The 56,269-nt window shown below is 73.9% G+C and carries 51 protein-coding genes and 2 pseudogenes (2 of these 53 running past the window's edge); 34 read left to right on the top strand and 19 right to left on the bottom strand.

Going from position 1 to position 56,269, the window contains the following annotated elements; genetic code table 11:
* Positions 1-86 precede the first annotated feature (86 nt).
* The gene (locus ABD332_RS01095) at positions 87-1,025 is read right to left on the bottom strand and encodes an alpha/beta hydrolase (RefSeq protein WP_344498491.1); all 939 of its coding nucleotides are present in this window, start codon (positions 1,023-1,025) and stop codon (positions 87-89) included.
* A gap of 127 nt (positions 1,026-1,152) precedes the next feature.
* Complete coding sequence (locus tag ABD332_RS01090) at positions 1,153-2,130, bottom strand: alpha/beta fold hydrolase (protein ID WP_344498489.1); 978 nt, start codon at positions 2,128-2,130, stop codon at positions 1,153-1,155.
* A 122-nt stretch (positions 2,131-2,252) separates the two neighbouring features.
* Between ABD332_RS01090 and ABD332_RS01085 the strand changes: the two genes are divergently transcribed.
* Complete coding sequence (locus tag ABD332_RS01085; RefSeq protein ID WP_344498487.1) at positions 2,253-2,900, top strand: acetoacetate decarboxylase family protein; 648 nt, start codon at positions 2,253-2,255, stop codon at positions 2,898-2,900.
* Here the strand turns inward: ABD332_RS01085 and ABD332_RS01080 are convergent.
* Entirely contained in the window at positions 2,870-4,321 is a 1,452-nt protein-coding gene (locus ABD332_RS01080; protein ID WP_344498485.1) for a flavin-containing monooxygenase, read from the bottom strand. The genes ABD332_RS01085 and ABD332_RS01080 overlap by 31 nt on opposite strands.
* Complete coding sequence (locus tag ABD332_RS01075; protein ID WP_344498483.1) at positions 4,318-4,935, bottom strand: TetR/AcrR family transcriptional regulator; 618 nt, start codon at positions 4,933-4,935, stop codon at positions 4,318-4,320. The genes ABD332_RS01080 and ABD332_RS01075 overlap by 4 nt, the downstream gene beginning before the upstream one ends.
* A 54-nt stretch (positions 4,936-4,989) precedes the next feature.
* On the opposite strand from ABD332_RS01075, the gene ABD332_RS01070 reads away from it, so the two are divergent.
* On the top strand, positions 4,990-5,805 hold the full coding sequence (locus ABD332_RS01070; RefSeq protein ID WP_344498481.1) for an alpha/beta fold hydrolase: 816 nt from the start codon (positions 4,990-4,992) through the stop codon (positions 5,803-5,805).
* A gap of 136 nt (positions 5,806-5,941) precedes the next feature.
* Here ABD332_RS01070 and ABD332_RS01065 read toward each other — a convergent pair whose 3' ends face one another.
* On the bottom strand, positions 5,942-7,264 hold the full coding sequence (locus ABD332_RS01065) for a neutral zinc metallopeptidase (RefSeq protein ID WP_344498479.1): 1,323 nt from the start codon (positions 7,262-7,264) through the stop codon (positions 5,942-5,944).
* A 165-nt stretch (positions 7,265-7,429) separates the two neighbouring features.
* Here ABD332_RS01065 and ABD332_RS01060 point away from each other — a divergent pair, with 165 nt between their 5' ends.
* From ABD332_RS01060 to ABD332_RS01050, 3 genes are read left to right on the top strand one after another with little or no spacing between them, the layout of a single operon-like run.
* Positions 7,430-8,263 carry an alpha/beta fold hydrolase gene (locus ABD332_RS01060; protein WP_344498477.1) on the top strand — a complete coding sequence of 278 codons (834 nt, stop codon included), beginning with the start codon at positions 7,430-7,432 and terminating at the stop codon, positions 8,261-8,263.
* Positions 8,264-8,323: 60 nt separating this feature from the next.
* Positions 8,324-8,899 carry a hypothetical protein gene (locus tag ABD332_RS01055; protein ID WP_344498475.1) on the top strand — a complete coding sequence of 192 codons (576 nt, stop codon included), beginning with the start codon at positions 8,324-8,326 and terminating at the stop codon, positions 8,897-8,899.
* 3 nt (positions 8,900-8,902) lie between these two features.
* Positions 8,903-9,376 (top strand): phosphoribosyltransferase, encoded by a 474-nt coding sequence (locus ABD332_RS01050; RefSeq protein WP_344498473.1) that lies wholly within the window; start codon positions 8,903-8,905, stop codon positions 9,374-9,376.
* Positions 9,377-9,449: 73 nt separating this feature from the next.
* Here the strand turns inward: ABD332_RS01050 and ABD332_RS01045 are convergent, their stop codons facing one another.
* A complete protein-coding gene (locus ABD332_RS01045) occupies positions 9,450-9,833 on the bottom strand; it encodes a hypothetical protein (protein ID WP_344498471.1) in 384 nt (127 codons plus the stop codon).
* Between the two features lie 220 nt (positions 9,834-10,053).
* On the opposite strand from ABD332_RS01045, the gene ABD332_RS01040 reads away from it, so the two are divergent.
* Both ABD332_RS01040 and ABD332_RS01035 read left to right on the top strand, forming a co-directional pair.
* Positions 10,054-11,400 (top strand): hemolysin family protein, encoded by a 1,347-nt coding sequence (locus ABD332_RS01040; protein ID WP_344498469.1) that lies wholly within the window; start codon positions 10,054-10,056, stop codon positions 11,398-11,400.
* Between the two features lie 174 nt (positions 11,401-11,574).
* Positions 11,575-12,669 carry a hemolysin family protein gene (locus ABD332_RS01035; RefSeq protein WP_344498467.1) on the top strand — a complete coding sequence of 365 codons (1,095 nt, stop codon included), beginning with the start codon at positions 11,575-11,577 and terminating at the stop codon, positions 12,667-12,669.
* Here the strand turns inward: ABD332_RS01035 and ABD332_RS01030 are convergent.
* A complete protein-coding gene (locus tag ABD332_RS01030) occupies positions 12,619-13,839 on the bottom strand; it encodes a PP2C family protein-serine/threonine phosphatase (protein WP_344498466.1) in 1,221 nt (406 codons plus the stop codon). The two genes, ABD332_RS01035 and ABD332_RS01030, sit on opposite strands and share 51 nt — an antisense overlap.
* Positions 13,840-13,998: 159 nt before the next feature.
* On the opposite strand from ABD332_RS01030, the gene ABD332_RS01025 reads away from it, so the two are divergent.
* The 7 genes and pseudogenes from ABD332_RS01025 (at position 13,999) to ABD332_RS00995 (ending at position 20,574) form a co-directional block, all read left to right on the top strand.
* On the top strand, positions 13,999-14,379 hold the full coding sequence (locus ABD332_RS01025) for an STAS domain-containing protein (RefSeq protein WP_344498465.1): 381 nt from the start codon (positions 13,999-14,001) through the stop codon (positions 14,377-14,379).
* Between the two features lie 247 nt (positions 14,380-14,626).
* Positions 14,627-15,622, top strand: a pseudogene (locus tag ABD332_RS01020) (alpha/beta hydrolase domain-containing protein); the annotation flags it as partial.
* A gap of 56 nt (positions 15,623-15,678) precedes the next feature.
* Positions 15,679-17,061, top strand: a complete 1,383-nt coding sequence (locus ABD332_RS01015; protein ID WP_344498463.1) for a ferredoxin reductase family protein — start codon at positions 15,679-15,681, stop codon at positions 17,059-17,061.
* 16 nt (positions 17,062-17,077) lie between these two features.
* Positions 17,078-17,614 carry an FMN-binding protein gene (locus ABD332_RS01010; RefSeq protein ID WP_344498461.1) on the top strand — a complete coding sequence of 179 codons (537 nt, stop codon included), beginning with the start codon at positions 17,078-17,080 and terminating at the stop codon, positions 17,612-17,614.
* A complete protein-coding gene (locus ABD332_RS01005; protein WP_344498459.1) occupies positions 17,611-18,381 on the top strand; it encodes an FAD:protein FMN transferase in 771 nt (256 codons plus the stop codon). The genes ABD332_RS01010 and ABD332_RS01005 overlap by 4 nt, the downstream gene beginning before the upstream one ends.
* Positions 18,382-18,421: 40 nt before the next feature.
* A complete protein-coding gene (locus ABD332_RS01000) occupies positions 18,422-19,114 on the top strand; it encodes a response regulator transcription factor (RefSeq protein ID WP_344498457.1) in 693 nt (230 codons plus the stop codon).
* A gap of 20 nt (positions 19,115-19,134) precedes the next feature.
* On the top strand, positions 19,135-20,574 hold the full coding sequence (locus ABD332_RS00995; protein WP_344498455.1) for an ATP-binding protein: 1,440 nt from the start codon (positions 19,135-19,137) through the stop codon (positions 20,572-20,574).
* Here ABD332_RS00995 and ABD332_RS00990 read toward each other — a convergent pair.
* Positions 20,549-21,457: an EamA family transporter gene (locus tag ABD332_RS00990; RefSeq protein ID WP_344498454.1), complete on the bottom strand. Its 909-nt coding sequence runs from the start codon at positions 21,455-21,457 to the stop codon at positions 20,549-20,551. The genes ABD332_RS00995 and ABD332_RS00990 overlap by 26 nt on opposite strands.
* A 130-nt stretch (positions 21,458-21,587) precedes the next feature.
* Here ABD332_RS00990 and ABD332_RS00985 point away from each other — a divergent pair, with 130 nt between their 5' ends.
* Complete coding sequence (locus tag ABD332_RS00985) at positions 21,588-22,445, top strand: LysR family transcriptional regulator (protein WP_344498453.1); 858 nt, start codon at positions 21,588-21,590, stop codon at positions 22,443-22,445.
* Positions 22,446-22,527: 82 nt separating this feature from the next.
* On the top strand, positions 22,528-23,235 hold the full coding sequence (locus tag ABD332_RS00980) for an alpha/beta hydrolase (protein ID WP_344498452.1): 708 nt from the start codon (positions 22,528-22,530) through the stop codon (positions 23,233-23,235).
* Positions 23,236-23,239: 4 nt separating this feature from the next.
* Here the strand turns inward: ABD332_RS00980 and ABD332_RS00975 are convergent, their stop codons facing one another.
* The gene (locus ABD332_RS00975; protein ID WP_344498451.1) at positions 23,240-25,360 is read right to left on the bottom strand and encodes an MMPL family transporter; all 2,121 of its coding nucleotides are present in this window, start codon (positions 25,358-25,360) and stop codon (positions 23,240-23,242) included.
* Between the two features lie 156 nt (positions 25,361-25,516).
* On the opposite strand from ABD332_RS00975, the gene ABD332_RS00970 reads away from it, so the two are divergent.
* Together ABD332_RS00970 and ABD332_RS00965 are read left to right on the top strand one after the other, a co-directional pair.
* The gene (locus ABD332_RS00970) at positions 25,517-26,038 is read left to right on the top strand and encodes a SigE family RNA polymerase sigma factor (RefSeq protein WP_344498449.1); all 522 of its coding nucleotides are present in this window, start codon (positions 25,517-25,519) and stop codon (positions 26,036-26,038) included.
* Positions 26,035-27,483 (top strand): hypothetical protein, encoded by a 1,449-nt coding sequence (locus ABD332_RS00965; RefSeq protein ID WP_344498447.1) that lies wholly within the window; start codon positions 26,035-26,037, stop codon positions 27,481-27,483. The genes ABD332_RS00970 and ABD332_RS00965 overlap by 4 nt, the downstream gene beginning before the upstream one ends.
* Before the next feature lie 89 nt (positions 27,484-27,572).
* On the opposite strand, the gene ABD332_RS00960 is transcribed toward ABD332_RS00965, so the two are convergent.
* Entirely contained in the window at positions 27,573-28,439 is an 867-nt protein-coding gene (locus ABD332_RS00960) for an expansin EXLX1 family cellulose-binding protein (RefSeq protein WP_344498445.1), read from the bottom strand.
* A 110-nt stretch (positions 28,440-28,549) separates the two neighbouring features.
* Between ABD332_RS00960 and ABD332_RS00955 the strand changes: the two genes are divergently transcribed.
* From ABD332_RS00955 to ABD332_RS00940, 4 genes are all read left to right on the top strand, one after another.
* Positions 28,550-29,929: an alpha/beta hydrolase family protein gene (locus ABD332_RS00955; protein ID WP_344498443.1), complete on the top strand. Its 1,380-nt coding sequence runs from the start codon at positions 28,550-28,552 to the stop codon at positions 29,927-29,929.
* Between the two features lie 183 nt (positions 29,930-30,112).
* Positions 30,113-31,096 carry a serine hydrolase domain-containing protein gene (locus tag ABD332_RS00950; protein ID WP_344498441.1) on the top strand — a complete coding sequence of 328 codons (984 nt, stop codon included), beginning with the start codon at positions 30,113-30,115 and terminating at the stop codon, positions 31,094-31,096.
* A 75-nt stretch (positions 31,097-31,171) separates the two neighbouring features.
* Positions 31,172-34,741: an ATP-binding protein gene (locus tag ABD332_RS00945; RefSeq protein ID WP_344498439.1), complete on the top strand. Its 3,570-nt coding sequence runs from the start codon at positions 31,172-31,174 to the stop codon at positions 34,739-34,741.
* 74 nt (positions 34,742-34,815) lie between these two features.
* Positions 34,816-36,189: an FAD-binding oxidoreductase gene (locus ABD332_RS00940; RefSeq protein ID WP_344498437.1), complete on the top strand. Its 1,374-nt coding sequence runs from the start codon at positions 34,816-34,818 to the stop codon at positions 36,187-36,189.
* Positions 36,190-36,409: 220 nt separating this feature from the next.
* Here ABD332_RS00940 and ABD332_RS00935 read toward each other — a convergent pair whose 3' ends face one another.
* Together ABD332_RS00935 and ABD332_RS00930 are read right to left on the bottom strand one after the other, a co-directional pair.
* Complete coding sequence (locus ABD332_RS00935) at positions 36,410-38,458, bottom strand: caspase, EACC1-associated type (RefSeq protein ID WP_344498435.1); 2,049 nt, start codon at positions 38,456-38,458, stop codon at positions 36,410-36,412.
* Positions 38,445-38,651, bottom strand: a complete 207-nt coding sequence (locus ABD332_RS00930; RefSeq protein WP_344498433.1) for an effector-associated constant component EACC1 — start codon at positions 38,649-38,651, stop codon at positions 38,445-38,447. Before ABD332_RS00930 ends, ABD332_RS00935 begins: the two co-directional genes overlap by 14 nt.
* A 167-nt stretch (positions 38,652-38,818) precedes the next feature.
* Between ABD332_RS00930 and ABD332_RS59985 the strand changes: the two are divergent.
* Positions 38,819-39,571, top strand: a pseudogene (locus tag ABD332_RS59985) (Hsp70 family protein); the annotation flags it as partial.
* 109 nt (positions 39,572-39,680) lie between these two features.
* On the top strand, positions 39,681-39,992 hold the full coding sequence (locus ABD332_RS00920) for a glycine betaine ABC transporter substrate-binding protein (RefSeq protein ID WP_344500662.1): 312 nt from the start codon (positions 39,681-39,683) through the stop codon (positions 39,990-39,992).
* Positions 39,993-40,022: 30 nt separating this feature from the next.
* Here ABD332_RS00920 and ABD332_RS00915 read toward each other — a convergent pair whose 3' ends face one another.
* Complete coding sequence (locus ABD332_RS00915; RefSeq protein WP_344498429.1) at positions 40,023-40,745, bottom strand: SDR family oxidoreductase; 723 nt, start codon at positions 40,743-40,745, stop codon at positions 40,023-40,025.
* Between the two features lie 70 nt (positions 40,746-40,815).
* On the opposite strand from ABD332_RS00915, the gene ABD332_RS00910 reads away from it, so the two are divergent.
* Positions 40,816-41,685, top strand: coding sequence for a LysR family transcriptional regulator (locus ABD332_RS00910; protein ID WP_344498427.1), 870 nt, complete (start codon positions 40,816-40,818; stop codon positions 41,683-41,685).
* Entirely contained in the window at positions 41,682-41,990 is a 309-nt protein-coding gene (locus ABD332_RS00905) for a hypothetical protein (protein WP_344498425.1), read from the top strand. Before ABD332_RS00910 ends, ABD332_RS00905 begins: the two co-directional genes overlap by 4 nt.
* Before the next feature lie 988 nt (positions 41,991-42,978).
* Here ABD332_RS00905 and ABD332_RS00900 read toward each other — a convergent pair.
* Together ABD332_RS00900 and ABD332_RS00895 are read right to left on the bottom strand one after the other, a co-directional pair.
* Positions 42,979-43,371 (bottom strand): MerR family transcriptional regulator, encoded by a 393-nt coding sequence (locus ABD332_RS00900; RefSeq protein ID WP_344498423.1) that lies wholly within the window; start codon positions 43,369-43,371, stop codon positions 42,979-42,981.
* A 3-nt stretch (positions 43,372-43,374) separates the two neighbouring features.
* The gene (locus ABD332_RS00895) at positions 43,375-44,175 is read right to left on the bottom strand and encodes a serine hydrolase (protein ID WP_344498421.1); all 801 of its coding nucleotides are present in this window, start codon (positions 44,173-44,175) and stop codon (positions 43,375-43,377) included.
* On the opposite strand from ABD332_RS00895, the gene ABD332_RS00890 reads away from it, so the two are divergent.
* Complete coding sequence (locus ABD332_RS00890) at positions 44,174-44,962, top strand: endo alpha-1,4 polygalactosaminidase (protein WP_344498419.1); 789 nt, start codon at positions 44,174-44,176, stop codon at positions 44,960-44,962. The genes ABD332_RS00895 and ABD332_RS00890 overlap by 2 nt on opposite strands.
* A 1,120-nt stretch (positions 44,963-46,082) precedes the next feature.
* Here the strand turns inward: ABD332_RS00890 and ABD332_RS00885 are convergent.
* The gene (locus tag ABD332_RS00885; RefSeq protein ID WP_344498417.1) at positions 46,083-47,423 is read right to left on the bottom strand and encodes a sensor histidine kinase; all 1,341 of its coding nucleotides are present in this window, start codon (positions 47,421-47,423) and stop codon (positions 46,083-46,085) included.
* Complete coding sequence (locus ABD332_RS00880) at positions 47,420-48,082, bottom strand: response regulator transcription factor (protein WP_344498415.1); 663 nt, start codon at positions 48,080-48,082, stop codon at positions 47,420-47,422. Before ABD332_RS00880 ends, ABD332_RS00885 begins: the two co-directional genes overlap by 4 nt.
* 87 nt (positions 48,083-48,169) lie before the next feature.
* Between ABD332_RS00880 and ABD332_RS00875 the strand changes: the two genes are divergently transcribed.
* From ABD332_RS00875 to ABD332_RS00845, 7 genes are all read left to right on the top strand, one after another.
* Positions 48,170-49,099: an ATP-binding cassette domain-containing protein gene (locus ABD332_RS00875; RefSeq protein ID WP_344498413.1), complete on the top strand. Its 930-nt coding sequence runs from the start codon at positions 48,170-48,172 to the stop codon at positions 49,097-49,099.
* 136 nt (positions 49,100-49,235) lie between these two features.
* On the top strand, positions 49,236-50,744 hold the full coding sequence (locus ABD332_RS00870; protein ID WP_344498411.1) for an ABC transporter permease subunit: 1,509 nt from the start codon (positions 49,236-49,238) through the stop codon (positions 50,742-50,744).
* The gene (locus ABD332_RS00865) at positions 50,741-51,835 is read left to right on the top strand and encodes a hypothetical protein (protein WP_344498409.1); all 1,095 of its coding nucleotides are present in this window, start codon (positions 50,741-50,743) and stop codon (positions 51,833-51,835) included. The genes ABD332_RS00870 and ABD332_RS00865 overlap by 4 nt, the downstream gene beginning before the upstream one ends.
* Positions 51,836-52,464: 629 nt before the next feature.
* Positions 52,465-53,322, top strand: coding sequence for a diacylglycerol/lipid kinase family protein (locus tag ABD332_RS00860; RefSeq protein ID WP_344498407.1), 858 nt, complete (start codon positions 52,465-52,467; stop codon positions 53,320-53,322).
* Between the two features lie 23 nt (positions 53,323-53,345).
* The gene (locus ABD332_RS00855; RefSeq protein ID WP_344498405.1) at positions 53,346-54,224 is read left to right on the top strand and encodes a hypothetical protein; all 879 of its coding nucleotides are present in this window, start codon (positions 53,346-53,348) and stop codon (positions 54,222-54,224) included.
* Positions 54,225-54,232: 8 nt separating this feature from the next.
* Positions 54,233-55,267 carry an LLM class flavin-dependent oxidoreductase gene (locus ABD332_RS00850; protein WP_344498403.1) on the top strand — a complete coding sequence of 345 codons (1,035 nt, stop codon included), beginning with the start codon at positions 54,233-54,235 and terminating at the stop codon, positions 55,265-55,267.
* Positions 55,268-55,295: 28 nt separating this feature from the next.
* Complete coding sequence (locus ABD332_RS00845; protein WP_344498401.1) at positions 55,296-55,877, top strand: dihydrofolate reductase family protein; 582 nt, start codon at positions 55,296-55,298, stop codon at positions 55,875-55,877.
* Here the strand turns inward: ABD332_RS00845 and ABD332_RS00840 are convergent.
* Positions 55,874-56,269 carry the 3' portion of a hypothetical protein gene (locus ABD332_RS00840; RefSeq protein WP_344498399.1) on the bottom strand. The gene runs 9 nt beyond the window's last position, so only the last 396 of its 405 coding nucleotides appear in the window; its start codon lies off the right edge, out of view; its stop codon occupies positions 55,874-55,876. The two genes, ABD332_RS00845 and ABD332_RS00840, sit on opposite strands and share 4 nt — an antisense overlap.
* Positions 56,265-56,269, bottom strand: the 3' portion of a protein-coding gene (locus tag ABD332_RS00835; RefSeq protein ID WP_344498397.1) for a TetR/AcrR family transcriptional regulator. Its footprint extends 610 nt past the window's final position; 5 of the gene's 615 nt are visible here — the last part of the coding sequence; the start codon falls outside the window, past its right edge — the gene reads right to left on this strand; its stop codon occupies positions 56,265-56,267. The genes ABD332_RS00840 and ABD332_RS00835 overlap by 14 nt, the downstream gene beginning before the upstream one ends.

Below are 56,269 nucleotides of genomic sequence, written 5' to 3'. Positions count from 1 at the left end.
GGGGGCGCGGGCGAGGCTGCGGGGGCGGCGAGCTGCGGGGGCGCGCGAGGCTGCGGGGGCGCGGTGGGGCGCCCCCGCAGGCGTGTTCAGCGCACGAACTGGGTCTCCACGCCGGCGTCGACGGCGTCGCCGATGCCGTAGACCCAGGCGGCGCCGACCGGGTCGCCGAGCTGGGCGCGCAGCCACAGCGCGGCCCACCGGGCGATGTTCTCCACACCCGCCGCCTGGTTCAGGGTCTGCGGCGACAGGTCCGGCCGGGCGCCGGCCGGGTTCTGCGCGTCGGTGATGCCGTAGTGGTTGGCGCCGGCGACACTCACGTACAGCTTCGGCGCGCCCTGCAGGACCGCATACGTGCCGAGGCCGTTGGCCGGGGTGCCGATGCCGTCCACGGCGCCCTGGATGAGCGCGACCGGGACGGTGTTGGCGACCGGCGGGATCACCGGCGAGCCGGGGGCGGCGTTGTTGGTGCCGTAGAACGCGGCCGCCCGCAGCTGCGCCGGCGCCGGGATCGGCACGTCGGTGAACGGCGGCGTGGACAGGCCCGTGGTGAGACCGAGCCCGGCGGCGCCGCCGAACGAGTGGCCCGTGAGCAGCAGCGTGCCCGCGTCGATCTGGCCCTTGAGCGGCGAGCCGGTGCAGGCGTTCTCGGCGGCGGCCCAGGCGACGGTCCAGGTCGCCTCGGCGCCGTCGGCGTACAGGCCGGGGACGCCGAAGATGACCCGGGTGTGGTCGGGGACGAGGACCACGAAGCCGTAGGAGGCGACCTTCCGCGCGAACCCCGCGTAGGCGGACCGGCCCACGTTCGCACCCTGCAGCAGCAGGACGACCGGCCACGGCTGGTGCGGTGAGGAGGTGCTGGGGTGGTACACGTCGGCCTGGTCGCCGTTGACCGTGGTGCCGTAGGTGCCGACGTTCGAATACGCGGCGTCCGCCCGGGACGGGCCGATCAGGGCGCCGGCAGCACCCGCAAGGGCGGTGCCACCGGCTGCGAGCAGCACGCCGCGGCGGCTGAAGCGTTGAGCCATTCGGACCTCTGTTTCCTCTAGTGAAACACAGTTTCCTTTACGACACGCGTCAGCGTACGGGAACAGTGGGGCCCGCCGTCAATGCCTGGTTCGCATCGACGGCGGGCCGTTGTTCGATGGGTCGGGCTCAGCTGCCGCTGAGCGTCTGCGTCACGCCGCCCGTCAGCAGCGACTGGTAGTACGCGCCGCCGGGGTAGTACGTGGCGGTCGTCGTGCCCGCGACGGCGTCGCCGGCCCAGGCGACCGCGAAGGTCTGCAGCGCCGTGACGTTGCCCGGCTGGGAGGCGCCGTTGGGCACGGTGCACAGCCCGTCGGTGCTCGCGCCCTCCGCGTCGCAGTGGGAGCCGGTGGTGAGACGGACGCCGAGGAACGGCCGGTGCACGTCGTTGGTCAGCTCGACCGTCCCGTTCGCGTTGGAGTTGGCGAGGTACGGCGGGGACGAGATCGCGAGGACCGGCGTGCTGGTCAGGTTGAGGCCCTTCAGGCCGGTGGCCGTGTTGGAGCCGATGAACGACTTCACCGGGTCGAGCAGCTGGACGAGGCGCACCCGGGCGAACTGCGACGGGAAGGTGGTGCGCAGCCGGTTCGCGACGTACGCGGCGACCTCACCGCCGGCCGAGTGGCCCGCGATCACGTACGAGGTCGGCAGGGTGCCCGCCGGGCGGCCCGCCTTGCCAAGGGCGTCGGCGTAGCTGCGGGCGAGCGCGCCGCTTGCGTTGTTCGCCTGCCCGAGCCAGGTCGCGACGTTGTTCAGGAACGGGGCGTTGTTGCCGAGGTTGCTGACCGTGCAGCCGAAGATGTCGGCGGACGGCAGCGTCGGCGCGAAGACCACGAACCCGGCCGCGGCGTAGTGCTCGGCGAGGTCGGCCAGGTTGCCGTTGGAGCGGGAGAAGCCGTGCTGCAGGTAGACCAGGCCCTTGGCGGTGCCGGCGGGCAGGAACCAGTCCGCCGACGGCCGGTAGGTCAGCCCGGCGCACGAGACGTCGACGGTGTTGCTGACCTGGGTCCATGCGCCGGCAGCTGTCGCCGCCCGCGCCGGTGCGGTCAGGCTCACCGTGGCGGCGATGAGCAGGGCGGACAGGGCGGTCAGCCGTTTGGAGAACATCGAGCGCTTACCTCCTGACGTGTATCGCTGGACGAAACGCTGTTTCCTGAGGATCGATTAAGCTCTGGTTGTTGGCAGGCTGTCAAGAGGCGTAGAGTGTCGTCGTGGAGGGAAGCCCATCGATGTCGTATCCACCTTCGCCGTGGTCTCTGCGCGGCCGGATGCACGTGTCCGTGTGGGCCGCGCCGGTCGCGGACCTGCCCGCGCTGCCGCCGGCGCTGGACGGCGCCGTCCGGGTGCTGCGCGTCGGGAGGCGGGCGTTCGTCGGCACCGCGTGGGTCGACTACCGGCCCGGCGGCGACATGGCCTACCGGGAGCTGCTCTCGGCCGTGCTGACCCGGGCCGGCTGGCGGCCGCGCGTCACCATCACGCACATCTGGGTGGACAGCGTCGCGTCCCGGGACGGCGGCCGGGAGCTCTGGGGCATCCCGAAGGACCTCGCCGACCTGACGATCCCGTCCGCGTCCGGCCCCGCCACCGCGTCCACAGTGGACGGTCCGATCGCGTCGGCGGCGCTGCCGCGCGGGGACGGGCTGCCGCCGCGGCTGCCGGCCGGGTTCCGGGTCGTGCAGGCCCTCGCGGGGCGCGCCGAGACGACGCCGGTGCGCTCGACCGCGCGCTACGGCCCCGCCCGGGTCGCGTGGACGATCGCTCCCGAGGGCCCGCTGCGGTTCCTCGCCGGCCGACGGCCGCTGCTGTCGTTCGTCGCCGGCGACTTCCGGATGCGGTTCGGCGCGCCTCAGCGCGCCGCTGTGGAGTCCTCTGGGTAGTTCGCTGTGTAGTCCGCTTCGCTCAGGTGGGCCGTGCGCGCCGCGTATTCGGCCGCCATCCCCGGCCAGTTGGTGACGACGCGCCCACTGCCGGTGCGGTACCAGCTGTCGCAGCCCACCCAGACGCTGTCGCCGAGCCGGCGCTGCATCTCGGTGTCGAACGCGCCCGCGACCTCCGCCCGCACCTCCACCGGACCCCGGCCCGCCAGCATCCGCACCGCCTGCACGATGTAGCGGGCCTGCGCCTCGTGGAAGTACACCACCGACGTGTTGCCGGTGTTGGTGTTCGGCCCGTACATCAGGAACATGTTCGGGAAGCCCGGCACCGCGATGCCGAGGTGCGCGTAGGCGCCGCCGCGCCACTCCTCCCGCAGGTCGCGCCCGTCCCGCCCGGTGATCCGCACCGGTGCGAGGAACTCGGTGGCCGCGAAGCCGGTGCCGTACACCAGGACGTCGCACTCGTGCACGGCGCCGTCCTCCGTGCGGACACCCCCGGCGGTCAGCCGCTCGATGTCGGCGGTCACCAGGTCGACGTCGGGGCGGCGCAGCGTCCGGAACCAGTCGCCGGTGAACAGCACCCGCTTGCACCCCATCGCGTAGTCCGGCGTGACCCGCTGCCGGATGCCGCGCGCCTGCAGCACGCGCTGCGCGCTGGACAGTGTCCAGACCGCGAGGCGCGCCGGCCGGTTGCCGGTCACCGCCTTGCCCGTCACGACGGTGAGCAGCCACGTGCCGGCCCGCGCGGCCCGCATCACTGCCGGGACCCTGCGGTTGAGGGCCCGCCGCCAGCTCCCGTACCGCCGGTTCGGCTTCGGCAGCGTCCACGGCGCCGTGCGCTGGAAGACGGTGACCCGCGCGGCGTGCGGCGCGATCGCCGGCACCAGCTGGATCGCGCTGGCACCCGTGCCGATGACGCCGACCCGCCTGCCGGTCACGTCGACGCCTGGATCCCAGCGCGCCGTGTGCATCGCCGGGCCGGCGAACTCCTCCGCGCCCGGCAGCGCCGGGATCACCGGCCGCGACAGCTGCCCCATCGCCGGGATGAGGACGTCGAACTCGTCGCCGGAACCGTCCTGATAGGACACCCGCCACCGCTCGCCGGTCCAGGCGGCGGCCACGACCTCGGTGCCGAGCCGCAGGTGCGGCTCCAGGCCGAAGTCCCGGACGCACCGCTGGAGATAGCCGAGGATCTCCGGCTGCGGCGGAAATCGCTGCGACCAGTCGGGGTTCGGCGCGAACGAGTACGAGTACAGCGCCGCCGGGATGTCGCACGCGCAGCCCGGATACGTGTTGTCGCGCCAGACCCCGCCGACGCCATCCGCCTTGTCCACAATGGTCAGATCGCGGAACCCGGCCCGGCGCAACAGGTGTGCGGCCGCGATCCCGCCGAACCCGGCGCCGACGACCAGAATCCGCGTCATAGCTTCCTGAACACCTGCTCCACGAGCGTGATGAGGCTGGTCGACAGCAGCACATGCACCTGGTCCCGGCTGAGCACGCCGCGCTCCAGCCACTCGCGGGCGGTCGCCTTCGCCAGCCCGCAGTAGGCCCGGACCATCGCCCGCAGCTCGTCGCGGTGCTCGGCCTGGCCGTCGAGCCCGACCGCCACCAGGATGCTGTCGGCGGCGATGTCGTCGGCCTCGCGGAGCACCCGCTCGATGTCCGGGTCCCGCCCGACCCCACCGCCGTCGACGGCCGCGAGCCACGACCGGCTGTGCCGGGACACCACGTCGAGGAACCAGGTGACGCTGGCGTCGACCCGGGTCGCCAGGTCGCCGTCCGGCAGCTGCTCCACGGCGACCGCGGGGATCGTCACGAGCACCCGGACCGCCTCGACGAACAGGCCCTTCTTCGTGCCGAAGTAGTGGTTGATCAGCCCGCGGGCGACCCCGGCCGCCTCGGCGATGTCCGTGGTGGACACGTCCGCGTAGGCCCGCTCCCCGAACAGCCGCACCGCGACGGCGAGGATCTGCTCCCGCCGGACGTCAGGCTCCAGCCTCCGCCCCCGCTCGACGGTCTCCCCGCTCATCCGCATGGCAGCCACCGTGCCCTGTTGTTGGCTGGCTGTCAACAACGTACGGTGACCCTCGTGACCTCGCTGTCGCACCACCGGTCCGGCACCGGCGAGCCCCTGGTCCTGCTCCACGGCATCGGCAGCCGCTGGCAGCTGTGGGAGCCGGTCCTGCCCGCCCTCCGCCCCCACTTCGACGTGCTGGCGCTGGACCTTCCCGGCTTCGGCGCCTCCCCACCGACCACGGGCGCTTCCGTCGGCGCCTCCCGCACGGGTGCCGACGCCGACGTGGCCTCGTTCGCCGACGCGGTGACCAGCTTCGCCGCCGCCGCGTTCCCGGGTGCGGCGTCGTTCCATGTGGCGGGCAGCTCGCTCGGCGGTGGGATCGCGCTCGAGCTGGGCCGCCGCGGCGTGGCCAGGTCGGTGACCGCGTTCGCCCCGATCGGCTTCTGGGGCCCGCTCTCCCGTCGCTGGTGCCAGGCCTCGGTGACCGGCGCCCGGGTCTTCGGCCGCCTTGCCCGCCCCGCGCTGCCCGCCCTCGCGTCGACGGCGGCGGGCCGGATCGCCGTGTTCGGCCTGTTCTTCGGCCACCCGGCCCGCCTCGACCCCGCGGTGTGCCTCGCCGACGTCGACGCCCTGGTAGCCGCCCCCGCCTTCACCGCCGCCAGGTCCGCGTTCGCCGGCCACCGCTTCACCGACCCCGGCGCCCTCGACACCATCCCGGTCACCGTCGCCTGGGGCACCCGCGACGCGATCCTCCCCGCCTTCCAGTCCCGCCGCGCCGCCGCCGTACTGCCACACGCCCGCCACGTCAGTCTCAAGGGCTGCGGCCACCTCCCGTTCTCCGACGCCCCGGACACCTGCACCACCCTGATCCGGACCACCATTGGCTGATGACCCTCTGGCCTTGCGGTTCACGTCCTGGTCGGCCTTGACGACCCCGCACAACGCCCGGACCCGGTGACCGCCGACAAGGCCTACTCCTCCCGAGCCAACCGGAAGCGACGCGGCCGGGCCGGCGGCACAGGACCTAGACGCACTTGGGCAGGCCGCCCAGGGTGCCGTCGCGGAAGGCGGCAATGCGGTCGAAGGCGGTGGCGTCGTTGCTGGAGCCCGCGCGGCCGAAGACCAGCAGGGCGGCGACGGCCTCGTCCAGGTCGCCCGGGGAGAGGCGGAGGCCCTCGGTGCGGTTGAGCAGGTCGTTGGTCCACGAGCCGGCCAGGCAGTCGACCGTCAGCTGGCCCTCGCGGCCGGTGGCCGGCGCGCCACGGCGTTCCTGGGCGACGCGGGCGAACAGGCCGGCCAGGAGCATGCCGATGGCGTTGTCGCCGATGTGCTCGTACAGCTGCGGGCCCAGCTGCTTGTCGTCGAAGGCGATGAAGTCCCGGCTCGTGCAGGCGAAGGCCGGCGACGGGTCCTGGCCGGGGCAGTCGGGCGGGTCGGCGGGGTCGAACGGGACCACCTCGACCTGCTTCCACGGCTTGCCGGTGAGCCGGGGGTAGGCGCGGCTCCAGTACGCGGAGGCGTCGGCGGACAGCTCGGACACCGCCTGCCCGTAGGGCAGGTCGCCGCCGGACGCGGCCTCCTCCTCGGAGCTGAAGGGGACCTCGGTCACCGGCAGGTTGCGGGCGTTGTACGCGGCGCACCGGCCGGCGCCCTGCTCGACGCCCTCCTGCAGGGCGCGGACCCGGTCGAAGGCGTTGCCGTGCGCCTGCTCGGCCTGGGCCGGGACGCCGGGCTCGTCGCGGAGCGTGAGCATGCCGGCGACGGTGCTGTCGAGCTCCGCAGGGGTGGCGGCGGCGAACTTCGAGGAGTGCCCGGCGGCGATGTCGGCGATCCAGCTGCCGGCATAGCAGTCGGCCTGCTGCTCCAGCACGATCGTCGGCTGGCCGCCCTGCTGGAGGCGGGTCTGCACGGCGTGGCCGTACTCGTGGGCGAAGACGACCGCGACGAGCAGGCGGCCGAAGTCGGCATCGAGCTGCGGGACGAGGGTCTCGGAGTCCCAGGCGATGAAGTCGCCCGCCGAGCAGTAGAAGGCGTTCGGCTGGTACCGCCACCGTTCGGGCCCGCACGGCGGCGGCGGGTCCTGCCGGGTGTACGGGTGGTAGCCGCCGGTCACGGGACGGAAGGGCGCGCCGCCGGACAGGCGCGGGTAGGTGGCGGACCAGAACCGTTCGACGTCGGCGATGGCGTCGCGCGCGGTCTGGTCGGCGCGGGTGGCGTCGGGCGCGCGGCCCAGGACGCCGCCGAGCGGGGCGCCACGCTGCTCCTGGTCGCCGCCGGTGCCGACGGCGCAGCCGGCGCCGACCACGAGGGCGACCGCGGCGGCCATGACGCGAACGAGACGGCTCATGCCGCCGCCTCCGCCGCGCTCCGGCGTCGGCCTGAGCCAAGCACCGCAAACCCGGTTCGCAGCCATCCGCTGCGCTCCTGCCCGCCCACGTCATGCCCATGCCCCACCGGGTCCGGCGCGAAACGCGGGCGGGACTCGATCGAGCGGCACGCATATCATCGCCCGGTGGACTTCTTCGACGGTGCCGACGGCACCCGGCTCGCGTACCACCGCGGCGGCGCCGGCAGCCCGCTGATCTGCGTCCCGGGCGGGCCGATGGTGGCCTCGTCGTACCTCGGCGACCTCGGCGGGCTGTCCGCGCACCACGACCTGGTGCGGCTGGACCTGCGCGGGACCGGCGGGTCGGAGAAGCCGCGCGACCCGGCGACCTACCGCTGCGACCGGCTCGCCGACGACGTCGAGGCGCTGCGGGAGCACCTCGGGCTGGACCGGATCGACCTGCTGGCGCACTCCGCCGGTGCGGCCGTCGCGGTGCTGTACGCCACCCGCCACCGCGACAGGATCGGCCGGCTCGTGCTGGTGAACCCGTCGCCCCGGGTGGTGGGCCTGGAGGTCGCCGACGCGGACCGGCGGGAGGTCGCGCGGCTGCGCCACGCCGAGCCGTGGTTCCCGACCGCGTTCACCGCGTTCGAGCGGGTGTGGGCCGGCGAGGCCGTCGCCGCCGACTGGGCGGCGATCACGCCGTTCAAGTCCGGGCGGTGGGACGACGCCGCCCGCGCGCAGGCCGCCGAGCAGGACCGGCTGCGCAACGACGAGGCGGCGAAGATGTACTACGACGGCGTCGACGCGGCGGCGGCCCGGACGGCGATCGGCGGCCTGCGGGCGCGGGTCCTGCTGATCGCGGGCGAGTATGACGTGGCGCTGCCGCCGAAGCGCGCCGCCGACTACGCGGGCCTGTTCCCGCACGCCGAGGTGGCCGTCCAGCCCGCCGGCGGGCACTCCCCGTGGCTCGACGACCCGGCCTGGCTCGCGACGACGGTCAGCGCGTTCCTGAAATAGGCCGTTGCATCGCCTTTGTACGTTGGTCCGCGCACACGAACCGACGATCAAGGAGCATGCATGAAGCGCCTGGCGCTTTCGACTTTGTTGGTGACGATGATCGGCCTCACCGCCGCCGGCTGCAAGGCCGACGAGGCCGACTCCCCCGCCGCACCGGCGACCACCGCCGGGGCGGCCGCGACCCAGGGCGGGGACCAGTACCCGAAGGGCGACGACGGCGCGAAGGCGCTGCTGCAGGCGCTGCCGAAGGACCCCGCGCTCGTACAGAAGCTGCAGCCGACGGCCGAGGACTACAAGGCGCTGTTCGTGGGCGCCGCCGCGGCCAAGGCCGAGCAGTTCTACAAGAAGAACGTGTGGACCGGCCAGAAGGTCGAGGTCGCCGGCAGCGCGGGCCAGACCGAGCTGAAGGTGGCCAAGGCCAGCAGCGACGACCTGAAGGCGTGGACCGCCGCGGCCGAGGCCGAGTTCCCCGGCGGCTACAAGGACGTCGGGCCGCACCTGCAGCCCGGGGTCACCTGGTACCGGTGGAAGTACACCGAACCGGGCAAGGACTCCGGCATGGCGTTCGACGGTCTGGCCCACGTCAACGGACACTGGGTGTGGACCCCCAAGCCGTGGAAGGCGCTCGAAGGGTAGGCGATGGAAGAGCGGGAAGAGCTGAGCTGGCAGGAGTTCGGCGCGGCCTCGCGGGAGCTGGCGCAGGCGGTCGCCGACGACGGGTTCCGGCCCGGCGTGGTGCTGTCCATCGCCCGCGGCGGGCTGCTGCTGGCCGGCGCCCTCGGGTATGCGCTCGACGTGAAGAGCATCGTGATGATGAACGTCCTGTACTACACGGGCGTCGACGAGCGGCTCGAGGCGCCGGTGGTGCTGCGCCCGACCCCCGACGGCGAGGATCTCGCCGGCGCGCGGGTGCTCATCGCGGACGATGTCGCCGACACCGGCGCCACCCTGCGGGTCGTGCGCGACTTCTGCGTCGCGCACGCCTCGGAGGTGCGCATCGCGGTGCTGTACGAGAAGCCGCAGAGCGTCGTGCCGTGCGAGTACGTGTGGCGGCGCACGGACCGCTGGATCAACTTCCCGTGGTCGGCGGAGCCGCCGGTCACCAGCGCATGACGGCGGGGGCGCGGCCGGTCCGCGCCCCCGCCTGCACCGTCACACCGCGTGCTTTCACGTCGCGTGCCGGGTTTCAGCGGGTCGTCCGCGCCTGGCCGCTCGTGTTGTAGCCGCGGCCGTTGTACGAGCTGCCGTTGTACGCGCGCCACAGGTCGCCGTCGCCGGGCTGTCCGTCCCGGAACTCGCCCTCGCCGAGCCGGCCGACGACGAACCCCGCCGCGGCGGCCGCGAGCAGGAACGTGTCGGGGCGGCCGCGGGCGGCGTCCCGCACGCACTCCAGGACGCCCTCCGGCTCGTGCCCGGCGAGGTAGTCCGCGGCCCGGTGGCCGCACCGCGGCATCCGCGTGACGGCCTTGTTCGCGGGCGGGCCGCCGCGCCCGCCGGCCATCTGGTCGAGCTCGCCGGCGGAGCGGCGCACGCCGTTCCCGCCCCGGTCCGCGGGTTCGAGCTCAGCCATCACAACCTCCAGGGTGTTCGGGGGATTGCCGCCCCATACCCGGCGACATCGGAGGTAATCACCGCGACACGGATGGATCGGTCGAGCCTCTGGATCGATTCAGTCGCGCGGCACCGGTCCCTGGTGCTTCCCAGCGATCGTTCAGCGAAGCCTGCTAGCGTCGGATCATGGTTGGTTGGAGTACCGGGCCGGGCACTGCCCGGCTGGCTAATGGTCCCTCATGCTGATCCTCATCGGCCTCGCACTCATCGTGGTCCTCACCGCCGCCACCGGCTACTTCGTGGCGGCCGAGTTCGCCTACGTGGCCGTGGACCGCGCGAAGCTCAAACGCGCCGCCGACGACGGTGACCTGGCGTCGCGGCGCGCTCTGCGCGTCACCGGGCGACTGTCCTTCATGCTGTCGGGCGCGCAGCTCGGCATCACCGTCACGGCCCTGCTCGTCGGTTTTGTCGCCGAGCCTTACCTGGGCACGGGGCTCGCGCGGCTGCTCGGCACGGCCGGGGTGCCGCAAGCGGCGAGCGCGTCGGCGGCGGTGGTGCTGGCGCTGCTGATGGCGACCGTGGTGCAGATGGTCCTCGGTGAGCTCGGCCCGAAGAACTGGGCGATCGCCCGGCCGGAGGCCCTCGCCCGGGCCCTGGCCCGGTTGACGCTGGTGTACCTGGCGGCGGCCGGCCCGGTGATCCGCATGTTCGACGCGGCGGCGAACCGGTTGCTCCGGCGGGTCGGCATCGAGCCGATCGAGGAGCTGCCCGAGGGCGCCACCCCGGAGGACCTGGAGCGCATCATCGCCGAGTCGCGCACCGGCGGGCTGCTCGACGCCGACACCTCGCAGCTGCTGCAGCGCGGGCTCGCGTTCCGGGCGCGCACCGCCGAGGAGGCGATGATCGCCCGGGTCGACGTGGTCACGGTGGCCGCGACCGACCCGGCGATCCGCCTCGTCGAGCTGTTCGACACCGGGCACACCCGCTTCCCCGTCGTCGGTGAGAGCGTCGACGACCTGATCGGCGTCGTCGGCGGCGCCGACCTCGTGGCGCTGCCCGCCGCGGACCGGCACAAGATGACGATGGCGGAGATCGCGCTGCCGCCGGTCCTGGTGCCGTCGACGGCGGCGCTGCCGGCGGTCCTGGAGCGGCTGCGCACCGAGCACCGGCAGCTGGCCTGCGTCATCGACGAGTACGGCGGCTTCGCCGGCATCATCACCCTGGAGGACGTCGCCGAGGAGCTGGTCGGGTCGATCCGCGACGAGGACGACGCGCCGGAGCCGTCCGCCGTCCGCCAGCCGGACGGCTCGTGGCTCGTCCCGGCCCGCTGGCGGGTCGACGAGGTGGCCCGCACGACCGGCGTGACGCTGCCGGAGAGCGACGACTACGACACCGTCTCGGGCCTCGTGCTGCAGCGTCTCGGCCGCATCCCGCGCCCCGGCGACACCGTGGAGGTCACGCTGCCGCCCGCACTCCCCGACGACGACGCCCCGCCCCGCGAGGTGCGCCTGGAGGTCCTGACCGTGCACCGCCACGTCCCCGACACCGTCCGCGTGTCCGTCCTTCCGAAGAAGGTGACGGCGTGAGCGGGCCGGAGCGCAGCGGAGGAGCCGCGAACCAGCATTGCAGGGTTGGCTCAGGCCGGCGCCGGAGCGCAGCGGAGGTGACGGCGTGAGCGGGCCGGAGCGCAGCGGAGGGCTGCGAACCAGCATGACAGGTTGGAGCTCAGGCCGGCGCCGGAGCGCAGCGGAGGTGACGGCGTGAGCACGGGTTGGGCGCTTCTCGTGTCGGCGGTGCTGCTGGCGGCGAACGGGTTCTTCGTGGCCGCCGAGTTCGCCCTCGTGGCCAGCAAGCGGCACCGCCTCGAGCAGGCCGCCGCCGACGGGAGCCGGGCCGCGGCCGCCGCGCTCGCCGGCAGCCGCGAGCTGTCGCTGATGCTCGCCGGCGCGCAGCTGGGCATCACGCTGTGCTCGCTGGGGCTCGGCGCGCTCGCCGAGCCCGCGATCGCACACCTGCTCGACCCGCTGTTCCACGCGGTGGGGCTGCCGGAGCGCTTCAGCTACCCGATCGCGTTCGTGATCGCGCTCGCCGTCGTGGTGTTCCTGCACATGGTGGTCGGCGAGATGGCGCCGAAGTCGTGGGCGATCAGCAACCCGGAGCGCTCCGCTCGGGGGCTGGCGCTGCCGTTCCGGGCCTTCACCCGGGTCGTGCGGCCGCTGCTGGCGCTGCTCAACGGCCTCGCGAACGCGTGCCTGCGGCTCGTCAAGGTGCAGCCGCAGGACGAGCTGTCCGCGGCGCACGGGCCGGAGGAGCTGATGATGCTGCTGGAGTCGTCCCGGCAGCACGGCACGCTCGCCCAGGACCAGCAGGAGCTGCTCAGCCGGGTGCTGCAGCTGCAGGACACCACCGTCACGCAGGTGATGACCCCGGCGGCGGCGATGGTGACGGTGCCGCTGGACGCCACCGCGACCGACGTCGAGCTCGCCAACCGGTCCACCGGCCGGTCCAGGTTCCCGGTCGTCGGCGCCACGGGCGGCGTCGTCGGTGTCGTGCACGTCCGCGACGCGCTGCGGGCGACGACGGCCGGCACGGCGGCGACCGCCGCCGACCTGATGATCACCGCGTTCACCCTGCCGGCCCGCACCAGCGTGCTCGCCGCGGTCCGGGCGATGCGGGAGTCCCGGGCGCAGCTCGCCGTCGCCACCGAGGACGGCGCGCCGGTCGGCCTCGTCGCCCTGGAGGACCTCCTGGAGGAGGTCATCGGCGAGTTCGACGACGAGACCGACGTCACGGCCGGCGCGCGGTCAGGTCAGGCGCTGCTGGTACGGAGCGCTGCGCAGCGCCGCGACCGGTGACCACTCGGCGAGCACGAGGGTGGCGTCGTCGGCCGGCGCGCCGCCCTGGTGCTCGGCGACGGCGTGCGCGAGCCGGCGCAGGGTCTCCGGCGCGGGCAGGCCGGCGCTCGCGTGCCGCTCGGTGAGGTCGATGAGCCGCCGCACGCCGAACTCCTCCCCGGCGGCGTCGCGGGCCTCCGTGACGCCGTCGGTGTAGAGCAGGAGCCGGTCGCCGCCCTCCAGGTCCTCCTCGGCCACCTCGACGTCGTCGTGCACCCCGAGCGGCATGCGGCGGCCGGCCGCGAGGTCGTGCACGACCCGCCCGGTGCGCAGCAGCAGCGGCCGTGGGTGTCCTGCGTTGATGTACCGCAGCCGCCCGGCCTCCAGGTCGAGCTCCGCCAGCACGGCGGTCACGAACCGGCTGTCCGGGAACTGCTCGGTCAGCGCGGTGTCGGCGGCGCGGGCCTGTTCCCGCAGGTCACCGCCGGCGCGGCGGACCGCGCGCAGCGCCGACATCGCCACCCCGCAGGCGAGGCTGGCGGCGAGCCCGTGCCCGACGGCGTCGAGGATCACGATCCTGGCCCGCGCGCCGTCGATCGCGTAGTCGAAGCCGTCGCCGCCGACGTCGTAGCACGGCTCGAGGATCGCGCTGATCACCATCCGCTCGCAGGCCGACGTGAGCGGCGGCAGCAGCTGCCGGAGCAGCTCCGCGGCCGGCGTCATCGACCGGGACCGGCGCACCTGGGCGAGGAAGTCACCCTTGTGGGAGGTGACGGTGACCAGGTGGCCGATCAGCCCGGCGAGGGTCTCGCAGCGGGCCCGCAGGGATCCGTCGCGCACCTGCGGCTCGGCCTCGCCGACCTCGAACTCGACGACCCCGAGCCGGTCGGTGCCGTTGACCATCGGCACGCACCAGCCGCGGTCGCCCATCGGCTTCGACGTGACCATCGCGAACGCGCGCCCCGCCGCCGTCGTCTCCACCGGCTGCGGCGGAGGCAGCGGGTGCCGTGGACGCGGCACCGGACACAGGACCCGCTGCTCCTCGTCGACCAGGTAGATGGTCGCGTCGATCCCGAGCGGCGCCAGCGCCGCGTCCACCGCCGTCGCCAGCCCGTCCGGCTGGAACAGGTGCGATCCGTCGAGAATCGCGCTGAACGCTTCGAGCCAGCGCGCTTCCACCGTCGCCGCCATGCCTCGCTCACCCCTCGGCAAACCAAACACAGTCGCGTGTGCGACCCATCCGTCACACCGGCCGCTCGTGCCACCTGCGGCCGGTGTACGGATTCCCAACCGCGCCGCGCGGGAAACGGACCCTGCGGCTGTCCCCAGGTTCCCGTTACGCTCGGGGTTGTGGAGTTCTCCCTGGACCGTGACGAGTCCCAGGTGGCGGATGAACACGTCACCGCCGACGTCACCGACCGCGACGGTGCCGTCGTCGTGTCGGTGCGGGGCAAGGTCCTCTACGACACCCTTGCCCCGCTCGCCGACGTCCTGTCCGACCTGACCCAACGTCCGGAGCTGCACCTGGTGCTGGAGCTGTCGGACGTGCCGATGTGCGACTCCAGCGGGCTCAACCTGTTCGTGCGGACGCGGTCGAGGCTCGCCGAGACCGGGGGCTGGCTGCGGCTGACCGGCACCCGCCCCCTGGTCGACAACGTGCTGCACATCACCAACCTCGACCGCATCCTCACCCGCTACGCCACCGTGGAGGAGGCCATCGCCGCCGGCTGACGGCCCGGCACCGCGTCCCGGCCGCCCGGCGTCGAGCAAGGTGGCGGTCAGCGAGCCGGCGAGCGAGGCCCGCGGGCCGGAGCACCGGCGATTCCACCGATGCCGCCGCCCGCCGGCGCGGCAAGGGTGACATCCATGTCACCCAGTGCATCGGCACGACTCGCCGCCACCCTCCTGGCCGCCCTGACGCTCATCGCCGCGCCGGCCGTGCCCGCGCACGCCGCGCGGGAGGCGCCGCCGGTCACCGTCACCGGCCCGCTTCAGCGGCACCGCGCTCGTCGAGTGGCAGAACGTGACCGCCGGCTACGACCTCGACGCGTTGTGGGACCACGACGCCATCACCCGGCAGGGGCACGCGTGGGTCGGCGTGTCCGCGCAGCGGGTCGGCGTCGAGCAGCTGCGCGGCTGGAGCCCGGCCCGGTACGGCACGCTCGACGTCACCGGTGGCGGCCGGTTCACCGCCGACGAGCTGTCCTACGACATCTTCGCGAAGGCCGCGGCGGCCGTCACCCGGTCGCTCCGGCCGCGAACCACGCTCGCGATCGGCGCCTCACAGTCCGCCGCCCGGATGACGGTGTACTACCAGAGCATCCTGCCGAAGGTGACGCCGGTCTTCGACGGCTACGCGTTCGTCGTCGGGTCCGCGCCGACCCGGGTGGGCGCCGAGCCGGTGTTCCAGGTGCTGTCCGAGACCGACGTGCGGACCCCCGACCGGCCCGCCGACACCGACCGGTTCCGCCGCTGGGAGGTCGCCGGCGCCGCGCACTCCGGATGGCGCGGCCAGGAGTACCGGGCGCCGATCTCCGTGCGGGACCTGGGGGCGGCACCCCAATACACCTGCGGCAGCCCGCCCTTCAGCAGGGTGCCGCTCGACCATGTCGTCGCCGCCGCCTACGACCACCTGATCCGCTGGGTGCGGCGGGGCACTCCACCGCCGGTCGCTCCCCCGCTGGTCTTCGGCGCCGACGGCACGAAGACCCGCGACGCGCTCGGGCTCGCCACCGGCGGCATCCGGTTGTCGCAGGTGTCGGTGCCGACCGCGCTGAACACCGGCGACAACACCGGCGAGACGTTCTGCCGGCTGTTCGGCACGCACCAGCCGTTCGACGCCGCGACGCTGCGGCGCCTGTACCCGCACCGCGGCGATCACCTGGCGAAGGTGATCCTGGCGGACGTCGCCAACGTGCGGGCCGGGTACCTGCTGCCGGCCGACGCGTGGCAGAACGTCGTGGGGCGTTCTTAGACAACCTTTAACCGGCTCACAGGCACCTGTCAGCCGGTCCCCCAATAGTTGAACGCATGACGATGACAGTTGCGGCGCCGCGCCCGGCCGCGACCCCCAGATGGTGGGCGGACGCGGGCGGCGTGGCTGCCATGGCGAGCCTGCTCGTCGTGGCCACGCTGTGGGTGGCCAACGGCGGCGTCCAGCAGCTCCTCGCCGGCGGCGGCGACGCGTGGTCCGCGGCGGGCCGGCTCACCGGCCTGGTCTCATCCGACCTGCTGCTGCTCCAGGTGCTGCTGATGGCGCGGGTGCCGCTGGTCGAGCGGGCGTTCGGGCAGGACCGGCTGGCGCGCTGGCACCGCTGGACCGGGTTCACCTCGTTCAACCTGATGGTCGCGCACATCGTGCTCATCACCATCGGCTACGCGGTCGCGTCCGACGCGAACGTGTTCGCCGAGCTGTGGGAGCTGACCGTCGAATACCCGGGGATGCTGCTCGCCGCCGCCGGCACGGTCGCGCTGGTCATGGTCGTGGTCACGTCGATGCGGGCCGCGCGGCGCCGGCTGCGCTACGAGTCGTGGCACCTGCTGCACCTGTACGCCTACCTCGGCGTGGGGCTCGCCCTGCCGCACCAGCTCTGGACCGGCGCGGACTTCCTCGCTTCGCCGCTGTCCACGGCGTACTGGTGGACGCTGTACGCCGTGTCCGCCGGCGCCGTCCTCGTCTACCGGGTCGGCCTGCCGGTGTGGCGCAACGCGCGGCACCGCCTGACCGTCAGCCACGTCGTGCCGGAGGGTCCGGGGCTGACCTCGGTCTACCTGACCGGCCGGCACCTGCACGAGCTGCCGGTCCGGGCCGGCCAGTTCCTCCAGTGGCGGTTCCTGGACGGTCCCGGCTGGACGAGGGCGCACCCGTACTCGCTGTCGGCGACCCCGCACACCGGGGTGCTGCGCATCACGGTGAAGGACCTCGGCGACGGCAGCTCCCGCGTCGCGTCGCTCACGCCGGGCACCCGCGCGCTGGTCGAGGGCCCGTACGGGCGGCTCACCGGCGAGTCGTACACCGGCGGCCCGGTCGTCATGATGGCCTGCGGCATCGGGGTGACGCCGCTGCTCGCGCTGCTCGGCGAGCTGCCCTACCGCGCCGGCGGGGCGACCCTGCTCTACCGGGCGCGCAGCGAGGCGGAGATCGCGTTCCGCGACGAGCTGGACTGGCTGGCGCGGCAGCGTGGCGTCCGGGTCGTCTACCTGCTGGGCCCGCGCGCCGGTGACGCGTCGTGGCTGCCGCGGCACGCCGCGGGGATCGGCGACGCGGAGGCGCTGCGCAGGGTGGCGCCGTCGATCGCGGCGGCCGACGTCTACGTCTGCGGGCCCGACTCGTGGACCGAGGCGGCCCGCGCCGCCGCCCGCGCCACCGGGGTCCCCGCGGCGCGCGTGCACACCGAACAGTTCGCCTGGTAACGGAGAGGATCGCCCCGTGCGACGGATCACCTTGTGGCTGCTGTCGACGCTCGCCGCCGTGGTGCTGCTGTTCAGCTACCGCACCAGCCTCGGCGGCACCGCGACCGCGGCGACCGGCTCAGCGACCGCCTCCGGCGGCGGAGGCGGCACCACGAGCGGCGGCAGCGGCAGCGGCACGGGCAGCGACAGCAGCGGCAGCGGTACGGGCAGCGGCGGCACGGACGGTACGGGTGCTACCGGCAGCGGCAGTACGGGTACCAGCGGGGCGACGGGCGGCACCGCCTACAACGGGTCGGTGGTGTCGACGCGCTGGGGCGACATCCAGGTCACCATCACCGTCGCCAGTGGGAAGATCACCGGTGTGACCGTGCCCGTGTACCCGGACGCCAACGGCAAGGACCGCCAGATCAACGCCCGCGCCCTGCCGATCCTCAACAAGGCGGTCGTCGCCGCGCAGAGCGCCGACATCGACACCGTCTCCGGCGCGACCGTCACCAGCGACGGCTACAAGGAGTCGCTGCAGGCCGCGATCGACGCCGCGCACCTGTCATGACCGCCACCCTGCCCCGCCGCGCGTGGGTCGAGCAGATCATGGGGCTGCCGGTCTCGGTCCACCTGCGCGGCCCCGGCGCCGGCGACCCGCCCGCCGAGGCCGCGGTGGCCAGGGTCTTCGCGGACCTGCGCCGCGACGACGCGGCGTTCAGCCCGTACCTCGACGACAGTGACCTGTCCCGCTGGGAACGGGGCGAGGCGCCGCCGACGCCCGCGCTGGAGGCCGTGATCGCGCTGTGCGACGAGGCGCGGGAGCGCACCGGCGGGTGGTTCGACCCGCGGGGGCTGCCCGACCCGCGCACCGGCCGCCCCCGGTACGACCCGTCGGGGCTGGTCAAGGGGTGGGCCGTGCAGCGGGCGGCGGCGCACCTGCCGGACAGTCTCGGCTGGTGCGTCAACGCCGGCGGCGACGTGCTCGTCCACGCGCCGGACGGGCAGCCGCCGTGGCGGATCGGCGTCGAGGACCCGGACGCGCCCGAGGACCGGGTGGCGCACGTCGTGACCCGGGGCACGGGCGCCGTCGCCACCTCCGGCCGTACCCACCGCGGGGATCACATCGTCGACCCGTACACCGGCAGTGCCGCGACCGGAGTACGGGCAGTCACCGTGACCGGCCCGGACCTGCTGTGGGCCGACGTCTACGCGACCGCCGCCGCGGCCCGCGGACCCTGGGCGATGGACTGGCTGGAGGAGCTCGACGGCTACGAGGCGCTCATGGTGACGGCGTCGGGCCTCGTCCGGGTCACCGAGGGCTGGCCCGCCGGCTGAGGCCGGGGTGAGGCAAGCTGGGCAGCGGAAGGGGGACGGAATGCGGATCCTCGTCGTGGACGACGACGCCGCCGTGCGGGACTCGCTCGCGCGGACCCTGCGGTTCGAGGGCTACCAGGTCGACACCGCCCGGGACGGGCAGGAGGCCCTCGACGCCGCGCACGCCGACGAGCCCGACGTGATGGTCCTCGACGTCAGCATGCCGCGGATGGACGGCCTGCAGGCGTGCCGCCGGCTGCGCGGCGAGGGCGTGCTGGTGCCGGTGCTCATGCTCACCGCCCGCGACAGCGTCGGCGACCGGGTCGCCGGCCTCGACGCGGGCGCCGACGACTACCTGGTGAAGCCGTTCGCGCTGCAGGAGCTGCTGGCCCGGATCCGGGCGCTGCTGCGCCGGTCGCTGCTGTCCGCGCCGCCGGAGCCGCCGTCGGACCTGCTCACCTTCGCCGACCTGCGGCTCGACCCGGCGACCCGGGAGGTGTGGCGGGGCGGCAACCCGCTGCGGCTGACCCGCACCGAGTTCACGATCCTCGAGGTGTTCCTGCGCCACCCGCGGCAGGTCCTGACCCGCGGGACGCTGTTCGAGCACGTGTGGGGCTACGACTTCGGCGAGACGTCCAACAGCATCCACGTGTACCTCGGCTACCTGCGCCGCAAGTTGGAGGCCGACGGCGGCCCGCGCCTGCTGCACACCGTCCGTGGCGTCGGCTTCGTCCTACGGGAGGAGCCCCTGTGAAGCCCGCGGGAGGAGCCCCTGTGAAGCCTGCGGGAGGTGCCCCGGTGCAGCGGGCCCGGGCGGTGCTGGGGCGGTGGTGGCGGCGCAGGACACTGCACGACCGGCTGTCGCTGCTGGTCACGGCGGCGGTCGCGGCGGCGGTGCTGACGGTCGCGGGGATCGCGTTCGCGGCGGTCGCGCAGATCCAGCGCCAGCAGCTGCGTTCGCAGCTGGAGACCGACGCGCGGTCCGTCGTCGCGCAGCCCGAGCTGTGGCGGGACGGCCCGCCGTCGCAGGGGCCGGGCGGGCGGCGGGATCCGCGGTTCCGGCGCGACATCGGGCCGCGCTGGCAGGTGCTCGGCCGCGACGCCACCGTCACCGCGCACTCGACGAACGACCTGCCGGTCACCGACGGCGCGCGGCGGGTCGCGGCCGGTGAGGAGCAGCAGGTCCAGGAGCGGGTGCTCCTCGACGGGCACAGCTACCTGATGCTGACCGTCGCCGCGGGCCGGGGCGGAGGGGCGGTGCAGGTGGCCGCCGACCAGACCCCGGCGAACCGGACGCTGACCATGTTCGGGCTGCTCATGGCCGCCGGCTGCGTGCTGGGCATCGGCGGGGCCGCGGCGCTCGGCCGGACCGTCGCCCGCGCCGGGCTGGTCCCCGTGCAGCAGCTGACGAAGGCCGTCGAGGACGTCGCCGTCACCATGGACCTGAACCGGCCCGTCCCGATCCACGGCGTCGACGAGATCGCCCGCCTCGGCCAGTCGGTGAACACGATGCTCGCCGCGATCGACGCCGCCCGCCAGTCGCAGCGGACCCTGGTCGAGGACGCCAGCCACGAGCTGCGGACCCCGCTGACCAGCATCCGCACCAACATCGAGCTGCTGCTGGCGGTGGAGCGGCAGCCCGAGCTGGCGCACCGGCTGCCGCCGGAGGAGCGGGCGAAGCTGCTACGGGACCTCGACGCCCAGGTCGGCGAGCTGGCGGCGCTCACCACCGAGCTGGTCGAGCTGGCCCGCGAGGAGACGACCCGGGAGCCGGCCGAGGACGTCGAGCTGACCGACGTCGTGGCGGCCGCGATCGACCGGGTGCGCATCCGCGTCCCGGCGGTGACCTTCACGTTCGACGCGGACGCCGCCCCCGTCCACGGCCGGCCCAACGAGCTGGAGCGCATGGTCGTCAACGTCCTCGACAACGCCGCCAAGTGGAGCCCGCCCGGCGCCACCGTGCACACCGGGCTCACCGCCGAGCAGGGCTGGTGCGTGCTGCGGATCGCCGACACCGGCCCCGGCATCGACGCCGAGGACCTGCCGCACGTCTTCGACCGCTTCTACCGCTCGCCGGCCGCCCGTGGCATGCCGGGCTCGGGCCTCGGCCTCGCCATCGTGGCGCAGACCGCCGCCCAGCACGGCGGCACGGTCACCGCCGCCCCAAACGACCCGCGCGGGACCGTCGTCACGATCCGGCTGCCGCGCCTGTAGCGGCCCCGCGGTCCTTCCACAGCACCACGCCCGCGCTGGCCGCGACGACGAACCCGATCGCGGCGATCTGCGCCGGGTGCAGGTCCTGGCCGAGGAGCACCCACCCCATCAGCGCCGCGATCGCCGGGCCGAGGCTCATCAGCACAGCGAACGTCGACGTCGGCAGGCGGCGCAGCGCGGTCAGCTCGAACGTGTACGGCAGTACCGACGACAACACCGCCACCGCGGCGCCCAGGGCGAGCACGCGGGGGCCGGTCAACGCCGCGCCGGCGCCGAGGATCCCGGCGGGCAGGGCCAGCAGCGCGGCGACGAGCATCGCGAGGGTCAGGCCGTCGCGCTTCGGGAAGGTGGCGCCGGCCCGCGCCGACAGCATGATGTAGCAGGCCCAGGCGGCGCCGGCGAGGAACGCGCAGCCCACCCCGAGCGGGTCGAGCTGGTCGAACCCACCGCCGCCGAGCAGCGCCACCCCGGCGAGCGCGAGCAGCGCCCACAGCCACGCCACCCGCCGCCGCGCGGTGACCACCGACAGCGTCAGCGGCCCCAGCACCTCCAGGGTGACGACCGGGCCGATCGGCATGCGCGCGATGGCGACGTAGAACGCGAGGTTCATGCCGGCGAGGACGGCGCCGAAGAGGCCGACGAGGATCCATTGCCGGGTGGTGTACCCCCTGAGCCTCGGCCGTCCGATCGCGACGAGGACCGCGCTGCCGATGAGCAGCCGCAGCGACACGACCCCGGCCGCCCCGGCGAGCGGGAAGAGGGTGGTGGCGACGGCCGCCCCACTGTGGACGGACGTCTGCGACGCGAGGACCCGCCACACCCCGCCGCCCTTGGACTCGACGGCGACGGTGGTCGGGGCGGGCGCGGTCAGGACGTCGGTCACACGGCAACGCTATGCAGTGGCGCGGATCATGGGAAATGCCGTTTCGCCGGTGGTTATGCTTGACGCGCATGACCAGTCCGCAGCGCCGCGGAGGGGCCGGCCATGCGTGGGGCCTTTGAAGGCGGCGGGAATGGCGACCATCGAGCTGCGGCACCTCCGGGGGTTCCTGGCCATCGCGGAGGAGGGCAACCTCACCCGCGCGGCCGCCCGCCTGCACCTGACCCAGCCGGCGCTGACCCGCACCCTGCAGCAGCTGGAGGCGCACCTCGGGGCCCGGCTCGTCGACCGCTCCACGCACCACCTGGCGCTGACCCCGGCCGGCCGCGAGTTCCGCCGCAACGCGGCCGCCGCGATCGCCGCCGTCGAGCACGCCCTCGACCCCGACCGGTCCCGGGGGCTGCCGGTCCGCCTCGGCCACGCATGGTCGGCGCTCGGGGCGTACACCACCGGCCTCCAGCGACGGTGGAAGCGGGCGCACCCGGACACCGTGCTGGAGCTGCTGCGCCTCGACGAGCGCAGCGCCGGCCTCGCGTCCGGCACGGTCGACGTCGCCGTGCTGCGCGGCGCGCCCGACGTCCCGGGTGTGGTGACGGCCCACCTGATGCGCGAGCCCCGGCTCGCCGCCGTCGCCGACGACAGCCCCCTGGCGGGCCGCGCCTCGCTGACGCTCGCCGACCTCGCCGCGGAGCCCCTGGCGCTGAACACGGTGACCGGCAGCACGACCCTCGCCCTGTGGCCGCCGGACGCCGCGCCGTCACAGGTCGTGCCCGTGAAGAACACCGACGACTGGCTGTCGGTCATCATCGCCGGCGACGCGGTCGGCGTGACACCCGCGGGCACCGCCGCGATGCACCCGAACCCGGCGGTGCGCTACGTCCCGCTCACCGACGCACCCCCGGTCGACGTGATCCTCGCGTGGCGGGAGCCCTTCACCCACCCGGCCGTGCCCGACCTGCTCCGCCTCGCCCACGACGTCGTCAGGCGCTGACCGCCCCCCGGATCGTGCCCGTTCCCCAGGATGCGACCATCGTCGGCGCGCTGTCAGGCGCGCGACCGATGGGAAACGACCTATGACGCTGCGGCGCAGCCACGGGGGGCGGACGGCGAAGGCCGTGCTGCTGCTGCACGGGTACACGCACGGGCCGCGGCAGGTCGAGCGGCTCGCCGGGCTGTTCTACGAACGCGGGTGCAACGTCTACGCGCCGGCGGCGCCCGGGCACGGCACGCCGGACGCCACGCACAGGGGTTTCACGTCGCGGGAGCTGCTGCGGTACGCCGGCGACGCGCTCGACGTCACCGCCACGCTGGGCGACGAGGTGGGGGTCGTCGGGGTGTCGGCCGGCGCGGCCCTCGCCACGTGGCTCGGCGCGAGCCGCGGCGACACGGTCGCCCGGCTGCTGCTGATCACGCCGCTGTTCGCGCCCCGGCGGCGGGTGCCGTGGCCGCTGACCACCCTGTACGGCCTGCGCCTCCTGCCGGACCACGTCGACGCGCGGGGCTACTCGTTCACGGCGGTCGCCCAGTACCTGCGGGTCGCGGCGAGCCTGCCGAAGCGGCCGGCGGTGGGCGCGCTGCGGCGGGTCGCGGTCGTGACGTCGCCGGGCGACACGGTCATCGACGCGGCGCGCGCCGTGGCCGTGCCGCGACGGCTGGCCGAGGCGGCCGGCGCGGCCTTCACCCACCACATGCTGCCGGAGGGTGAGGGCCACGCCCACAACGTCATCGGCGCGCACGCCGAGGCGCTCGACGAGCTCTACGCCGACCTGTACGACGCCTGACCCGTCACCCCGCGTGCCGCCCCGGCGCCCCGGTCGCGACGTGCCGGCCCGGGTGATGCGCCGGAGCATCCGGACTCTGAGCGGACTCGCCGGAAGACGAAGCCGTGGCAGGGCGGGCGGGCCACCAGAAGCGCTCGCCGAGCAGCAGGGCGATCGCCGGCACGACCACGGTCCGCACCACCAGGGTGTCCAGGACGACGCCGATGCCGACGATCACCCCGATCTGCGTCAGCACGATCACCGGCAGCACCCCGAGCACGGTGAACACGGCCGCGAGCAGGATGCCGGCGGAGGTGATGACGCCACCGGTCGCGCCCAGCGCCCGGATCACGCCCGCGCGGGTGTCGCCCAGCGCCGCCGCCTCCTGCCGGGCCCTGGTGACGAGGAAGATGTTGTAGTCGACGCCGAGCGCCACGAGGAACAGGAAGCTCAGCAGCGGCACGCCCGCGTCGAGGGCCGGGATGTCCAGGACGTGCCGCAGCACGAGGCCGGCGGCGCCGACGCTCGCGGCGAAGCTGACGATGACGGTGAGCAGGAGCAGCACCGGCGCCACGACCGAGCGCAGCAGCAGCACGAGGACGAGCAGCACCACCAGCAGCACCAGGGGGACCACGACGGTGTTGTCGCGGCTGTACGCGTCACGCTTGTCCAGGTCCGCGGCGGGCGCCCCGCCGACGAGCGTCTCGCCGGCCGAGAGCGCGCCGAGGGCCGACCGCAGCGCCCGGACCGTGTCGTCGGCGGCCGGCGTGCCCGATCCGGCCTTCAGGTCGACGCGCAGCTTGGTCAGCGTGCCGTCGTCGGAGCGTTCGGGCCGGCCGACCGCGGCGACGCCGTCCGTGCCCTCGACGGCGGCCACGACCCGGTCGGTGGCGGCCGCGGGGACGATCACGGTCACCGGCTGCGCCGAACCGGCGGGGAAGTGCCTGGCGAGGGCCTCCTGCGCGGTGACCGACTCGACCTGCGTGCGGAACTGCTCGGTCTGCGACAGCCCGATCGACGTGCTCAGCAGGCCGCCGGCGAGCACCGCGAGCAGGACGGTGGCGCCGGCGAGGACCCTGGCGGGGTGCCGGCCGACGGCGTGCGCGACGCGGGACCACAGGCCGCGGGTCGTCGGGTCGTCGCTGCCGACCCGCGGCACGAACGGCCAGAAGATCCCGCGCGGCAGGCACACCAGCGCGGCGGGCAGCACCACGAGCCCGAACAGCAGCGCCACGGCGACCCCGATCGCGGCGGCGACGCCGAGCGTCCGGTTCGCGGTCAGGACCGCCGCGAGCAGCGTCAGCAGCGCGAGGACGACGGTGCCGGCGCTGGCGACGACGGCCGGCGCGGCGTTGCGCAGCGCGACCCGCATCGCCTCCCGGCGGTCGTCGGCGCGGCGCAGCTCCTCCCGGTACCGGGAGATCAGCAGCAACGCGTAGTCGGTGCCGGCGCCGAAGACGAGCACGGACACGATGCCGCTGACCGACGCGTCGGTGCGCTCGCCGACGAGCACGGCGACCCACGGCAGCAGCTTCGCCACGACCTGGTCGCCGACGCCGATGACGACGAGCGGGACGATCCAGAGCAGCGGGCTGCGGTACGTGATGAGCAGCAGCAGCGCGACCACGCTGGCCGTGGCGATGAGCAGCGTGACGTCGGCGCCCTCGAACGCGGCGGAGATGTCGCGCCCGAACGCGGGCCCGCCGGTCACCTGCGCGTTCAGCCCGGCCGGCAGGCCGGCGTGCACGGTCTCGCGCAGCTTGTCGACGGCGGCGTACAGCTCGTCGCCCTCGCCGGTGAGCGTCACGGGCAGCAGCGCGGCCCGCCCGTCCTCGGCGACGACGGCCGGCGCCTGCCCCCCGGCGGTGGTCCTGGTCCGCTCGATCGCCGCGCGGTCGGCGTCGGTGAGGGGTGCGTCGCGCCGCTCGTACACAACGACGGCCACCTCGGCGCGGCCGCTGGCGAACCGGTCGGCCAGCTCGATGACCTTCGTCGACTGCTTGCCCGCCGGCAGCCCGTCGGCGGGCTCCTTCTCCGGCTGGGCGGGCGAGGTGAGGAACACCAGCGCCGTCAGCCCCACCGTGACCAGCAGGATCAGGACCGCGCCGAACCGGCTCGTGACGGCCGCCGTCACTCGTGTGCCCACGCTCTGTACCTTCCGGAGACAAATATTTCGACGATCGAACTTCCGTTGCCCCCTTGATACCCGCCCGACCAAAATCGACGCAAGAATCGACGCAGAAACTCGTCATGGATCACACCCCTCCTTTCCCGGCGCGGTGGCGTGTCGGAGGGTGTGGAGGTGGACGTGGACGCAGAGGAGTCGTTCCTGGCGTACGTGCGGGAGCGGGTCGCCGCGCTGTCGCGGATCGCGTTCCTGCTCACCGGGGACCGGCACCTGGCCGAGGACCTGGTGCAGGAGACGCTGCTGCGGGTGGCCGGCCGGTGGGGGCGGATCGCGGCCGGCGGGGACCCCGACCCGTACGTCCGCCGCACCCTCTACCACCAGCACGTGTCCGCGTGGCGGCGGCACCGCGGGCGGACCGTCCACGTCGCGCACCCGCCGGACCGCCCCGGCCCCGACGAGTCCGACGCGGTCACCGGCAGCGTGGCCGTCCGCGCCGCGCTCGCCAGGCTGGCGCCGCGGCAGCGCGCGGTGATCGTGCTCCGCTACTTCGAGGACCTCACCGAGGCGCAGACCGCCGACATCCTCGGCTGCCGCGTCGGCACGGTGAAGAGCCAGACCCGCGACGCGCTCGCCCGGCTGCGGGCGGTCGCCCCGGAGCTGCTCGGCGACCCTTCCGAACTGGAGGTGCGAGGATGACGCAGGAGCTCACCCGCCGCCTGGCCGCGGCCGCCGACGACATGCCCGCCGCCCGCGTCCCGTCCGACCTGTTCCGCCGCGGCCGCCGCCGGCACCGGTTACAAATGTCGACATTTGCCATTTTCGCTATTGTACTGGCATTTGCCGCTTCTATTGCACTTAGCGGGGTTGACGGCGCTGTGGTCCCGGCGAGCGGGACGAGCACCGTGCCGGGGCGGTTGCACGAGCCCTGGCCCTGGCAGGCCAGCGTGGCCGGCTCGCCCCGTGGCCCGGCCGCGCTGCTGGTCAGCGGCGGCGGGGGCTACCAGGCGATGGACCTGCCCTTCACGTACGGCAGCCGCATCAGCGCGATCGGCCGCGACGGCTCCTACCGCGTCCTGCCCTTCGGCACCACCTACCTGCAGGCCGGCCAGGACGTGCTGCTGTCCCCGGACGGCCGCTACGCCGCGGGCAACGGCACCTACGAGCGCCTCCTCGGCACCGGCGACACCGACGTGTCCATCGTGGACCTGACCACCGGCGAGGAGCGGCGCCACCAGGGCTCCGGCCCCGCCGTCCCGGTCGCGTGGAGCCACGACGGCCGCCGCCTGCTGGTGCACCGGTTCGGCGCGTCCTCCTGGTCCGACACGCCCTTCGACGGCGCCGACACCACCGGGTCCGACAACGGCGCGCTGTGGCTGCTCGACGTCGGCTCCGGCGCCGCGACGCACCTGCTGGACCTGGGCCGCACCCGCCGCGGCGCCGCCGCCTTCTCCCCCGACGGCCGCACCGTCGCCGTCCAGCTCGGCCGCGAGCTCGCGCTGCTCGACTCGGCCACCGGCACCCGCCGCCCGCTCGCCACCCTGCCGGCCGGCGCCCACCTCGGCGGCCCGTGGTCGTACACCGCGGACGGCACCGGCCTCGGCGTCCTCACCATCGCCGACGGCTGCACCACCGGCTGCTCCAACGCCGCCCGCAACGCCAGGTCCTGGCGCCTCACCGTCCTGTCCACCACGACCGGCACCGAGCTCCCCACGACGTTCCCCACCTTCGGCGGCGCCACGGCCCGCCTCGCCGGCTGGCAACGCGACGGCACCGCGGTCCTGGTCCGCTACACCGACGAGACGAACGGCGGGGAACCCTCCGACGACCCACCGGCCGCCTACCGCGCCGTCTCCGACGCCGACCTCCTGGCCCTCACCCCCGGCGGCACCACGAAGTCCCTGCTCACCAAGCCCAAGGGCGTCATCTGGGACGTGGACGTCGCCACCGACCTGGTGACGGCCGGCGCCTTCGGCGGCCCCTCCCCCGCCCCGTCGGTGTTCCCGCTGGCCCGCTGGGCGGCGACCACGGTCTTCGTCGCCCTGTGGGCCCTGGCCATGCTCACCTGGCTCACCATCACCCTGCGCCGCCGCACCCGCCGCCGCCCACCCCTGCGCCCCGCCGCGCATCCAGGAGCCAGGTGATGCCGGCGGGCGGGTTCGTTGTGCGGCTGGAAGAACGAAGTCGCGCTCCCAGGTCGGATGTCGCACCCCGGGAACCGCCGCGATCGCTTTCAGCAGGTGGGTGGGGCGGTGCTGGCCGCGGCGGCGGCGACCGGGGTGGTGGCGGCGGCCGACGGGGACTCGGACGGCGACGGGGAGGGCGACGGGGACGGGGAGGGCGGGGCCGGGCTGTACATGAGGGTGGGCGTCTGCTGGAACGCCGACGAGCCCAGGGCGATCCCCGGCAGCGTGACCTGGTGGCCGGAGGCGTCCGTGACGCGCAGGGTGACCGGGCCGGTCAGGCCCGACGGGCCGGTCCACGTGTTGTCGGTGTTGTGCTTCAGCGGCGTCCAGCCGGCGGCCGTCTGGAGCTCCACAGTGGACAGCCGGTTGCCGTGGTTGTCCAGGACGACCGAGAGGGACGAGTAGCCGGTGCCGCCCTTGGCGCGGACCTTCAGGGGGCCGGCGAGGTCGGGGTCGCGGACGGTGCCGTAGGTGATCTGGATGATGCCGGCGCTGACGGAGCCGATGCGGGAGAAGGCGCCCTTGCTCAGGTCGATCTTGCCGGCGGGGCAGGACGGGCACTGGTCGACGACCTGCACGTTGGTGGTCTGGCCGTTGGGGCCGGTCACGGCGAGGTAGGAGCCGCACGCCGCGCCGCCGGCCCATTCGGCGGGGCCGATCGCGGCGTAGGCGTCGGTGGAGGGGGCGCCGAGGTTGCACATGCCGTTGCGGTTGGTGCTGTAGTAGGAGGCGCTGCCGGAGCGCACGTTCTCGATCACCGGCGCCAGCGCGGGAAAAGCCGGAGCCGCCGGCGCGGCGGGGACCGAGGCGCAGGCCGCCTCGCCGGTGTCCTGCAGGACGAGCACGAGCGACACGACGACGGCGAGCACGCCGCCCGCGGCAGGGATGATCCAACGCAGGTGACGGCGCTCCATGGGTCCGGGAGTCTAGAAGGCAGACCGCGAAACCCGAAATCGACGACAACAAGCACAATGAGTGCACACAGTCGTTGACAGCAAGGCATCGACGGGCGTCTCATGTGTGGATGCGCAGCGTAGCGTCGTTGGTACTTGTCGCGGGCATCCTCGCCGTCCCGGCGCCCGCCGCCGCGGACCCGCCGGTCTGCGGCCCGCCGGTCGTGAGCACCACGCAGCCCGGCTACACGGTCGCGGATCCGGACTGCGACGTGAACGGCACGCCGTTCGTGCCGGTCAACGGGTCGAGCGTGTGGACCGGGATCACCGACGGTGCGGCGTACCGCATCGAGAAGCCCGCCGACTGGAACGGCGAGCTGGTGCTGTACGCGCACGGGTACCGCGGACTCGGCACGACCGTGTTCGTCGACAGCCCGTCGCTGCGCGCACACTACCTGTCGCGCGGCTTCGCCTGGGCCGCGTCCAGCTACGCGACCAACGGCTACGACGTCGGGCAGGGCGTGCGCGACTCGTACACCCTGATCGACCGCTTCAAGGAGCGCACCGGGCTGCGCGCCAGGTCCGTCTACATGACCGGCGCGTCGATGGGCGGCCACGTCACGGCGGTGGCCATCGAGGAGCACCCGCAGGCGTTCGTCGGCGCGATGCCCGTCTGCGGCGTCCTCGGCGACGCGGAGCTGTTCGACTACTTCCTCGACGCGAACGTGACCGCGGCGGCACTGACCGGCACCGCCATCACGTTCCCGAAGGCGCCCGTCGATCCGTCGTTCCAGGAGGTGTACCGCCAGCAGGTCGCCCGGCAGGTGCCGCTGCTCGGCCAGGGGGCGGGGCTGACCGCGCTGGGCCGCACGTGGGGCGACTTCGTCGAGCAGCGCAGCGGCGGCACGCGGCCGGGCTTCGACAACGCGATCGCCTACTGGAGCGCGCTGCCCGGGATCCCGCCGCTGACCACGGTGCCGTTCCTGTTCGGGGTCTACCCGGGGCTGTCCGGCGGCACCGCCGGCATCGCCGAGGGCAACCTCACGTCGAACCGGTTCACGCTGTACCAGAGCGACGACAGCCCGTGGCTCAGCCGTGACGAGCTGCGGGTCAACCGCGACGTCCTGCGGGTCGACCGCACCGACCGGCCGTCGCGGGACCTGTCGGGGGTGCCGCGCGTCGACGGGCGGCCGCGGGTGCCGGTGCTGTCGATGCACACGATCGGCGACCTGTTCGTGCCGCTGTCGATGGAGCAGGAGTACGCGCGCCGCGCCGCCCTGCAGGGCCGCGGGAAGCTGTTCGTGTCCCGCGCGGTACGGGCGCTCGGGCACTGCGAGTTCACCGTGCTGGAGCTCGCGCAGGGCTTCGACGACCTGGTCTCGTGGGTCAGGACCGGGCACCGGCCGGCCGGCGACGCGATCCTGGACCGCCGGGCCGTGGCCGCGGACGACTTCGGCTGCCGGTTCACGCTGACGCAGCGCCCGACCTTCGGGGCCGCCTGCCCCGCCTGAAATGCCACCTGCCCCGCCCGAAAATGCCACCTGCCCGCCTGAAAATGCCACCCGCCCGCCTGAAAATGAGCGGCGAGGTCGCCACGGTCCCCGGTACGGTGGCCGCAGCAACTTCCGGTGCGCCGGTGACGGTTACTTCTCCAAAAAGCGCGCCGTCACCACCGAAGATCTCGGGAGCTGCCCATGCTCGGCGACATCGCCGGCTTCTCCGGCGCGGTCCGCGTCGACCGTGCCGGCGTGACGGAGTTCGCCGCGGCGTATGGCCTCGCCGACCGCGCGGCGGACGTGCCCAACACGGTCGGGACCAGGTTCGGCATCGCGTCGGCCACCAAGGGGCTGACGGCCCTCGCCGTGATGAGCCTCGTCGAGGACAAGACGCTTGCGCTGGACACGCCGGCGCGGGAGCTGCTCGGCGCCGATCTGCCGCTCATCGGCGCGGACGTCACCGTCGAGCACCTGCTGGCGCACCGGTCCGGGATCGGCGACTACTTCGACGAGGACACCGCCGGCGACATCACCGACTTCGTGCTGCCGGTGCCGGTGCACGAGCTGGCGGACACCGAGGACTACCTGAAGGTCCTCGGCGGCCATCCGGCGAAGTTCCCGGCCGGCGAGCGGTTCGCGTACTGCAACAGCGGCTACGTCGTGCTCGCCCTCATCGCCTCCCGCGCCGCCGGGCTGCCGTTTCACGACCTCGTCACGCGGCGGGTGTGCGAGCCGGCGGGGATGACCGGAACCGGGTTCCCGCGCTCCGACGAGCTGCCCGCCGGCGCGGCGCGGGGCTACCTGCACGCGTCGGGCTCCGACCGGACCAACGTGTTCCACCTGCCGGTCCGCGGCAGCGGCGACGGCGGCGCGTACTCGACGGTCGCGGACTTCGGCGCGTTCTGGACGGCGCTCTTCGCGGGGCGGATCGTGCCTGGGGCGCGGGTGCTGGAGATGCTCCGGCCGCGCAGCGACGCGACGGAGGGGCCCCGGCGCTACGGGCTCGGCTTCTGGCTGCACGGGACCGGCAAGGCGGTCACCCTCGAAGGCTATGACGCGGGTGTGTCGTTCCGCAGCGTCCACGACCCGGACACCGCACTGACGTGGACCGTCGTGTCGAACACGTCCGACGGCGCGTGGCCCGTCGCCCGGCGCCTGGCCGAGCTGCTGGCCGGAGGCTGAGCTGCTGGCCGGAGGCTGAGTCCAAGATCCGACGGGTCGGCCCCGGGGCGCCCGCCGGCGGATAGCGTGGCGACCGTGACGCGGCTCGACTTCCGGATCCTGGGCCCGCTGGAGGTCCAGCCGCCCGGCGGCGCGCCGCTGGACCTCGGCGCGCGCAAGCAGCGGGCCGTCCTCGCGCTGCTGCTGCTCGACCCCGGCCGGGTCGTGTCGCTGGACCGGATCATCAACGGGCTGTGGACCGGCGAGGCGCCGTCGAGCGCGACCAGCACGCTGCAGGTGTACATCTCGCAGCTGCGGCGCGTCCTCGAGCCGGACCGCCCGCCGCGGACCCCGCCGTCGGTGCTGGTGACCCGGGATCCCGGGTACCTCCTCGCGATCGACGCCGGGCAGGTCGACGCGGCCCGCTTCACCCGCGGCGCCGAGGACGGCCGGGCGCAGCTCGCGGCCGGCGCGTACGCCGAGGCCGAGACCCTGCTCACCGCGGCCCTGCGGGAGTGGCGGGGCGGGCCGCTGGCCGACTTCGCCGACGAGGAGTTCGCGGCGGCGGTCGCCGCGCAGCTCGGCGAGGTGCACGACGGCGCCGTCGAGGACCTCGTCGACGTCCACCTCGCCACCGGGCGGCACGCGGCGGCGGCAGCGGCGTCCGTGGCGCTGCTGGACCGGCACCCGTTCCGCGAACGGCCCTGGGGGCAGCTGATGCTCGCCCTGTACCGCGACGGCCGCCAGGCCGACGCGCTCGCCGCGTTCCGGCGGGCGAGGACGGTCCTCGACGAGGAGCTCGGCCTGCCGCCCGGCCCGCACCTGCGCGACCTGGAGGCGGCCATCCTCCGCCACGACCCGGCGCTCACCCCCTCCGCCGGCAGCCCCGGTTTCGCGGCGCCGCCCCGCGCCGCCTTACAGGCGCCACCCAGCGCCGTGGTGAAGGCGCCGCCCGGCGGCGTGATGCAGGCGCCGCCCGGCGGCGTGATGCAGGCGCCGCCCGGCGGCGTGATGCAGGCGCCGCCCGGCGGCGTGATGCAGGCGCCGCCCGGCAGCGCGGCGCAGGCGCCGCCGGGCGCTTTGATGCAGACGTTGCCCGGCGCCGCCGTGCAGGTGGCCGAGCGCCCGCCGGGGACCGTGCTCGTCGGCAGGGGGCGGGAGGAGCGGCACCTCGACGAGCGGCTCGCCCAGGCGGCCGCGGGCCAGGGCGGCGTCGTCCTCGTCGTCGGCGAGGCCGGGCTCGGCAAGACGCTGCTCGCCGAGCGGGCCGCCGCCCTCGCCGAAGGGCACGGGCTGCGGGTCGCGTGGAGCCGGTGCGTCGAGGCGAGCGCGACCCCCGCGTTCTGGCCGTGGGCGCAGATCCTGCGGGCGCTGCCCGACACCGACGGCCGGCGGCACCTGCTCGACGTGCTCGCCGGGCGCGGCGAGAGCGGATGGCGGGCCGAGGAGCCCGGCACCGCCCTGTTCCACCTGCACGAGGCGGTCGCCGAGACGCTGTCGGAGTGCGCCGCCGGGCAGCCGCTGCTGCTCGTCGTCGACGACCTGCACGTCGCCGACGCGTCGTCGCTGCAGCTGCTCGCGCACCTGGCGCCCGCCCTGCACCGGCGGCCGATCCTGCTGCTGGGCACGATGCGCCCGGACGTCGCCGACGGCGACCCCGCGCTGCGGGAGACCCTCGCGCTGCTGGCGAACGAGCGCGGCGCCGACCGGATCCGGCTCGGCTCGTTCACGGCGGGTGACGTCGCCGCGTACCTCCACGACAGCGCGGGCGGCGACGCGCCCGGCGAGGTCGTCGTGGCGCTGCTGGAGCGCACCGGCGGCAACCCGTTCTACCTGAAGGAGTTGCTGCGGCTGCTCACCAGCGAGCACCCCGGCGGCTGGGGCACCGCGCAGGCCGTCGCCGACCTCGACGTGCCAGAAGGGGTCCGCGACGTCGTCGGCCGGCGCGTGTCGCGGCTGCCGGAGGCGACCCAGGCGATGCTGCGCACGGCGGCGGTCATCGGGCGCGACGTCGAGCTGGTCCTGCTGGAGGCCGGCACCGACGCCGAGAACGAACAGGTGATGAGCGCCCTGGAACCCGCGGTGGTCGCGGGGCTGCTCACCGAGGTGCCCGGCACCTGGGACTACCGGTTCTCGCACGCGATCGTCCGCGACACCCTCTACGGCGCGCTCACCCGGCTGCAACGCTCCCGCCTGCACCTGCGGGTCGGCGAGGCCCTCGAGGCGTTCGACCGGCCCGACGATCCCGCGCTGCTCGGCCGGCTCGTGCACCACTTCACCATGGCGGCGCGGCTCGGCGGCGCGGAGCGGGCCGTCGGCTACGCGCGGCGGGCCGCCGACCTGTCGATGGCGCAGCTGGCGTACGACGAGGCCGCCGCCTACCTGGAGGCGGCTCTCGGCGCGCTGGACCCGACCCGCCCGGGCGCGGCCGCCGACCGGTGCCGGCTGCTCGTCCAGCTGGGTGCCGCGCGCCGCGCGGGCGGGGACCTCGCCGGCACCCGCGCCGTCCTCGACGAGGCGCTCACCCTCGCCCGGCAGCTCGGCGACGACGACCTCACGATGGACGCGGCCACGCTCTTCGGCGGGGTCACGCTGTGGACGTGGCGGCCCTACCTGGTCGTCGACGAGCGGATGATCGGCATCCTCCGCGACCAGCTCGCCCGCCTCGGCGACACCGACCCGCGGCGCCGGGCCGTCCTCCTCGGCACCCTGGCGGTCGAGCTGTACCACAGCGAGGACCGGCCGGCCGGGGAGGCGCACGCCGCTGAAGCCGTGGCGCTCGCCAGGCGCACCGGCGACGCGGAGCTCCTCGCCCGCACCCTCAACAACCTCTGGAACGTCGCCCTGGTCCCGCAGGCCGAGCGGCTGCGCCGGGCCGCCGTCGACGAGCTGCTCGCCATCGACGGGCTGCCGCGCACCGTGGAGCTCACCGGCCGGCTGCACCGCATGATGAACGCCGTGACCGCCGGCGACGTCGCCGGTTTCGAGACCGACCTGGCCCGTGCCGTCCACCTCGGCGAGGAGCTGCGCACCGGGGTCCTCGCCGCGCAGGTCCGGTACGCGCGGGCCGGCCGGGCGATGCTCGACGGCCGCTGGGACGACGGCGAGCGGCTCGTCGGCGAGGCGTTCGCCCTGCAGGCGCACACCAGCCTGTGGGGCACCAACTGGATCCGGCTGGCCATGCTGTACACCAGCCGGCGCTTCCAGGGCAGGCCCGGCGAGCTGCTCGACGAGCTGGTCCGCCGCGCCGACGAGCCGCACCTGGAGCTGCTGCGCCCGACCGCGGTCCTGGCCGCCTGCGAGTCCGGCGACGAGGACCTCGCCCGGCGGCTCGTCGACCGGTGGGGCACGCGGCGGGAGATGCTGTGGTGCTGGAACCTCGTGGCGTTCCAGTGGGCGCTCGTGGCGGCGCGGCTCGACCTGCCGCCCTGCGCCGAGCTGTACGAAGAGATCCTTCCCTTCGCCGACCAGTGGTCCACGGTCGGGACCGGCTGCGCCACCTGGGGCTCGATGCGCTACGCCCTCGCCGAGCTCGCGGAGCGCCTCGGCCGCCCGGACGAGAGTGTCGCGCACGCCACGCTGGCCCTGGAGGCGCACCGCCGGCTCGGCGCCGCCCATCTTGAGGCCGCAAGTATCGCTCAAGTCGCGCGTTTAAGTGGTGCTTAACCGGCGGCCAAGCGCTGTCGTGCACCGTGGTCCGTGGCGCCGCTGCACGCGCCCCGAACCCTGAGGAACCTCTGATGACTGCATCGACCGACCTGTCCTTCGCCGACCTCGCCGCCGCCGTCGACGGCCCCGTGCTCCTGCCCTCCGACGACGGCTTCGCGGAGGAGATCTTCGCCTGGAACGTGGCGAACCCGCACCGACCAGCCGTCGCCGTCGGCGCCACCAGCACGGCCGACGTCGCCGCGGCGGTCAGCTGGGCCGGCCGCCACGGCCTGCCCGTCGCCGTCCAGGCCACCGGCCACGGCGCCGTCCGCCCCGCCGTCGACTGCGTCCTCATCACCACCAGCCGCATGCAGTCGCTCACCGTCGACGCCGCCGGCAAGCGCGCCCGCGCCGCGGCCGGCGTCCGCTGGTCGCAGGTCATCGAGGCGGCCGCCCCGCACGGCCTCGCCCCGCTGAGCGGCTCCTCGTCGCAGGTCGGCGTCGTCGGCTACACGCTCGGCGGCGGACTCGGCCCGCTTGGCCGCACCTTCGGCTTCGCCGCCGACCACGTCCGCTCCGTCGAGATCGTCACCGCCGACGGCGTCGCCCGCACCGTCGACGCCGACCACGAGAGCGACCTCTTCTGGGCCGTCCGCGGCGGCAAGGGCAACTTCGGCATCGTCACCGCCATCGAGTTCGACCTCTTCGACGTGCCGTCGCTGACCGGCGGCGGCTTCTACTTCCCGGCCACCCACGCCGCCGAGGTCCTGCACGCCTACCGCGCGTGGGCGCCGATCCTGCCCGAGCGGATGAACACGTCCCTCGCCATGCTCCGCCTCCCCCCGCTGCCGCAGCTGCCCGAGCCGCTGCGCGGGGCGTTCGTGGTGCACCTGCGGGTGGCGTACCTCGGCGACACCGACACCGCGTCGGAGCTGCTCGCTCCCATGCTCGCCGCCGCCCCGGTCCTGCTCGGCGGCGTCGGCGAGATGCCCTACCAGGCCGTCGACTCCATCCACCAGGACCCGGTCGACCCCACGCCCACCCGCGAGGGCGGCGCCCTCCTCGGCGACCTGACCGCGGCCACCGTCGAGGGCCTGCTCGCCACCGCCGGCCCGCAGGTCGACGTCCCGCTCATCATGGTCGAGCTCCGCCACCTCGGCGGCGCCCTCTCCCGCCCGCCGGCCGTCCCGAACGCGATCCCCGGCCGCGACGCCGCCTTCTCGCTCTTCGTCATCGGCCTGGGCGTCCCGGAGCTGGTGCCGGCCGTCGACGCCGTCACCGCCGCGGTCCTGGCCTCGGCCGCGGACGCCACCGTGCCGGGCGGCTTCATGAACTTCTCCGGCGGCGCCGGCCCCGAGGCCCTCCAGTCCAACTGGCCCGCCCCGGACCGCGACCGCCTGCTGCGCATCAAGCGCTCCTACGACCCGACCAACGTCTTCTCCACCAACCAGGCCCTCCTGCCCTGACCCCTCGCAGCCGAGTCCCGCGACGCTGACCGACCTCGGGTCCCGATCGGGATCCGCTGGCCGCAACGGCACGGGACTCACTGTTGCTCGTGAAGGTGGAGACAGTGACACCTGCCTGGTCACGCCGCGGGCAGTTGCGGCAGCACTTCGGACCGCCGGCGCCGGCCTGATCCTGGGCGCGGACGGCATCAACCTCGATCCGAATCCGCGATGCGCGGACTCACAGTCTCAACGCGGTCGCAGCGGCGGCGTCGTTGACGAAGGCGACCAGGCCGTTCGTCAGGGTCGGCGCCGTTGCGTGCCACCTACCGACCAGATGCCGCCAGCGCACCGTGCCGGTGGCGGTGTCGACGGCGTAGAGGTATTCACCGACTCCGAAACAGGCGATGTCACCGGCCAGGGTCACCGCGCCGGGGTAGTAGCCGGTCCGCAGCGTCCAACGGACGCGCCCCGTCGCTGCTTCGACCGCATGCAGATCGCGGGTGGCGAAATACGCGGCGCCACCGGCGATCGTGATCGCCGAGAACGGCCCACCCCAGCCGTTGGCATGCATGTACCAGCCTGTCTCGCCGGTCTCGCGGTCCAGTCCGTACACCCGTTTGCCCTCCGGCCGAGCTGCCACGACCACACCGTCGGCGGCGGCAAGGACCCATTCGAGGGGCATCTCGCTGGCGAACCGCAGCAGAAGTGGTCGCGGCTTCGGCACGACCTGCCACCGGATCTCGCCCGAGGCGGGCGCGAGGCTGGCCACCCGTCCGGCATCCGTGCCGACGACGACGCCGTCGGTATCGGCGATCGACGCGACCGGCCCCCCGACGAGCTCTCGCGCCCAGCGGTCCTCACCGGAGTCCGCGGCAAGGCTGACCACGCGATTCTCCCGACGCACCACGACGTGACCGCCTGGCGCCAGCACCGGCAGGCGGGCGTCTATGCGGTGTCGCCAACGCGCGGCGCCGGTCGCCAGATCCACCGCGGTGAGGTCGGGCGTGGCGAGATCGTCGCGGACGGCCACATATACGTTGGCACCGTCCGCGACCAGCGCGGTCCGCTCCGCGGGTCCGGCGATCGGATGCCGCCACTGCCGCTCGCCCGTGCCGCTGTCGAGGCAGTGCACCTGGCCTCCGTCGTCACAGACCAGCACGCGGGAGCCGGCCACGAGCACCGGCCTGACAAGGCTCCGCTCCGGCTCGGCGAAGGCCCATCGGACCGCGCCGGTCAGCGCGTCGAGCCCGTACAGTCGATGGTCTGTGCCCGCCATGAGCAGGGTGTCGCCGGCGACCGGAGGAGCGAAGGTCGCCGGTTCACGCGACTTGACATCCAGGGCGATCTTCCAGGTGTTGCGTTGGTGCGTCGCTACCAACGGAGGAATCGGCCGCCGGATGCCACGCACGACGGGCCCGACCCGTTCGACCGTCCACGCGACCTCGGCAGCAGGCGGGGCAGCAGGCACCTTGGCGGTCTGGGCAGGAGCCACCTCGGTGGCCGGCGACTCGTCCACGATGGACGGTTGGCTGACGGATTCCGGAGCCGGCGAGGCCGTTGCGGCGACGTTGCGTGCGAGGGTGAAGGTGCCGGAGGTGTTCCGTGCGGCGGCCTCCGCCCTCGGCAGACCCTTGCTGCGCAGTCGTTGCGACACGTGGTGATACACCGTGTCGAGGCTGAGATACTCGCCGCCGCCGGGCAGCCCTTCGGTGAGCAGTCCGACCAGTTCGCCGGTGAACGCCGTGTGCTCGGCACCGACCGGCGCCATCGCCAGCTTGGTGGCGGACGTGGCGGTCAACACGTACGCACCGTCGATGACGACCTGCCCGGCCGGTCCGCCTCCCATGCCGTCCAGCGCAGCCCCGCTGAAGCAACAGTCCAGGATGACGATCTTCACCGCGGCGGGGCTGTCGAGCACCGTGTCCCGCAGTCGCTGGTACGGCAGGCAGTCCACGTCGGAGAACTCCACCGAGGACTCGGCAACGGCCAGGTACAGCTCACGGCGGCGTCCGGCCCGCATCCCGTGACCGGCGTAGTAGACGAGGAGTGCGTCGGTGGCCTCGTCAGCGGCCTTGGCCACCGCCTGCGCCACCGCGACCGGTGTCCGGGGGTCGGAGACCACGGTGATGGACTCGCTGGGCAGCCCGCACCGAAGGGGATCGGTCAGGATGTCGGTGAGCGACCGGAGGTTGTTCGCGACCGCGGAGAGATCTGCCAGCTCGGGCTCGTGGTAGGCGCCGACGCCGATGAGCACGGCGCGCGAGGCGAGCGGGTCAGCGAGGATCAAGGCCATCCTCGACGGGTCGTCGGCAGCAACACCGGTACGTATCGGTGATGGTGCCGAGGTACCCGGGCGTGGGCGAGCCGTGCTCGGCCTGGACGGTCCACGAACGGATGTCGTCGTCGGACCGCAGCCATCGGCGGAGGGCCTCGACCTCCTCCCCGCCGTCGTCCGGCTGAAGCCGGAGTTCGTCCGTCATAGCGGACAAGATAGTGTCCGTCGCCGAGCCGTTGCACCCTACGTTCGGCCGCAAGGCGTGTGCTGCCGCGCTGTGCAGCAATTGATCGAGATGCCGACCGCCTCCGGCCCGGCGCCGCGCTCACACCGGCGCCGGGCTTGCCCGTGCACGCGGTCCAGGATTGCCCGATGGTCAGCGGGGTTGGGGTCCGGCTCGGCGTCGACTTCGGGACGACAAACACCGTGGCCGCGCTCGGCCGGCCCGACGGGTCGGTCCGGCCGCTGGTCTTCGACGGGAGCCCGGCGCTGCCGTCCGCGGTGTACCGCGGTCAGGACGGGCGGCTGCTCGCCGGGCGCGACGCGCTGCACGGCGGCGGGGTGCGGCCGGAGAGCCTGGAGCCCAACCCGAAGCGCTGCATCGACGACACGGCCGTGCTGCTCGGGCCCGTCCAGGTGCCCGTGCGGGAGCTCGTCGCGGCGGTGCTGCGGCGGGTCGCCGCGGAGGCGGAGCGGGTCGCCGGGGCGGCACCGGCCGAGGCCGTGCTGACATGCCCGGCGACGTGGGGGGCGCGCCGGCGGCAGGTCCTGCTCGACGCGGCCGCGGACGCGGGGCTGGGTCCGGTGCGGCTGGTGGCGGAGCCGGTCGCGGCGGCGGCCTGGTTCGCCTCGACGGAGGGCGTCACGGTCCCTGTCGGCGGCTGCATCGTCGTGTACGACTTCGGCGCCGGCACCTTCGACGCGGCGGCCGTCCGGCGCGACGCCGACGGGTTCACGGTCCTGGCCGACGAGGGCCTCCTGGAGACCGGCGGGCTGGACGTCGACGCGGCGGTCGTCAGCTACCTCGGCGCGGTGCACGCCGCCCGGGCGCCGGGGGCGTGGCAGCGGCTGAGCAACCCCGCCACCGCGCAGGACCTGCGGCAGCGGCGGCAGCTCTGGGACGGCGTACGCACGGCCAAGGAGGCGCTGTCCCGGGCGGCGGTGACCGAGCTGCACCTGCCGATCGTCGACGACGTCGCGGTCCTCGGCCGGGAACCGCGGCGGCGAGCTCGGCCTGTCCTTCGGCCTCGCGTCGCCGGCCGCGGCGCAGGACGTGTTCGCCGTGTCGAAGGCGTTCGCCGACAAGTACCACGTGACGAGCCTCGACGAGTTCGCGCGTGCCTGCTCGGGCACCGCGACCGTCCTCGGTCGACCCGCCGAGTGCCCGGCCGGCTACCCGTGCCGGCAGTCGCTCGCCGACGTGTACGCCCTGCGCGCCGGCGCCTTCACCGAGCTGCCGGACCGCGGTCCCGCCGCCCGCGCCGCCCTCACGGGCGGCACGGTCTCACTCGCCCTGATCTCGAGCAGCGACCCGGTCTTCGCGTAGCGTCGTCCCTACCAGGCTTCTACCCGGCTTCTACCAGCGGACCGGGCCCTCGTCGTCGAAGAAACCGCCCGACGGGCCGTCGGCGGGCAGGGTCGCGAGGTGCACCGCGATCGCCGCGCCCTGCTCCGGGGTCCGGAAGCCGCTGTGGTGGTTCAGGTCGGTGGCGCAGTAGCCGGGGCAGCCGGCGTTGACCAGGATCGCCGTGTCGCGTAGCTCCTTGGCGTACTGGACGGTGACGGCGTTCAGGAAGGCCTTCGACGGCGCGTACGCCACCGACGCCGGCATCCCGCTCAGCGGCCCCTGCGGGTCGGTCTGCTCCGCGAACGAGCCGACGGAGCTCGACATGTTCACGATCCGCGGCCGCGGGGACCGGCGCAGCAGCGGGAGCATCGCGTTGGTCACGCGGATCACCCCGTACACGTTGGTGTCCACGGCGGCCTGCACGACGGCCAGGTCGACGGTGCTCGGCACCTGCGGCGTGCCGCCGATGATCCCGGCGTTGTTGACGAGCACGTCCAGCTGGTCCAGTCGCGCCGCGGCCGCGTCGACGCTCGCCTGGTCGGTGACGTCGAGCGCGACCCCGAACGCGTCGGCGCCGCCCGCGCGCAGCTTCGCCACCGCCTCCTCGCGCCGCCCGGCGTCGCGGGCCCCGACCCCGACACGCCACCCGAGCTCCCCGAGCCGCGCCGCGATCTCGTACCCGATCCCCTTGTTCGCGCCGGTCACCAGCGCGACGGTTACTGCAGTGGTCATACCCACGATGCTGGTCCGCCCCCGCCCCGGCCGCCAACACCGTCTGGGTCAGGACCGATACCGTAGCGGTATGGAAACGCGCGAGCTGGCGTACTTCGTCGCGGTCGCCGAGGAGCTGCACTTCGGCCGGGCCGCCGCACGCCTCGGCATCGCCCAGCCGCCGCTGTCGCGGGCGATCCGCCAGCTGGAGCGCCGCCTCGGCGTCACCCTCCTGGAGCGCACCAGCCGCTCGGTCGCGCTCACCGCGGCGGGCGAGGTCCTGCTCCGTGAGGGCCGTGCCGCCCTGGACGCGGTCGCCGCCGCCGACCGCCGCACCCGCCGCGCCGGCCACCCCGCCGCCAAGCTCGTGCTCGCCACGAAGTCCGGCGCGGCCGGCGACCTCCTGCCCGCGCTGCTCTCGGCGTACGCCGCAACCGCCCCCGCCGCCGTCACCATCGAGGTGCTCCTGTGCGGCATCGGCGAACAGGAACGCCTGCTCCGCGACGGCCGCGCCGACGTGGCGCTGCTGCACCTGCCCTTCGACGACGTGACCGGCCTCGACGTCGAGGAGCTGCACACCGAGGGCCAGGTCGCGGTCCTACCCGCCGGCCACCGCCTCGCCGGCCACACCCACCTGCTGACCGCCGACCTGGCCGGCGAGCCGTTCCCCACCTGGCCCGGCTCCCCCGCCTCACCCGCCCCCGGCCCCGGCCCCGGCCCGCTGGTCCGCGACAGCACGCAGCTCTACCAGCTGATCGCCCTCGGCATGGTCGTCGCCACCCTGCCGTCCTCCTGCCGCTCCCAGCTACGCCCCGACCTGGTCGCCGTCCCCGTCCTGGACGCCCCCACGGTGACCACGGTGATCGCCTGGCCCCCACACAGCCGCTCCCCCGCCCTGGCCACCCTGATCCGCTGCGCCATGGACCTCAGCACCCCCGCAGCGCTCACAACCCCAGCGTGACACCGACAACGACCACGCCAAGCGCCGACCAGCATCACTCCCCGTCGGCCCGGCACCCGTGCATCGCGTCAACGTCCGCCGGCGGCAACGTGCTCACCGCCGACGCAGCGTCCCCACGGCACCAGCTGATCCCGGCCACACCGCAGATCCACGCCGACCCGCGCGCCGTGGCCATCGGCACCCCGCAGCGCTCGCAGCCCCAGCCCACCGGGCAGAACCGCGTCGCCGCCCTCCTCGAGGCCCCGGGCCGACCAGCATCACCCGGCCGGTCCACACCGAAGCAGCGACCTCGCGGCACCGGCTGATCCCCGGCCACACCCCAGGTCCCGGAGCCCACAGGCTCCTGATCTCAGATGTCCGCCAAAAAGCGGGGCAGGCCCACCAGCCGACCGGGTCCGCCGTGGCCATCCGCTCACCGGCGTCGCCACCGGGGCATGCCGCCATCACCGGACGCGAACTCCCCTTCGCCGGATCGCCACAAGCGCTCCCGCGAGCCAAACACCACGCGCCCTCACGCCAGGTAGCGCAGCCAAGCTCCCGACCAGCCCGACACCTGCACCGCATCAACCATGCCGCTCACCGACCGACACCACGGACCCCCAATGCCCGCCGGCACGGCCACGCTCCCGACCGGCTCACAACCCGCCCAGCAAACGCACCGCCAACGCTCCGACGCGACCACGCTCATCTCCGACCCAACTCCCGCGCACCGCCACCGCTGCAACACCCGCCGACACGACCACGCCCACAACCGCCCAACAACGCACCACTGCTTCGACACCCGCGCACGACCACGGCTCCGATACGACCGGCGCGACCACACACCCCACCAACACCCGCGCATCACCACTGCCGTAATACCCACCGATACGGCCTGCCGCCTCATCCGCACGAAATCCGCGCACCGCCACCACCGCAACACCCGCCCAGCCACGCCGCTCACCCACACGACATCCGCGCACCGCCACCGCATCAACGCCTGCCGGCACGACCACGCGCCCAGCCAAACTCATTACCGCCCAACAACGCACCGCCACCGCATCAAGTCCCGCCGTCACCGGCGCACCGCCACCGGCTCCACTGCCAGCCGGTGCGGCCACGCACCCCGCCGCCCGGCATCCGCGCACCGCGTCAACGCCCGTCTGGTGGCAACCATGCTCGCCGCCGGGCCGACGCCCACGCAGGTGCTATCGCTCGATGCCCGCCCGCGCGGTCGCGCTTCCCAAGGGCTCGCGTCCGTGCACCGTCGGCGCCTTGGTCAGGCCTGCGGCGGCGCGGGCGTGGACCTCTCCGTCACGCGGGGGCCTGGGCATCGGCGGGAGCTAAGCGGGCGAGCTCAGTGCGGTACCAGCCGATCTTCTCCTTGATCCTCGTCTGCTCGTCGCGCAGGTCGGCGATCTTGCGCTCGATGTCCCGGTCGTGCTCCTCCAGCAGCTCGGCGCGCTCGGCGAAGGTGCTGTCACCGTCGCGGGCCAGCTCCGCGTACCGACGCATCCGCGCGATCGGCATGCCTGTGTCCCGCAGGCAGCGCAGGACCTCCAGCCACGCGAGGTCGTCGTCGGTGAACATGCGCTGCCCGCCGGCGGTGCGGTCGATGCCGTCAAGAAGGCCGATCCGCTCGTAGTAGCGCAGCGTGTCGAGGCTGAACCCGGTCTTCTGAACGGTCTCCCGTGGCGAGTACGGCATGCCTCAGTTTCCCACGAACGCACGAATCCCATCGCCCAGCTCACGCATGGTCGCGAGCACCTCACCGACCGTCGCCTCGTCCGGTGGCCAGTTGGCCAGCACCGCGTACGCGCACCCGTTCACGACACCGACGTCCGCCCGGACGCCGTCGTCGGTGCCGGTCTTGTTGCGCAGGACCAGGCCGTCGTGCGACAACGGGTCGAGCGCGAACGCCGACGCGACCATCGACAGATCCGCCGACGTGCGCATCCAATCCAGCACCCGCTCGCCGCCGTCGATCCCCGGCAGCCGGTGCAACAGCAGCGACAGCTCGGCGGCGGTGCCCGACGACAGCCGCGGCGGATGCGCGGCCGTCCGCACGTCGCGGACCATGTCGTGCAGCGCCGTCGACGCCAGCCCCAGTTCATGCCCGAGGGCCGCGACCCGCTCCAGCCCGACGTGGTGCAGCAGCACGTTGGTCGCGAGGTTGTCGCTCACCGACGCGACCAGCACCGCCAGGTCGTGCGCGGGCAGCACGTCGGTGCGCAGGTGCTGCCACAACCCGGAGTCCGCCACCGGCTCGACGTCCCGCCGGTCGCACGGCAGGTCCAGCGGGAGCGCGCGGGCGACCTCGATCAGCAGCAGCAGCTTGCCGACACTCGCTGTGGAGAGCACGGTGTCGGGGCGGTGGTCGTACACCACCTGGCCGCCGCTGTCACGAACACATACCGACCAGGAGATGGGGCTGTCTGTCCCCCGGCCGGTCGGCGCATTCCGCCGGACCGTCAGATCAGGCCACCCGACGCCCGGCCGATGGCGAGGCATGCGACACACCCCCCGCGCTGTATTCCTGGCCGTCACAGCCATCTTCGCCGTCGTTTGCTCCACGGTACCGGCATCCGCCGCGACCTCCCCCGCGACCTGGTGGAAACCGGCGGTCGGCGCCACCTGGCAGATGCAGTTCACCGGAAGGCTCGACACGTCCGTCACCGCCGACGTGTACGACATCGACGGCGCCGACTCCACGAAGGCCCAGGTCACCCAGCTGCACGCGGCCGGCCGGAAGGTGCTCTGCTACGTCGACGCCGGCTCCTGGGAGGACTGGCGCGCCGACGCCGCCCGCTTCCCGGCCGCCGTGCGCGGCAAGGCCCTCGACGGCTGGGCGGGCGAGCGGTGGCTCGACATCCGCCAGTGGGACACGCTGCGCCCGATCCTCGCCGACCGCTTCGCGACCTGCAAGGCGAAGGGCTTCGACGCCGTCGACCCCGACAACATGGACGGCTACACCAACCCCACCGGCTTCCCCCTCACCGCCGCCGACCAGCTCCTGTTCAACCGCCGCGTCGCCGACCTCGCCCACTCCCTCGGCCTGGCCGTCGGCCTGAAGAACGACCTCGACCAGATCACCAAGCTGCAACCGTCCTTCGACTTCGCCGTCAACGAATCGTGCCTGCAGTGGAAGGAGTGCGCCCTGCTCACCCCGTTCATCACCGCCGGCAAGCCCGTCTTCCACGTCGAGTACAAGGCCTCCTTGTGCCCGACCGCGGCCGGCCTCCGCTTCAGCTCGATCCGCAAGAACCTCCGCCTCGACGCCTTCCGCGCCCCCTGCTGACCGGCGCTCACTCGTCGAGCCAGTGCTGCTCCCCGAGCATCGCGGCGGTCTCCTCGTACGTACGTCGCGAGCCGCGGCTCCCCACTCACCGGATCCGTGGTGCGCCACCTCCTCCACGACGGCCGCCGACGCGGGCTTCAACGACGGCAACTTCTCCACCAGCCCCTTGCCCCCAGGCCGCGACGTGACTCCGTGACCCACGCTCGTACGTGCACCGCCGCGCCGGCGGCGCCTCGAAGTCATCAAGCAACCCGAGCAGACCGAGGTCCACGACTTCCCTGCCGGGAATCCGGTCCCGGTACTCACCTGCCGCGACCAGCCCGGCAACCGCCTCGAAGTCCTGATCGTCCAGTACCCCGCCACTCTGCTGCAGCAACGCGCTCACCCCGCACCCGCCACGGCGACCACCCAGCCGCGACGGACCGCTCACCGCCCGTGCCGCGGCACCTGGCACGCCTGGATCATCCGTAACCAGGTCACCAAACCCCGCTGGCGCCGACGACGGCTCCCGGTCGTCAACCCTCCGCCGACCTCCACACCACGGCCGGCCCTCGTCACCCAATTCCCACGTCCCTGACGAGCGGCCCACCACAACGCAACATCACTCGGTCGCCGCCCCATCCCGCGCGGCTTTCCCGCAGGCTGGCAACCCACCAGCCCAACGAGAGGTGGCAGACCACAGCCCTTGACGAAGCCACCTCCCTGCACGACCCCGCACCGCGACCCTGCGCAACGCCAGAATCCGGCATTGCGGTGCCATGCACGGCAGACAGCCCGACACAGCACCGCAGGTCTCCGCACCGCACGACCGTGCCCTCCCGACCACGGCGTACCTGGCCGGGCCCACTTCCCCGCACCAGCCCACCCACACCGTCCCGACCAAGGCGATCCGGCCGAACTCACCTCCTGACCGCCCCAGCCCACGCCGTCCCGATGCCACGCCCGGCCCGCGCCCTCCTCAACTGCCTGCCCAAGTCCGCACCTCCTCACCTGGCCCGTCAACCCGTGCCATCCCGACGCCCTGCCCGGCCCGGACGCTCCTCAAAGGCCCGGCCCGGACGCTCCTCAAAGGCCCGGCCCGCGCGCTCCTCACCTAGCGGCCCAGCCCACGCCGGTCGAGCTAAGCGATGCGGTCAACGGGCAGCGGGAAGTCGACGGTCACGTCGAGGCCGCCTTCCGGGCGGGGCAGGACGCGTAACGTGGCGCCGTGCGCGGTCGCGATGGCCTGCACGATCGCAAGGCCGAGACCGTGCCCGCTCGCAGCCCGGCCGATCCGCTGCCCCTCCAGTCGCTGAAACGGTTGCAGCAGCCGCCCGATCTCCTCTACCGGGACCGCCGGCCCCGTGTTGCGCACCGTCAGCCGAGCCACCTCCCGCACGGTCGAACCCGCGCCACGCGCCGTCGCCCCGGCCGCGCCCCGAACCGGAGCGCCAGCACCCCAGGGCAGAAGCCGGCCCACGCCCCGCGCCGCCGGAGCCCCGTCCCCTGCCGCTGGTCCAGGCGCGTCCCGGACCGGAGCGCCCGCACCCTGCGCTGCAAGCCGAGCCGCGGCACGACCCGTCTGGCTGCCCGTGCTCTGCGTCGTCGGCAGGGTGGCGTCCTGCACCGTGGACGTGACGACCTCGATCCAGCCGCCGTCGATGTTGTACCGCACCGCGTTGTCGACCAGGTTCGCCACCAGGCTCTCCGCCAGGCGTGGGTCGCCGGCACCGACGGCTGGGCCCAGCGTCGCGTCGACGCGGACACCGCGGACCTTCGCCTCGCTCGACCGGCGACGGATCGCGGCGGCCGCGATCTCTGCCAGGTCGACCGGCTCCGCCTGCTCGACGCCCTGCTCGCCGCTGGCGAGGGTCAGCAGGGCGTCGACGAGCCGCTCCTGGGCGGCGCCGAGAGCGAGCACCTCGCGGCACGCTTCGCGGAGGGTGTCGGCGGTGGCGTCGGGGTCGGCGAGCGCGACCTGCAGCAGCGCCCGCTCCGCGGCCAGCGGCGTGCGCAGCTCATGGGACGCGTTGGCCACGAACCGCCGCTGCGACGCGAACGCCGCCTCCAGCCGCTCGAAGACGCTGTCGAGGGTCTCGGCGAGATCCGTGAACTCGTCGTCGTCACCGGTCTTGCCGAGCCGCCGGTCCAGGCTCGTCGCCGAGATGTCCTGCGCCGTGGCGATGATGGCGCGCAACGGACGCAGCAGCCGCCCGGCCGTGATCCAACCGCCGATCACCGCGACGACGCTGGCGATCAGCACCGTGAGGGCGATGACGCGGAACATCCGCTCCTCGTAGAAGTCGGTCGGAGGGTCGCGGATGATCCGGACGGCGCCGACGGTCTCGCTGGCGGGAGCGGACACGCTCTCCCCGAAGGAGAACAGCGCGATGCCTGCCGTCACGGCGATGATGAACGGCACGGCGTACAGCGTCGTGAGCCGCAGCTGCAGCCCGCGCCGCCGCCGGCGTCGGGTGCTCACGAGGCCCCGATTCGGTAGCCGGCCTCGCGGACCGTGTGGATGAGCTCGGGCGCGCCGAGCTTGCCGCGCAACCGGCGGATCGTCGTCTTCACCACCGTGGTGAACGGGTCGGCCGCCTCGTCCCACACCCGCTCCAGCAGATCCTCAGCGGAGACTGGCCGGCCGCCGGCGGCGAGCAGGCACTCCAGGACGCCGAACTCCTTGGGGCTGAGCTCCAGGCGGCGCCCGCCCCTCGACGCGACCCGCCGGGATGGGTCGAGCGTCAGGTCGCCTAGCTCGTACACCAGCGGCAATGCCTCAGCGGGGCGCCGCGCGAGCGCCCGAATGCGGGCCACCAGCTCGTCGAAGTCGAACGGCTTGGGTAGATAGTCGTCGGCGCCGAGGCCGAGGCCGTCCACGCGCTGCTTGACGGTGCTCGCCGCGGTGAGCATCAGCACACGGCTGCTGGAGCGGGCCGCGACGATCCGCCGGCACACCTCGTCACCGTGGACGCCTGGCAGGTCGCGGTCGAGGACGACGACGTCATACCGATTGACGGTGAGTCGCTCGAGCGCCTCCGTGCCGTCGAGGACCACGTCGACCGCCATGCCCTCACGGCGCAGCCCCGTCCCGACCGTCCTGGCCAGGACCTCGAAGTCTTCAACCACCAGCACCCGCATGCCCACCACCATGCCAGGTCGAAGGTGTCAGTGAGGTGTCAGCCGCTGTCACCGTGATGTCACCGGCCGCCACGTACAACGGACCGCATGATTGTCGTCAGCGGACTCCGCAAACGATTCGGGTCGCACACCGCCCTCGACGGGATGAGCTTCGCCGTCGAGCCTGGCCAGGTCACCGGCTTCGTCGGGCCCAACGGCGCCGGCAAGTCCACCACGATGCGGGTGATCCTCGGCCTCGACGCGCCCGACGCCGGCACCGCGCTCGTCGCCGGCCGCCCTTATCGCAGCCTCACCCGCCCGCTGTGCCACCTCGGTTCGCTGCTCGACGCGGGCGCGTTGCAGCCCGGCCGCACCGCGCGCAATCACCTCCTGTGGATCGCGCATTCACAAGGGCTGCCGAGTCGCCGCGTCGACGAGGTCCTCGAGCGGGCCGGCCTGCAGACCGTGGCCCGGCGCGCGGCCGGCGGGTTCTCCCTCGGCATGCGTCAGCGTCTCGGCATCGCCGCCGCGCTGCTCGGTGACCCGCCCGCGCTGATGCTCGACGAGCCGTTCAACGGCATGGACCCCGAGGGGATCGTGTGGATGCGCCAGCACCTGCGCGGGCTCGCGGCGGAGGGCCGCGCCGTCCTCGTCTCCAGTCACCTCATGAGCGAGCTCGAGGACACCGCTGACCATGTCGTGGTCGTCGGCCGGGGCCGGGTGATCGCCGACACCAACATCGCCGCGCTGCTCAAGACGGCCGCCGCAGGCAGAGTCACCCTGCGCGCAGGTGCTTCTTCGATCGATGCTGCGGCAGGTGTACTGGAAGCAGAAGGCGCCTCCGTCAGCCGCACCGACGTCGGCACGCTGACGGTCACCGGGCTGCCGGCCGAGGCCGTCGTGACGCTGCTGACCACGCGTGGCGTGCCGTTCGCGGAGATCTCGTCGCACCGGGCGACCCTCGAGGAGGCCTATCTCGAACTGACCCGCGACGCCGTCGAGTTCCGCGCCGCGACCGGGTCGGAGGCGGCGGCATGAGCGGTCCGGAGCGCAGCGGAGGAGCCGCGAATCAGTGTTGCAGCGTTGGCTCAGGCCGACGCCGGAGCGTAGCGGAGGTGGCGGCATGAGCGGCTTCGCACGACTCGTACACGCGGAATGGACGAAATTCAGGACGGTGCGTGGCTGGTTGATCGGCATGGCCGCGGCCGCCGCCGCCATCGTCGGTCTCGGCCTGTTCCCAGGCATGGAGGGCACGTGCGGCTCCGGCTGCGGCCTGCCCGTCGGTCCAGGGGGCGAGGAGGTCACGGACGTGTTCACGTTCGTGCACCGGCCCCTCGCCGGCGACGGCACCATCACCGTCCGGGTCGCGTCGCTGACCGGCGAGCTGCCGCCCGACGGGCCGGGCAAGGAACCGCAGCCGGGGCTGGTGCCGTGGGCGAAGGCGGGCCTGATCGTCAGGAGCGGCACGAAGCAGGGCGCCACGTATGCGGCGGTCATGGTCACCGGCGCGCACGGCGTGCGGTTGCAGCACGACTATGTCCACGACCGTGCCGGGAAGCCGGGCGCCGTCAGCGAGTCCGCGCCGCGTTGGCTGCGGCTGACCCGCGCCGGCGACGTCGTCACCGCCCTGGAGTCCGCCGACGGCACCTCGTGGACGGGCGTGGGCACCGTCCGACTCAAGGATCTGCCGGCGACCGCGGAGGTCGGGCTGTTCGTCACGTCGCCGATGTTCGTGGAAGGGATCGGCGCGGCCGGCGCGTCCAGCGCCCCCAGCCTCGCCACCGCCGGCTTCGACCACCTCACCACGACCGGCGGCTGGCAGTCCGCGACCTGGACGACCGAACGCATCGGCGGCACCGCCGACGAGCACCCGATCGGCAGCGGCCCGCCGCCCGGGCCGGCAGCGGGCGACGCTTCCGGTGGAAGCAGAGCACCTGCCGGAGGGCAGGCGCCGGGCGCCGAGCAGACCGGCGACGGCTTCACGGTCAGCGGCTCCGGCGACATCGCCCCGGCCGTGGCCGGGGCCGCCGGGCTCGGCACGACGATCAGCCAGACGCTCGTCGGCACGTTCGCCGGTCTGGTCTTCGTCGTCGTGGTCGGCGCGATGACGATGACCGGCGAATACCGGCGCGGCCTGATCCGCACGTCGCTCGCCGCCGCGCCCCGCCGCGGTGCCGCGCTCGCCGCGAAGGCGACCGTGCTCGGCGCCGTCACGTTCGTCGTCGGGGTCGCCGCGGCAGCGGTCGTCGTCACCATCGGGCCGGGGCTGCTCCGCGACAACGGCGTGTACGTCCATCCGGTCTCCACCGCCACCGAGCTGCGGGTCATCGCCGGCACCGGCGCCCTGCTCGCCGTCGCCGCGGTCCTCGCTCTCGCGTTCGGCGTCCTGCTGCGCCGCGGCACCACGGCGGTCACGCTGGCGTTTGTGGCGACGGTCCTGCCGTATCTGCTGTCGATGACCGTCCTGCCCGTCGCCGCGGGCGCGTGGCTGCTGCGCGTGACGCCAGCCGCCGCGTTCGCCATCCAGCAGAGCACGCCGCAGTACGCCCAGGTCGAGGGCCTGTACACGCCCGCCAACGGCTTCTTCCCGCTCACCCCGTGGTCTGGGCTGGCGGTCCTGCTCGCCTGGGCGACCGTGGGGCTGGCCTTTGCCGCGTACCGCTTCCGCAGGAGGGACGTATGAGCCGCGACCTGCTTCCGCCGGAACGCCGCGGGAACCACGACCTGCCACCGCCACCCGGCGAACACCGGGACCGCACCCCGCCACCGCTGGACGACCGGGCCGGCTCCTGGGAGGCGCGCCACCAGCGTGGCACGGACCCAGGGCGCCTGCCGGCGGCGCCACGACGCACGCCGACGACCGACCCGCAGCACGACCTGACGACCGGGCCGCGGGACGAGCCGCAGCGCGAGCCTCGACGCGAGCCGACAGCCCAGCCGCGACGCGAGCTCACGGCCGAGCCGCGACGCGAGCTGACGGCCGAGCCGCGACATGAGACGACAGCCGGGCTGTGGCGCGGGCTGGCGGCAGAGTGGCGGCGGTACCTGCGGGCGGAGTGGACGAAGCTGCGGACCGCCACGGAGACCGTGTGGCTGGTGCTCGGGATCGTGGCGGCGACCGTCGGGGTCGGCCTCGTCGTCGTGCTCAACATTCCGTGCACCACCGAGTTCTGCGAGGGCGACCCGACGAAGACGGGCCTCACCGGTGTCCAGCTCGGGCAGGCAGTCGTAGCGATCCTCGCCGTGCTCGCCGTCGGTGGGGAGTACGGCACCGGCATGATTCACGGCACCCTCGCCGCCATGCCGCGCCGCACCGGGGTCCTGGCGGCCAAGGCCGTCGTGGTCACCGCCGTCATCGCGCCCGCGGCGGCGGTGGCAGTAGCGGTCTCCGCCCTCGCCGGCCGTCATTTCCTGCCGGCGGACGTGTCATGGCCGTCGGTTCTGCGGGCCACGGGTGGCTCGGTGCTGTACCTGATGCTCATCGGACTGCTCGCCCTCGGCGTGGCCACGGTGGTCCGCAACGCCGCCGCGGCGGTCGGGGTGGTGCTTGCCCTGCTGTTCCTGTTCCCGATCCTCGCCGCCGCCGCGCCCGACCCGACGTGGGAGCGGCACCTGCTGCAGGTCGGCCCGATGACCGCCGGCCTCGCCGTCCAAGCCACGACGGGCCTGGACAAGTTACCGATCGGGCCGTGGGCAGGCCTTGCCGTGACCGCGGCCTGGGCGGTGGGGGCGCTGCTCGCCGCGGTCATCGCCCTGGAGGCCCGCGACGCCTGACCATCTCAGCACGCTGACGGCCCACCGCCTGACAGCGATGCGTCGGCCCGGGGTGGCGCACGATGCTCGCCCCGCGACATCCCAACCGTCGGGCTGAGGCTGACGAGGGGGTCCGCTCCCGCCGGTCCAGCGCAGACCGACGAACCGCAGCAGGCAACCAGCGACACGACGGCCACCGCAGCCGTGATCGCGGCGGGGACCTGGCGGCAGGCGTTCATCACGGGTGGTGCGGCGGTCCGATGGGGGTTGTGCGCGGCGCCGTCGGGCCACCCGCCGGTCCAGGTGCGAACACCACCGATTGCCCGAACCAGGCGGCGCACCCGCGGCACCACCCGGGTTGATCGAAGGATGAAAACGGCCGGCCACACGACCAGATCCAGCCTTCGATCAACCCGCCCGCGCACCACCAGCGCGAGTTGTGCGCGACGCGTTCGGGCCACCCGCCGGTCCAGGCGCGAGCACCACCGATTGCCAGAGCCCGGCGGCGCACCCGCGGCACCGTTCGGGTTGATCGAAGGATGGAAACGGCTGGCCGCGCGACCGGGTTCGGCCTTCGATCGACCCGCTGGCGTGAGTGGGGTGCTTAGTGGGAGGGGCGGGTGGGTACGGGGGCGGGTGTGAATGTCGCTGTGGTTGCGCATGCTGGGAAGAGCATCGGTGGGGGGCTTGACGAGCTGCGGCGGGAGTTGGCCCGGGCGGGGGTCGAGGCGCCTGACTGGCGGGAGGTGCCGAAGAGCAGGAAGGCGCCGAAGCAGGTGCGCAAGGCCGTCGAGCGGGGTGCCGACCTGGTGTTCGTGTGGGGCGGCGACGGCATGGTGCAGCGGTGTGTCGACGCGCTGGCCGGGTCGGACGTGACGGTGGCGATCGTGCCTGCCGGGACCGCGAACCTGTTCGCCACGTCGCTGGACATTCCGCAGGACATCGGTGCGGCGGTGAGGATCGGGCTGGAGGGGGCGCGGCGGCGGTTCGACCTGGGGAAGGTCGGCGGGGAGCACTTCGCGGTGATGGCGGGTGCCGGGTTCGACGCGGCGATGATCGATGACGCCGATCGGGGGATGAAGAGCCGGGCGGGGAAGCTGGCGTACTTCGGCACCGCCGTCCGGCATGTCAAGGACGAGCCGGTCGAGGCGACCGTCGAGCTGGACGGCGCCGAGTGGTTCTCCGGGCCGGCGACCTGTGTGCTGCTGGGCAACATCGGCACCATCGCCGGTGGGATCGAGGCGTTCGACGACGCGAGTCCGTTCGACGGGCGGCTGGAGGTCGGGGTGTCCACCGCGCACGGCGCCCTGCAGTGGGCCCGGACGCTGGGGAGGATGGCGTTCGCGCGGACGGACGGCTCGCCGTTCGTGAAGGTGGCGAGTGCCCGCAAGGTCAAGGTGCGGTTCGCGGAGCCGGTGCTGCTGGAGCTCGACGGCGGCTCCCGGACCGAGGTCCGCAAGCTCAAGGCCCGCGCCGTGCCGGCTGCCATCAGCATCGCCGTCCCTTAACGCGGGTGTGATAGGACACCGGCATGCATCGCGGGCGATGGATCGCTGGGGTACTGGTCGTGCTGCTGGCCGGTGGGTGCGGAGCGCAGGACGAGGCGGCGCCGCCGGCGGAGAACGGGGATCAGCTGCGGCGGCAGGCGCGGGAGGCGTTGGACCGGTACGACCAGGCGGTCGCGCGGGCCGGCGGCCAGGGGATCGTCGTCGTCGGGGCGCGGACCGGGCAGGTCGGCGAGTGGGAGGACGACAAGGCGCGGTTCAAGGTGTCGCTGCTCGTGGGCAAGGTCGCCGCTGTCGCGGCGCTGCCCGCCGCCCCACAGGCCGACGGTGTGGTGGTGTGGGACGGAGGCGCCAGTCGTACAGTGGCGGTCATCGCCGCCGGAGCGGCCCTCGCGGAGCTGGTCAAGGACGGTGCCGGGGACTGCGCCGACTGCCCGGTGATCGAGGTGACCGGAGCGCGGCTCGGCACGGCACGGATCCAGACGGCGCAGGGTGCGGCGACGGCGCCGGCGTGGGAGTTCGCGCTGCGGGGGTCGGCGGTGCTGGTGACCAGGACGGCGTTCGCGGGCGTGACGGTGGTGCCGCCGCCGTGGAACGCCAGCCACCCGCCGGGCGGGCTGAGCATCCAGACGGTGCGGGTCGCCGGCACGACGCTGACGGCGGAGTTCATCGGGGCGGTCGACCCGGCGAGCGCCGGACCGTGCGGGGTCGACTACACGGCGGAGGCGGTCGAGTCGCCGAACGCGGTCGTCGTCATCGTCCACGAGCATCCGGCCTCCGGGAACGCCCGGTGCACCGCCCTGGGCGCGACCAGGACGGCGACCGTGCAGCTGGCGGCGGAGCTGGGTGGCCGGGCGGTGCTCGAAGTGCGACAAGGAACGCCGGTGCCGGTCACGGGCGGATAATCGACGGTGTGGCACTGGAGAAGCTGGGTTTCCTGACGATCGGGTTGTTCGACGAGGCGGATCCGCGCAAGGGTCACGAGTCGACGCTGGAGGTGATCGAGCTCGGGGAGCGCCTCGGGTTCGACAGTGCGTGGGTGCGGCACCGGCACCTGCAGTTCGGGATCTCGTCGCCGGTGGCGGTGCTCGCCGCGGCCACGCAGCGGACCAGCAGGATCGAGCTCGGCACCGCCGTCATCCCGCTCGGCTGGGAGAATCCGCTCCGGCTCGCCGAGGACCTGGCGACCGTGGACGTGCTGTCGGGCGGGCGGCTCAACCCGGGCGTGAGCGTCGGGCCGCCGATGCACTTCGAGCGGGTGAAGGGCGCGCTGTACCCGCACACCGCCGGCGCCGAGGACTTCGGCTACGACCGGGTGGGACGGCTGCTCGACCTCGTCCGCGGGGTTCCGGTCGCCGAGGCGGGCACGGAGGGCTTCGAGGTGTTCTCCGACCACGTGCAGCCGCACTCCCCCGGTCTCGGCAGCCGGATGTGGTACGGCGGAGGCAGCCTCGCCTCGGCGCGCTGGGCGGGCGAGCACGGCATGAACTTCCTGACCAGCAGCGTGGTGAAGGCCGAGGAGTCGGAGGACTTCGCCGGGATCCAGCGCTCGCACATCCGCGCGTTCCGCGCCGCGCACCCCGACGGCGACCGGGCCCGCGTCTCGCAGGGCCTGGTGGTCATCCCGACGGACTCCGCGACGCCTGATCAGCGGCGGCGTTACGAGGTGTACGCGGAGCAGCGCACCCCGCGCACGGCGACGCCACAGGGACCGGCCCGGTTGATGTTCGCCCCGGATCTGGTCGGACCGTCGGCGCAGATCGCGGAGCGGCTGCACGCGCACGCCGGCTACCAGGAGGTGCGGGAGGTGGCGTTCGCGCTGCCGTTCACGTTCGAGCACGAGGACTATCTGCAGATCCTCACCGACATCGCCACGAATCTCGGCCCCGCGCTCGGATGGCGGCGGCGGGATGTCGATCCGGGCGGGGCGAGTTCGTACAGCGGGTGAAGGCGAGTCCGCACACCTGGAGGTACGCATGCGCACACTGAACGTGATCGAGTTCCTGACCCTGGACGGGGTCATGCAGGGGTTGGCGTCGCCGGACGACGACCGCGACGGCGGGTTCGAGCACGGCGGGTGGGGCGCGCCGTACTTCGACGACGTCCAGGCGGCCGCCGCGCTGGAGGGCCTGGCGTCGACGACGGCGTACCTGTTCGGCCGCCGCACCTACGAGCACATGATCGCGTTCTGGCCCGGGCAGCCCGACTCGAACCCGATGGCGGCCCACCTGAACTCGACCGTGAAGCACGTCGCGACCGGCACGCTGCGGTCGCTGACGTGGAACAACGCGCACGTGCTCGACGGCCCGCTCGGCCCGTCGGTGCGCAAGCTCAAGTCCGAGGGAGAGGGCACGATCGCGGTGCTGGGCAGCGGCGTGCTCGTCCAGGACCTGATCGCCGAGGACCTGGTGGACGGTTACCGCCTGTTCCTGCACCCGCTGCTGCTCGGCACCGGCAAGCGCCTGTTCCGCGGCGCGGCCGCCCCGCGGCGGCTGTCCCTTGTGGACTGCACCCCCACTTCCACCGGCGTCGTCATGCTGTCGTACGACGTGATCTAGACGACGTGTTTGCGGGCGGTGTCGCGGGCGCGCGACACCGCCGGCATCCGGGAGCGCAGCAGCCACGAGTCGGTCTGGCAGCCGCGGCAGGTGCGCACGGCCCCGACCGGCACGCGGGTGTCGCCGCGGACATACTCGAGCCGGTGCAGGTCGACGAGCGGGCGGCCGCACCTGCGGCAGTCGCCCTCACCGGTGCCGATCGTCGTGTACGCGACGTGCTGGGTGGTGTACCGCACGGTCGAGTACGACTTCTCGTCGCCGATCCGCAGGTCGGGGTCGCGCGGGGCGCCCGCATACGGGCCGGTTTCGGCGTGCGAGACCGCCCCGGCCACCCCGCCGAGGACCCGGAACCGGCGGCGCAGCCACGCCATGAACGCCGACCGCCGCTCAAC

Origin of the sequence: Dactylosporangium maewongense (genome assembly GCF_039531485.1) — a bacterium.
GTDB classification, from domain to species: Bacteria; Actinomycetota; Actinomycetes; order Mycobacteriales; family Micromonosporaceae; genus Dactylosporangium; species Dactylosporangium maewongense.
This window is presented reverse-complemented; position numbering and strand designations above follow the sequence as displayed.

Bases quoted from the DNA above. Each gene is read 5' to 3' on its own strand.
- ABD332_RS01095 (WP_344498491.1), bottom strand. From the start codon at position 1,025: ATGGCTCAACGCTTCAGCCGCCGCGGCGTGCTGCTCGCAGCCGGTGGC.
- ABD332_RS01090 (WP_344498489.1), bottom strand. From the start codon at position 2,130: ATGTTCTCCAAACGGCTGACCGCCCTGTCCGCCCTGCTCATCGCCGCC.
- ABD332_RS01085 (WP_344498487.1), top strand. From the start codon at position 2,253: ATGTCGTATCCACCTTCGCCGTGGTCTCTGCGCGGCCGGATGCACGTG.
- ABD332_RS01080 (WP_344498485.1), bottom strand. From the start codon at position 4,321: ATGACGCGGATTCTGGTCGTCGGCGCCGGGTTCGGCGGGATCGCGGCC.
- ABD332_RS01075 (WP_344498483.1), bottom strand. From the start codon at position 4,935: ATGCGGATGAGCGGGGAGACCGTCGAGCGGGGGCGGAGGCTGGAGCCT.
- ABD332_RS01065 (WP_344498479.1), bottom strand. From the start codon at position 7,264: ATGAGCCGTCTCGTTCGCGTCATGGCCGCCGCGGTCGCCCTCGTGGTC.
- ABD332_RS01055 (WP_344498475.1), top strand. From the start codon at position 8,324: ATGAAGCGCCTGGCGCTTTCGACTTTGTTGGTGACGATGATCGGCCTC.
- ABD332_RS01050 (WP_344498473.1), top strand. From the start codon at position 8,903: ATGGAAGAGCGGGAAGAGCTGAGCTGGCAGGAGTTCGGCGCGGCCTCG.
- ABD332_RS01045 (WP_344498471.1), bottom strand. From the start codon at position 9,833: ATGGCTGAGCTCGAACCCGCGGACCGGGGCGGGAACGGCGTGCGCCGC.
- ABD332_RS01040 (WP_344498469.1), top strand. From the start codon at position 10,054: ATGCTGATCCTCATCGGCCTCGCACTCATCGTGGTCCTCACCGCCGCC.
- ABD332_RS01030 (WP_344498466.1), bottom strand. From the start codon at position 13,839: ATGGCGGCGACGGTGGAAGCGCGCTGGCTCGAAGCGTTCAGCGCGATT.
- ABD332_RS01015 (WP_344498463.1), top strand. From the start codon at position 15,679: ATGACGATGACAGTTGCGGCGCCGCGCCCGGCCGCGACCCCCAGATGG.
- ABD332_RS01005 (WP_344498459.1), top strand. From the start codon at position 17,611: ATGACCGCCACCCTGCCCCGCCGCGCGTGGGTCGAGCAGATCATGGGG.
- ABD332_RS01000 (WP_344498457.1), top strand. From the start codon at position 18,422: ATGCGGATCCTCGTCGTGGACGACGACGCCGCCGTGCGGGACTCGCTC.
- ABD332_RS00985 (WP_344498453.1), top strand. From the start codon at position 21,588: ATGGCGACCATCGAGCTGCGGCACCTCCGGGGGTTCCTGGCCATCGCG.
- ABD332_RS00980 (WP_344498452.1), top strand. From the start codon at position 22,528: ATGACGCTGCGGCGCAGCCACGGGGGGCGGACGGCGAAGGCCGTGCTG.
- ABD332_RS00965 (WP_344498447.1), top strand. From the start codon at position 26,035: ATGACGCAGGAGCTCACCCGCCGCCTGGCCGCGGCCGCCGACGACATG.
- ABD332_RS00960 (WP_344498445.1), bottom strand. From the start codon at position 28,439: ATGGAGCGCCGTCACCTGCGTTGGATCATCCCTGCCGCGGGCGGCGTG.
- ABD332_RS00955 (WP_344498443.1), top strand. From the start codon at position 28,550: ATGCGCAGCGTAGCGTCGTTGGTACTTGTCGCGGGCATCCTCGCCGTC.
- ABD332_RS00950 (WP_344498441.1), top strand. From the start codon at position 30,113: ATGCTCGGCGACATCGCCGGCTTCTCCGGCGCGGTCCGCGTCGACCGT.
- ABD332_RS00940 (WP_344498437.1), top strand. From the start codon at position 34,816: ATGACTGCATCGACCGACCTGTCCTTCGCCGACCTCGCCGCCGCCGTC.
- ABD332_RS00930 (WP_344498433.1), bottom strand. From the start codon at position 38,651: ATGACGGACGAACTCCGGCTTCAGCCGGACGACGGCGGGGAGGAGGTC.
- ABD332_RS00915 (WP_344498429.1), bottom strand. From the start codon at position 40,745: ATGACCACTGCAGTAACCGTCGCGCTGGTGACCGGCGCGAACAAGGGG.
- ABD332_RS00910 (WP_344498427.1), top strand. From the start codon at position 40,816: ATGGAAACGCGCGAGCTGGCGTACTTCGTCGCGGTCGCCGAGGAGCTG.
- ABD332_RS00900 (WP_344498423.1), bottom strand. From the start codon at position 43,371: ATGCCGTACTCGCCACGGGAGACCGTTCAGAAGACCGGGTTCAGCCTC.
- ABD332_RS00890 (WP_344498419.1), top strand. From the start codon at position 44,174: ATGCGACACACCCCCCGCGCTGTATTCCTGGCCGTCACAGCCATCTTC.
- ABD332_RS00895 (WP_344498421.1), bottom strand. From the start codon at position 44,175: ATGCCTCGCCATCGGCCGGGCGTCGGGTGGCCTGATCTGACGGTCCGG.
- ABD332_RS00880 (WP_344498415.1), bottom strand. From the start codon at position 48,082: ATGCGGGTGCTGGTGGTTGAAGACTTCGAGGTCCTGGCCAGGACGGTC.
- ABD332_RS00875 (WP_344498413.1), top strand. From the start codon at position 48,170: ATGATTGTCGTCAGCGGACTCCGCAAACGATTCGGGTCGCACACCGCC.
- ABD332_RS00865 (WP_344498409.1), top strand. From the start codon at position 50,741: ATGAGCCGCGACCTGCTTCCGCCGGAACGCCGCGGGAACCACGACCTG.
- ABD332_RS00855 (WP_344498405.1), top strand. From the start codon at position 53,346: ATGCATCGCGGGCGATGGATCGCTGGGGTACTGGTCGTGCTGCTGGCC.
- ABD332_RS00845 (WP_344498401.1), top strand. From the start codon at position 55,296: ATGCGCACACTGAACGTGATCGAGTTCCTGACCCTGGACGGGGTCATG.